The sequence below is a fragment of the uncultured Halopseudomonas sp. genome (genome assembly GCF_963977355.1).
Taxonomy (GTDB): Bacteria; Pseudomonadota; Gammaproteobacteria; order Pseudomonadales; family Pseudomonadaceae; genus Halopseudomonas.
On record NZ_CAXBOV010000014.1, the window covers coordinates 1 to 56,908 of the forward strand.

A 56,908-nucleotide genomic window follows, 5' to 3' on the forward strand; every position below is an offset into this window, starting at 1 on the left:
GGGTGGGTCAAAATTGTTGGCCAGAGGTGGGTCAGATTAATTGGCCATTAACAGTTTGACGCGAGGATCTTCAACCAAACATCTGATAGACCTTGGCGCCCTGCTTGCTGCGCTGGAGGTCCTGAAGTTCTTCGGCGAGCTTGCCCTGCACTGCCTGGCAAAGCGCCACGACTTCACGGTAGGTCGTCAGCAGGTTGTCCAGCGCATCAGCCAACGCCTGATCATCACGGTCTTCCTGGGCCATGGCTTGAGCAACCAGTTCTCGACATACACCATCAAGATTGCTGACCTGTTGCCAGTCGCCCGCATGAACCGCCTCGACAAGAGCGCGGTGGGTATCTTCCAATTGCTTGACCGCAACCGTCATGATGCTTTCCTCAGTGTTGGGCAATGCCATCCCAGCCTTCTTTCACGTCACGCAACAGAGACGCGACCTCGTCTAGCATGGCTGGATCGTTATTCAGGTTAGCCAGGCTCAGACGCTGCAGCATATAAGCATAAAGGCTATCGAGGTTGGCCGCCACTTCGCCGCCTTTTTCCAGATCCAGCGCATCACGCAGGCCTGAAACGATACCCATGCTCTTGCCGATCAGTTCACCCTTGAGTGGGATATTCCCGAATTGCATGGCACCCCGGGCCTGAGCAATGCGCTGCAAACCGCCCTCCAACAACATCTGAATCAGACGATGTGGAGCTGCTTCGCTGACCTGAGCGTTAACATTAACTGTCTGGTACTGCTTCATCGCTGCGTAAGCGTTCATGGCGATATCCTGAGGTAAAGAACATATACCTCTATATCGGCGCTTGAGGGAAAACTTGAGGGGAGAATGTATTAAAAAAAAAGCGAAAGCGGGCGCAGCGCGCCCGCAAACATTAAACGGAGGGTGTTTCCTGATCTGCACTCAGATTGGGCTCGATCGCATCCCAGCCTTCCTTGATTTCTTCTAGCAGGCCCTGCACCTCATCCAGACTGCGCGGGGTATCGTCCAGCGCCACGCCCGCCAGCTTACGGGTCATGTAGTCGTACAAAGCATCCAGATTCTCGGCGATATCACCACCCAGATCCTTGTCGAGTGCACCCTGTAATGCTCCTATGATACTCAGGGTGCCGCTAACCGCAACGCCGCGACGCTCTGGATTACCAGTGGCCTGGGCGTGCCTCGCGAGCTTCACGCGTTCGATGGCGCCATTTAGCAGGAGCTGAACTGCGCGATACTGCGATACTTCCTGGGAAACGCTGACATTCTTGTATGTATCGATCGGGCTTTTCATTAACGATTATCCTGTCTAACAACGCCTGGGAGATTACTCAGCGCACCACTCAAATAGTCGCTGGTGCCTGAAAGCTGAGCCACCAACGCATCCATGGCATTGAACTGGGAAAACAGTTGCGCTTCGAGCTTGTCTATACGTCTTGTCAGCTGCTCGCGCTGCCCATCAACACTTGAAAGCGTGTTTTGCAATGCCTTGGTACGCGACTCAAGGATGCCGCCGCTCTGGACGTAAGGATCAGTCTTGCTTTCCAGTCTGGACAGGATACCCGAGTCACCAGTAAGGAAACCGCTCAACTCTTCGAAGTTGTCCGCTAGTACCGCATCCATTCGTTCATCATCGATTTTCAGTGTGCCGTCGCGCTGGGTAGAAATCCCCAGATCGGCCAGCAAACGAAGGCTATCGGTCCCACCTTGTGTGGAGCCTAGCTCATTACGAATAGCAGTTGAAAAAGACCGTACCGAAGCATCGCCGACCAGGGCAGCGGCCAGTGGTTCGCCGTCATCGCCGCCCACTGAGGTCACTTTAGTCAAGCTGCCGATAGTGCCTATCATCTTGTTGTAGGCATCGACAAACTTCTTCAAAGAACCTTTGACTCCCGCTCGATCCTCGGCAACCCCAAGATTAATCGTGGCGGCGCTCTGGAGGTCCTCCTCTGACTGAGCAGATTTGAGGGTCAGCGTCACCCCAGCAATTGCGTTGTCAATGGTGTTTCCGGCACTTGAAATGGGAATTCCATCAATTGCGAGATTCGCGTCTCGGGCGAAGCTGATCACTCGAGCAGCACGAGGGTCCGCAGGATCATATGCTGCGGGCACGTAGTCAGTAAGAGTCGGATCAGGGGGAGTAAAATCCAACTGACCGAGATTCCCGGTGAGGCTGCTGGAGCTGACACTGATATCGTTGCCGTTGCCCGCCTGGTCTGAACTCAGTACCAGACGAGCACCACCCGCCCCACTGGGATCACTTACAATCGTGGCAGTCAGGCCGCTGTCTTTGCCAGCCGCGTTGATCGCATCGCGGATGCCAGAAAGACTGCTATTGTCTTCACCTATGGAAATGTCGAGAGCTTCTCCACCAACGGTAATCGTCAGTGTTCCGGTGCCAACAGGGTCAGTCGTGTTATCCAGGCCTTGCAGCGAAAGCTTGCTGGTCTGCGCCAAATTGAAGACCTGCACGCTGAAATTACCGGCACTCGCGGTTCCGTCTGCCTTGGCGGTAAAAATGTCTTGTTTGGCGGAGGTCGCGCTTCGCTTTTCAAACAAAGCGGGATCATTGAGATCCTTCAGCGCAGTCTGGAAATCGGAAATCGCGCTTCGAAATTGCCCAAGCCCAGAGAACTTGGCAGTGGTATCGCGCTCCAGACGGTTGAGCTGCGCGGTTTTTGGCGCGCTTTCCGCATTTACCAGAGCCTTGACGATATTGTTGATATCAAGACCAGAGCCGACGCCTGTACCTAAACCTTGAATAGCCATGAGCCTGCCCCTACGACCGATTTTTGACGGTCTGCGTACCGAATAGAATGTCCCGGTAATGCAGGCAAGTTATGTGCCATTAAAACCGGCCAGCAGGAGCCCTCAAGCTTCTGCTTTGAAAAGCAAACTGCGGATTTCGGATAGATTTTCCGAGAGCCTCAGTGCTTCTTCCGAAGGAATCTGGCGAATCACGTCGCCACTGGTTGCCTCGGTTACGTTAATCACCACCCGGCCGCTGCTGTCATCAACATTGAAATTGATGTCACGTTGTACCGACTGGACAAAATTCTGCATGTCAGACACCGCTGCTTCAAGCGTCTCGCGGTCTGGCTCTGCATTGGTTTCCGCGGTATTACGGCTCTGTGCCTCAGCCGATCTGCCAGAAACATTCTCTGCTGCAACATCCTTCTGCCCGCCAGATATAACGCTGGCTTTAGCCGCCTCAACCGAAACACCGGTGCGCGCACTGCTAGTGATTTCAAACGGTTTGAGAACGCCCATTTCCATGATAAATACCTCACAAAGGAAAAAGCGGAGGAAAGGCTTTTAACCCTTCCCCCGCAGTCTAGCTCCGTTTTGACCTTAGCCCAAGAGGCTTAGGACGGCCTGGGGCAACTGGTTGGCCTGGGCCAGGATCGAAGTACCAGCCTGCTGGAGGATCTGGTTCTTGGTCAGCTTCGCAGTTTCAGCAGCGAAGTCGGTGTCCTGAATCCGGCCACGAGCGGCGGAGGCGTTCTCGGACACGTTCTGCAGGTTGCTGATAGTGGACTGGAAGCGGTTTTGGGCAGCACCCAGATCCGCACGCTGGCTATCAATGGACTGCAGTGCAGCGTCGATGATGTAGACAGCTTTCTGAGCACCTTCGGCACTAGTAAGGTCGATATCGCGAACTTCAGCGTCGGTTGCCGCTACTGCAGCCAGAGTTACCGCTGTACCACCAGCCTCTGCTGCAGTGCTTGCTGCCGCAGCAGTAGCACCCGAAGAGAAGGCAATGGACAGTTCGCCATCAGCAGTGCCGAGATCTGCATTGGTGAGAACGTTAATCGCACCCGAATCATCGATGAATGCACCCACCCCGATGTTCGCGTCGTTGATGGCGGTTGCCAGGTTTTGTACCTGTTCGGTTACGGTAGCACCTGAAGCAAATTCAGAGCTGACGGTGAATACCCGATCGGTCCCATCAGCACTGCCACCAGTGATGGTAAAGGAGACGGCAACAGCACCAGAGGCCGCAGCCGTGGCACCGGCTACATCTGCAGTCGCAATGGTGCCGCTGCTGATAGCATCGCTTCTAAGGGACTTGGTGCTGGTTTCGTCCAGCTTCAAGCTGATAGCTTCGTTGGCAGCACTGCCCACCTGGAATGTTTCAGTTCCAAAGCTGCCATCAAACAACTTCTTGCCACCAAAGGCAGTCGTGTTTGAAATACGATCCAATTCTTTCTTCAGCTCGGTGACTTCCGAGTTCAAGGCATCACGCTCGCTATCACCGTTAGAACCGTTGGCAGCCTGCAGGGAAAGGTCACGCATACGCTGGAGGATGTTGGTCGACTCCTGCAAAGCGCCTTCAGCAGTCTGGGCAATCGAAATACCGTTGTTTGCGTTCTTGGTTGCTACACCGAGACCATTGATCTGACTGGTCAGACGGTTGGAGATCTGCAGGCCAGCTGCGTCGTCCTTGGCACTGTTGATCTGCGAACCGGAGGACAAGCGCTGCAGGGAAGTCTGCAGGTTGTTCGAAGAAGCACCCAAGTTACGCTGGGCGTTCAGTGAAGCTACGTTAGTGTTGACTGTAAGAGCCATGGTAAGTACCTCGTAAACTTGGTTATGTTTGCCTGAGCAGCGATCTCAGGGCTGGACTTGCCCAGGCACCCATTGAGTTCGCATTCAGTTACTGTATCGACGCCACTTACCAAAGCTTTAGGGGTTTTGAAAAAAAACTTTGTCAATCCCTCTGCACCTGCCGTGGCGAGGCTGAGATGCCCATCAGCCTTACCTTGTTTATCGCCTATACCACGATATTCTTTAGGCCTCAGTCCAAAAAATCAGTCCGGCAACCAGGCCTGACGCCATAGATCGAGATTAACGCCCTCAAGCATCCACTGGCTTCGCACCGTTCCTCGCAAAGCGTCACCCATGGCCTCGCTAGCCTCACGATCGGCAAGATGCATGCGTATCGCTTCTATCCAATCCTTGTATCGATTCTTGACGCGGGTGACAGGTAGGTCACCTTCATAGCAACGCAGATCGCTACATATGACCGGGTATCCGCAAATCCCGTACTCAAGCAGCCGCAGGTTGCTCTTGCATTCATTAAAGAGATTCTGCTCAACCGGAGCCAGAGCCAGATCGAGGTTTAGTCGCGCCAAAGCCATTGGATACTGTGTGATTGGCACACCCGGATGATACTCATGGATGTAGGGCCTCATCCTCTCCGGACACATACCAAAAAACACCCACTCCACCTCATCGGCAAGCGCTTTGACGACATCCTCAATCATCTCCAGATCACCGGTATGGCTGGCGCCCCCTGCCCAGCCAACCCGTGGCTTTGTACCAGTACGTCTGCGACTCTCGGGAAGATTCTCGCCCCACCAAAGCGGATCAAGCGTGTTGTGTCTGACCCTGATGTCGTGATGAAAATCATTAAAAGCATCTGCGATTGCTTCTGTGGACACCACAAAACGATCTACGTAGGACAGCCCTCGCCTCAGGGACTTGACGATATCCTTGGGCATATGATCCCTATGAACACTTTTCAGCGGCAGATTCGGCAGATAGTCGTCCAGCTCGTATACCTTGAAGGCCCTGGAAAAAGCGCGCATACGGCGCATCGCCTCCAACCTTTCGTTGGCTATCTGCCGCTGCATGACAACCACATCAGGATCGTAACGCTCTAGATCGGTGACATGCATCAAACCACGGGATAGAGCACCATCAATCAAACCGGCCGTTTTCAATGCACTGAAGGGTTGAATCATGCGGTACTGGCCACAGCCCGTCTCATCAGCATGATGCGCCAGGACAACAGGTACCGGATGAAAAGCATTCAAGGGCCGCCAGGAAATCTGGGGATCTGCTAACTTGAAGCCGCCAGGCTTGGCCAGCGAGAAATTGGGATTATACGCAGGGTCACGTGCCAGACGCGGCAGCCAGCGACTATATAGCTCATCCTCAATATCTCTTGGGATCGCTCTTTTTTCAACACCATGAAGTAACGTAGCGCGTGGAGTCCAAACCAGCAGATGCCCGCTATCGGCAATACGCAGGCAAAGATCGATATTGGCCCCCTGATCAGCAAAGTGCTGCGCGTCCATACCGCCCACATCAATATACAGAGACTTGCGCACCAGCAGGCAGCTGTCGGCAACGGCACCGACATTCTGATCAACCTGCAATCGTTGCATGTATCCGGGAGCATCCAGTGGCTCGCCAAGGAAAACAGCGCCCGCGGGTCCTTCCAGACCTAGAATCAAGCCAGCATGGGTAATCAGACCTTCGGAATTTACCGTACGCGCACCCACGACGCCGACTTCTGGTCTTTGACCGTGGTTCATAAGTGAATCAAGCCAATTCGCGTCAATCACCGCCACATCCGAGCGCAGCAGCAACAGGTAGTCTCCGCCTGCATTTAGTGCCGCCTGGTTACAGGCCTCGCTATGACTCAAGCGTTCGGGGGAGCGCATCACCTTAATTTTTTCGCTACCCATGTGCTCCACCGCCTTCAACCACTCGACTGTTGCGGGCTTCTGACTCTGATTATCAATCAACAGGATCTCGTAGTCGGAATAATCGGTGTTTTCGAGAACACTCATGACACAGCGCTGAGCCATCGCCAGATCGTCGTTTACAACAATTACCACCGACACCAACGGCCGCTCAGGATGCCCATAATCAATTCTGTACTGACCGGGAATTACGCTGTCCAGTTGCGCTTTTGAATATCCGCGGGCATGAAGATGCGCGATTATGGCTGCACGCTCATGCGGACTGTCGCGCAAGGTTGGCGCTGCCGCAATGACCAGAGGTTCGGAGATATGGCCCAGGCCGCTGACACCCTCCTGGCTTACCAGTCGAAGAATCAGATCCAGCTCCATGGCCTCGCCCATCTGAGGGTCAAAGCCATCAAGATTGACAAGGTGAGCCCGATTAAACAGCCAGTGCTGCGCAATCCCGCACGGGAAGCTGAGTAGGTAATCAAGATTGAAGTCTGGTCGCAGAGCAGCACCAAAGTCGCCATCGTCCTGACGATAGAGTGCATCACAGTAGATGGCCCGGCACTGAGGGTCCGCCATTAGCTCCAACGAGGCTATCTGCAGGCCGCTGGCAGTCAGTTCGTCACCCGCACGGATCAGCATAACCCAGTCACTGCTGTCGGCAGCAAGCAGCTGGTTGAGTGATGCGACCCAGTTATCCGCTTCGACCTCAACAGAGATGTTCGAGTGATCTTCCTGGGTGGATGAGGTGCTCAGTACCATTGGACTGATATTATTCACCGCGTCGAAACCCTGTATCGAAACAAGGCTTCGAGTCAGCGCGTTACTGTCACCATCCAGATCAAGGATCACCACTTTCAACTGCGCCGCGTGAGCCTCTTGCTCCTCAACGTACTCGGCGATCAGGCGCTGCTGCACTGGGGTAAGGGTTCTAGCGGAGAGCCAGTTGCGCACCGATGCAGGTGCACCCTTGGTAACAACCCCAAGCTTGCGTAGCTGCGCCAAACGCCCCTGACGCACCTGCTCGCTGCCCAAATCAGGGTGACGGCGATAGATTTCCTGGTAGAGGTCGGCGTAGTTCTTAGAGGCCTGATCGGATCTCCGTTCAACAGTCTCATCAGCCGCGCGCATTCTGACTTCAACTGTGGTGGACGGCAGATGCACGAACTCCGAGCGTGTCGCAAGGCGCAAAAGAAAATCCCAATCCTCCAGCCCTGATAAGGATTCATCAAAGTCGCCAGCCGCTATCGCAAGACCTTTTGAGCAGGCAAAAGTATTAACCGGTATGTAGTTGTCGACAAAGAACCGTTCTTTTGAGTAGGTATCGTGACTATAGCGATGGTCCCGGGCCAACTCGATACGGGAGTCCTGTTCCAGTTTCTCGGTAATAAACACCGCATCGGTGTACACAACGGCGTCAGGATGACTTTCAAGGGCGGTAGCAAGCGACTGGAGATGGTCAGGCAGGAAAATGTCATCATCATCCAGGTAAGCAATATAGCGACCCTTGGCCAACCGCAACGCTGCATTACGAGCGGCAGCAGGACCTCTATTGGCACCCTGGCGCAAGTAAGTCAGAGGGAAATCAAAACCATCAAGCAACGATTCGACTGGATCACCGTGATCGTTGACCAGGATGACCTCGAAATCGTGCAGCGTTTGTGTAGCAATACTACGTAATGCATCCAGCAGCATGGCTGGTCGGTTGAATGTGGTGAGGACGATAGAGAATAGAGCCTGCTGATCAATTGCAGCCAGTACCTCAAGCCGCTTGCATAGCTGAACAACTTGCAATCCCAAAGACGAGGCTTGTTCATCTGGATACAAAGCGAGGCGCCGACGAAGATGTGCGGCAACGGCGAGCTCACAACCTCGCAGCTTAATCTCCGCACCACGCTCAAAAACCCCCTCGACTATGCGTATATGGTCAGAAAGCGGGGCATTGGAAGAGTAGAACTCAGTTGAAAGCTGCGCGGAGTGAGTTCGATAGGTGACCCCAGGCTCGCTCAGAAAGATAAAATCAGGATGCTTCTCTGCCACCTGCACCATCGAAAGCCAGTCACCAGCGCCATTAAGCTTGGGATCTCTGCGCCAAACCTGCAGAAAGGGCTCTCTCTGAATTAGCGTAGCAGACGGTGGAATGTAGCTGTCATGAATCAACAGATCAGCGACCTCGTTGCGGCCACCAATATAGTCCTGGTTCTTGTAGCCCGGATGCCTGGGCACGGCGAGTCCACGTCCTTGCTCATTGACCCAGCGGATCGACGTATAACCAACAACTACATGAGGATTTTCTAGCATGCGGGGCATCAGGCTAGACAGGTAACCAGGGTTGTAATAATCGTCAGCCATCAGAAGCGACAAGTAGCGCCCCTGAGCGATCTGAATACCGTTGAGCACATTGTAGCTGGGGCCCACATTTCGTGAGTTCCGGAGGTAACGCACACGCGGTTCATTCGCAAACGAGCGCAAAACCTCAGTAGTGTTGTCGCTTGATGCGTTATCGAGCACGAGAATCTCGATATTTTCATAGCCCTGGTCTAGTACCGATGAGATGGTTTGCTTCAGAAACCGACCATAGTTATAGGCAGGAATGATGACACTGAGTAAAGGTCTATTATCACGAACTAAAGCGGCATCACCTGCAATCGCAGCCGTCAGGGCAGTAACCCAGAAATCACTGGAATAGGGATAGCTGCTTTTGCTGACCAGAAAAGCTTGTAGTGTTTCACCGGCGGCTTGCACTCGCTTGTTACAGAAATCCTGCAGCGAAGATTGACCAGGGCGATCATGCGCCTCGATATAGCTCCCTTGGGGGACCCACTCAGGTACCGACCAGTTACCTAGATGCACCGGCACTCGCCCAGCTTCTAGACATTCACACCATTGCTGCGGGAGCAAGCCGGGCAACTCGGGCTCATCATCACAAAGCAGCCATTCATGAGTACTGGCGCGAGATACCGGCAGGGTAAGGGGCTGGTTAAGGGAAACCAAGCGGCCATCGGTGAATGGTTCGCCGAGGGGAAGAAAAATACGTGCAAAAGAAGTCTCATGCTCTGGGGCCAGGCGTACCTGTCCGCCTCGCAGCAGCAGGTAACGATTAACTTGCGCATTCAGACCGCTCAACAGTTCCCCGGAAGAATTGCATAGCACTAATAGCAGAGCGTCATGGTCAACATCATCACGGTGCAAAACCGGCTCGAAGATCAACCCATTGGCGTCGGCATAAGCTTTGAGCTGTTGCCAAGGCAGTTGATGCATCAATGCATGCAAGAACGCATCACCGAGAACAAAAGGCTGCTCCGGATCATCATATGTGATGCCAGCGATCCCAACTCTCCATTGCCTGCCGAGGCACCGACCTCCGACCCCAAAATCACGCTCCATCATACCCACATTCCTTCTTTTGTCCCTTGGACAGACATTCCTGCGAGTGGCATTGCCACATGCAGGCTGTCTTCAGTCAAAAAACACCAATACTATTCAGGCGAGAGTTGCAAACAGGCAGTTGCTCACGAGAGCGCATGAAAAGTCAGCAGATCACGGAACAAACAACCATGCTCTACCCCCTTTTCCCGCAGGTGCCTCTCTGCATACTCACGCCCCGCGTATGTCGAGATAAAAACGTACACGCCCTCACGCCGCAGCCTTTCCAGAGCGTCCGAGCGCACCACCGACACACCACAAAAACGCTCTGCCTGAAGATACTCATCAACTACAGCTACCAGCTCGCTGCCCGGTCGCAGCTCACTGATTGCGCGACTCAGACGAACACCATGTGTATTGGCTCCCCAAAAAGCGAAGCGCAACGGCACCCCGCCAGGAGGCAATAGCCGCTCCAGAGCATGCGTCATCATGTGATTGTACTGACTGGGATCACGACTTTCGTAGAATGCACTGATTTCGGCCCACGGCGCCCATCGCTCGCGGGCGCGCGCGATCTGAATGGCAGCTGCGCCAAGTATCATTCTCTTGGTTTCCTCGAGATCCGGAACGCCAGGGTTCCAGTCAATCTGGGCAAAGGTTTCACGCGTGTGAATATTCACATATCGATCCAGCCACGCGAAGCGGTCGCTGATATTGTGAGCCACAACGATGGTAGGAATTCCCATTGCGATACACGGAGCAGCGCAATGTAGCCGGCTAGTCACGACAAGAGCGCCCTCGTCGGCGTAGCGCCTGCATAATTCACGCGCCAAAGCGTCCAGGCGATCAGCCTCCTTCTGATCGGAGGGAATGCGTTCATATGGGTATACGTGCGTCAGATGCTCCGCGTTGTCTAGAAGCTCTCGAGGCATATGCTCCAACACTTCCTCCGGCACATCGACCAAAAACACTTTGCCATTTACCGGGGCACACTTGCGGCGAGGAAAAGCAATAGTCAGACAACCGGAAAGGAAGGCAGCTACGCCACGCGATCGAAACATCTGCATGACCCGTTCGTCTCGAGTGCCTATAGGCTCATGGCGGCGAAAATGATCAAGATCTGCAGGATCATCGACATCGCTAGAGAGCCCAAAACTGAAGTAGACCGGAATGATGTATGGCGATAGCGGCAGTGGGCTCTGCGCATTACCCAAAGTGAAGTAGCCACACATCGGCATGAGAATGTAGCCGTGGCGTCCGTCATAATCCTGGAATTCATATCGGTTCAGTCGCACGACCTGATCGGGCGTAATACCCATAAAATCGTATAGGTGTTCGACAGCATGGGTCTGAATATCATCCCCCAGGTTGCTGCGGCTACCAGCCGTAAGGTGGCCAAAGGTCATGACGTTTGTGATGAGGCCATATTTCATGGCCATTGGTGCGGCCATTTTACGAGGCGTCATCAAACGAGCGCCTCCCATTGAGAAATAACCTTCGAGTGCTTTTGTGGATGCATGAAAACGTAGTTGGTTTGTACCGTCTCTTCAGTTACGCCGGGGCAGGCTTGAAGTCTTCCATCCTCGCGAAAAACCCAGGCTTGATAGCCGTACCTGCCAAGCAGCGCAAAAACATCATTAGGGTGATAACCGAACGCCTTTGACCACTTGCGAAGCAGTTCTACCAAGATAATGGGAGTGCCATTCAAGGTCTTCTCTGCGCCTTCGACCACCATAAGCTCTGCACCTTCCACATCAATTTTCAGCAAGGAGGGAGCTATGTTGTGGGTGGCGCAAAAGACATCAATGGTTGTGGTTTGGCATGCCACGTTCTGAATAGACGTTCTGCCTCTATCTTGCCCTGTCAACTTCAGAGAGGTCGCGCCGGAAACGTCGGGAGCGAATAGAAAATCCAGCTCGTCCACCTTATTGAAAACCCCCATGCAAACCGCCTGGATGTTATCCAATTGATTCAGGCGGATGTTTTTCTCCATGACCTCCACCGTGGATGGAATCGGCTCAAAAGCGAAAATCCTTGAGGAAGGGCAGTTACGCCCCAACACCAGAGAATACCAACCAAGATTTGCGCCAATATCGAGGAACACATCGCCATCAGTAAAGACTGACTTGAGAAAATTGGTTTCATCAAGCTCGTAGTTTCCAAAATCCAGCAGCGTGTAGGGTGTTGCGTGCATATCCACGTCATCGATCAACATCGAGATGCCATGGGAAGCCGAACTGATCGCAACCCCTTGAGCCGTTATACGAATTTCCTCTACATCAGTACCAGCAAGAAAACGTGGGTAGTCGAACAAGCCTGCATGCTGACCGTTGATGTATTCAGCGTACTGGAACTTGTCGATTTCGCCTGTCTTGAACTTCTCCCTGGCGAGTTCTAGACGATTCTGCTGGGTGGTTTCCATGTCGAGTTTCCGTTCAGTTCTGAGTGAAGTAACGCAGGGTTCGCTCGAATCCCGCTTCAGGTTGGGTGGTCGGCCGCCATCCCAGTAGCTCTATTTTTGCAAGATCAAAATGCCCTCCCGCCCGGAACAGCGCCTGCCGATCTAACGTCGCCGGCTGGCAAGCCACCTCAAGATCCGGCGTAGGCGAGAGTCTTGCGATAAGCCGAGCCAATTCGAGGATGGTAGTTTCCTGATCCATGCCAATGTTGTAGGCGTTCCCGGCCTCCCCCCGCAGCAATAACATCAAGAAGGCCACCGTGGCATCGGCCACGTAGCAAAAGGGCCTACTGCCAGAGCCGTCACTGTTGAGCACAATAGGCCGCCCATTCAGGGCGTCAGCAATGAAATCCGCAAAAGATCGTCCATCGTCAAGTGCAATGCCTGGACCGTAGGTGTGTGAGATACGCGCAATAACCGTGGCCACCCCATACTGGCGATGATAATCAGCACAAAGAGTCTCAGCCATGCGCTTGCTTTCACCGTAGCACGCGGAGATATCCAGGGGGTCCAGGCCACCGAACCCGGTCTCAGTGATGGCGTTAACACTTTGTCCATGGCCATAGACCGCGCCGCTACTCATGAAGAGCAGGCGTGATCCGTATAACCTGGCTAGGTCAAGCAGATTGAGTACACCCTGCACATTGGCACGCGCAGTACCAACAGGATCCGCAAGATAGTGTTTTGGACTCCCGGCACCGGCAGCATGGACAATAAAGTCGATCCTCTCGAAACCCGGTAGCTGATCGCAAACATCCTGAATGATCGGACGAAACCAACATTGACCCATCAGATGGGGGAAACGCGAGGACAGCTTATTCCTGTCCCGAGCCAGAGCATGAATCACTACCGGGCGCTCAGGCCAGCGCTCACTAAGGGAAGCGAAGAACTCTATTAGGTAGGCGGCCAGGAAACTCGTGGCACCAGCAATTAGTACATGGCTACCAGCGAAACAATGCCACTTTTCAGGCCGGGAAAAAATAACCTCCAAGTCTTCAGCGATGACAGTATGGCGACATGGCTTTTCCTTTAAAGATGCCATCTCAAGCTTGCCTCGCCAATAAGCCCATTACCTCTCCCTGAGTCCAGCCTATGTCTACTGGCAGATGCAGGACATCCACTACCACCAGACCGAGGCTTTCCAGCAGCACCCGCATGGATGATTCAGTAAAAAAATTAACATGCTCGTGCCAGTGACGCTTACAGGTCGCCAACTGCAAGCTACCCGGATGCGCACGCAACAGTGCTTCGTGAGGAACTTCCACGTAGATTAAAGAACCAGTCCCCAAAGCCGGAAGCATCTGTTTAACAAAATCAAGCGGATAAGGAACATGCTCCAGCACCTGGCTGCAAGTTACCAAATCGTAATGGCACTGCCTGATACGCTCTAGGTCTGCACGTTCTGCACCTGGCACGAGCTCAACACCGGAAATGTCGTGGATGTGCAGCAGTTGGTTATGTTCACGGAACAGGCTGTTAATGCCGCTATCGCCACCGAAGTCCAGTACTGCGGGAGCTTCTGGCAGATAAGGCGCGAGCCAGGCTTCCACTTCGCACAAATAGTTAGCACGTTGATGGTAATGGGGCGGCACATTAGCGTAACCCGGCTCAAAACGAATACGCTGCTCGTTATAAAGCTCGTCACGGTAGTTGCGATAGAGAGCTTCCATTTGCTCGTCGGTAAAGCGGTAATCAAGAAAAAGGGCTCCACAGTTCTGACATTGCAGCGAGTTACACAGGGTATAGGCCATCCCTTGACGCAAATCACGCAGTCCCCAGTCCTCTGTAATCTCGACTGGCTCGTGACCAAAAACACGCAGCGCTACAAAGGGCATCAACACCGCTGGAGACTTTTCCAGATTTCCGCCACCACAACAAATACAGTGACGAGCAATCAGTTCGCGACTCACCATGCGCTGCGCCCTCCATCGATGATCAAGTTGGAGCCGTTCATGTAGGACGACGCGTCAGAGCACAGAAAGGCAATCGCGCCACGATACTCACCCTCGTCAGCCATGCGACCAAGCGGAATCAGCTGCGCCAGCTTGGCGACAAACACGTCGTTCTGCCCAGCGTAGACACCGCCCGGCGATAGCGCATTGCAGCGTACGCCCTGTTCGCACCAATAGGTCGCCAGATACTTGGTCAAACCGATCAGTCCGTGCTTTACCACTGAATAAGTGACCGGCTTGACCGGTTGGTTATCCGGCTCCAGACCTTCCTTACGATACAAGCGTTGGTCCGGCGCGATAACACCGAGATCAGAGGCAATATTGATGATCACCCCGCTACCCTGCCGCGCCATCTGAGGACCAAATACCTTTGCACAGTTGAAGGCGCCACCCAGCCCGACATCCAGATCCAGGCGCCACTGTTCCCAAGGAAAATGCTCCAACCGGGAGAAATCCTCCCCCCCCGCGTTTTCCACTTTAGGATTGCGCGCAGCATTATTGATCAGGATATCCACCCGGCCGTGATGCGCCTGCAACTGCTCATGTGCTGAGCGCAGCGCGTCAACATCAGTAATGTCTGCGACCAGCGTCAGCGCCTTGCACCCCGTTTCAGCCTCAAGCCTAGCGGCGTTTTTGGCCAGCTCTGCAGCATTGATGTCGAGCAGCACGGGTAAGCCACCCAGGGCGGCGATGGTGGCTGCATGCTGATAGCCCAGTAATCCTGCTCCGCCGGTAATCACCGCAACCCTGTCATCCAGGCGAAATAGCGTTTCAACGCTGGCCATGGATGTTCACCTCACTCAATTGCACCTCACAACCCTCACGCAGCGAACGCCGTGCCGCCAGTGCCAAGCGCAGGCTCTGCACCCCCGCCATCAAATCGACCACCGGCTGTTTGCCGTTACTCAGGCAGTCGAGGAAATGCCTTGTCTGATCGAGGAACATGTCATTGCGGTTGAAGTCGGCAAAATCGTCCTGCTCGCAAAGCTCGCCCACGACGTCGTAGACACACAAGCGATTGGCAATCAGGTCCATTTCGGCACACCCGGCATCACCTACGATTCTGAATTTGCGCGACGGAGGGCGTTGCACAAAATCCTGATGTAGCAGGAGAGGAAAAAAACCACGCTCGCTCTCAAATCTCATTAACGAAGAGGCGCTATCCTCAACATCAATCTCCAGGCCGCTCAGATGCCCGCCATGGGTCGAGAGGCTGCGAGGCAAACCGAAATACCAGTAGATCAGATCCATTTCATGAATCTGGGACAAAATCACGCCGCCACCCTGATCAGCGCGCGCGGCATACATCTGCCGATAATCCTCGTAGCGGTGCCAATTGGGCAGATACTCGCCAATTTCAGAGCGGACACTGACGAGCCGTCCAAAGAAGCCATCTTCAAGCAAGGTCTTCAGCCGCTGTAGCCCAGGGTGAAAACGGAAGTTATAGCCTACATGGAACAGCAGCTTACGACTCTCCACCTCGGCAAGCAGCTCATCCAGGCCAGTCAAATCGCTGGCCAACGGCTTTTCCATGAAGACTGGAACGCCGGCCCGCGCGCACTCCAGTGCTACCGGCACGTGCAGCGCATTTGGGTTGCATATGAAAACCGCCGCTGGTTTATGCGCAAGTGCATCGGCTAGCTCGTGATGTACCTGGATGGCGTAATCCTTTTCCAGATCCGCACCCTCATCGACTGTCAGATTATCCCGGAGCTTGATGCGCTGCCCCCGGACACGATAGGCATGGACCTCCAGGGCGTCACCCAGCAACAAACGCAAGTTGCGTAGATGGCGCTGGCCAATGCCTCCGAGCCCACAGAACAGAATCTTCACGATAACTCTCTCTTTTTGTTGTTCATGTCGCGGCCGCGTAACCACTGCGCTGCCAGGCTTGCCATTTCAGCAAGCCAGCGCGCCTCATCGCCCGGCTCGCCGCGTGCAACCTGAAGCACAAAGTCACCGCGATAGTCATATTTGATCAACTGCTGGCGCAGGCTGCGAAAGTCCGTATCGCCTTGGCCCAGCTCGACGGTACCCGCACCGTACTGACGATCCTTTATATGCACACTACCCACCCGTGTGCCATAGGCCGCAAATTCATCTTCAGGCTGATACCCGAGCGCAGCACTGTTACCTGCGTCGTAATTGACTCGAACCAGGGGATGCTCAAGGGCTGAAAGCAACTGTTGAAATGCGTCAGGACCGAGGTCAGTCTCAAGGTGCAGTTCCACCCCATGGCGCTCGGCGCTTGGCAACACCTGGCGCAACGCAGCGATAACCTGAGTGCGCTCCGCCTCATTGCGGATACTCGAGGCATCGACAAAGGGCAACACCACACGTCCTACCCCTAGCTCACCGCAAACCCCGATCAGCCATTCCAGACGCGCGAGCAAGGAGGCGCGCTCTTGATGGCTGCTGCGCAACAGCGGGCAATCCATAAAATAATCCGCACACACTGATACCACGGCAATACCATGCTGCTTGAGCAAGCCCGTGAGTTCTCGACGTCCGGTTTCGGTTTCTATCGGGTTCGCGCCCTCTCCGTAGAGATCATAGATCCATTCGATCCCGCGAAGTCCGATCTGCGCCGCACGTTCGATTTCCAAGCGCCAATGGCGTCGCGGGAAGGATTGAAAGCGACCCTCTTCTGGCTCGCTGAGACGACCTTGCATGGTATACAGGCCGCCCTTGGCATAGGCTGTCATAGAGTCGCTCATATCACTCCTCTACCAGCGGGATAAGCATATTGGCGCGCAGCTCATCGCGCTCCAGAAAAGGGAAAAGGTCTTCCAGAGGGCTGGAAGTCATGACGCCGTTCCTTCCTATTTGCGAGGTTATGCGCGGGCCAATTGCCTGATCAGACTCGACCATCACCTCACATACCACAGGCCCTTCAAGGGCCAGCGCCTGCTCTATGGTCAAGCGCAAATCACCGGTTCCATCTACCCGCATAGTTGGCAGGCCAAAAGCCGCCGCCAACGCTGAAATGTCCGGCAAAGTCAGACCAGAGGTTGGATCACAGCCTATGATCTGCTTGAAATAGCCCCCCTGAGATGCACGAATTGACGCATAACCGTTGTTGTTAAGCACAAAATACTTGATCGGTAAATTCAGACGCCGGACGACTTCCAGCTCCTGGATATTCATCACAAAGCCGCCATCACCATCGACCGATACCGTACGGCACTTGCCACCGCCCAGACAGCCACCGATAGAAGCAGGCAAACCGTAGCCCATGGAGCCAAGCCCCCCTGTGGCAACCGCTCGCTGTCCGCGCTTGAGGCGCAGCGCCAGCCAGAACGTGTCCAGTGCCGCCCCTGAGCTGCCGGGGATAACCTGGTCTCCCTCGGACAGTAGCTCAGACAGCACCTCGGTAAATACGTAAGTATTGACGTACTCACCTGCCTTTCGGTACTCCTCCAGCACTACCGGATAAGCCTCCTTCCAGGCAGCACAGCGTAAACGCCAGGACTCACATTCCAGAAACCTTCCAGCACTGGCCTGTTGCAATTGCTGAATAAAATCCTTCGCATCACAAACAAAGCTTTCGTCCGGCATGTCACCCAGTTTGGCTATCTCGGCTGGATCCACGTCAACCACTACGATTTCTGCCCCACGGGCAAAGTGCTTACGGTTAAATCCGGTAATGGAGAAGTCCATCCGACAGCCGATGGCAATAACCAGATCGGCGTTCTGCACCGAGAAATTAGGACCACGCGGCGCTACGGTGCCACAGCGTCCTGCGTAAAGTGGGTGATCGTGCTCCAACAGATCAGCGCCGATCCAGGTTGTCAGGGTCGGGATACGCAGACTTTCAATAAGCTTGCGAAGCTCTTCTTCAGCGCCAGCTGCATGGACGCCATTACCTACCAGGAGTACCGGACGCTCAGCGACCCCAAGTCGATCCATCAAACGTGAAAGTGCTGCTTCATCTAGCCCCTGCGGCAGCTCAGTCGGCTCCGGGACGAAGCCTTCCAACTGCTGGGGATCGATCTCGGTTGCCTGCACATCCAGCGGTACGTCAATCCACGCCGGGCCCTTGCGTCCACTGAGCATCAGATACAGCGCCTTTTCCAGTTCATAGCGCACCCGTTCGGGATCCAGCAGGCATACTGCGTATTTACTCAACGGACCAGCGACACTGACGATGTCGAGTTCCTGGGTACCCAACTGGCGAAGGCCACTGTCGGCCTTCAGATCGGCACGCTTTACTTGTCCAGAAACAAAGAGCGTCGGGGTCGACTCGAACCAGGCTCCTGCCAGACCCGTCATGGCATTGGTTGCGCCCGGTCCGGACGTCACCAAGCACACTCCAATACCACCAGAGGTGCGCGCGTAGCCTTCGGCCGCGATAGCAGCGCCTTGCTCGTGCAGCATGCTGACTGCGGTCAGTGCTGGCTGACGGTAAAGCGCATTATTCAAATGCATCGCGCCACCGCCAGGCAGAAAGAAAACATGCTCCACGCCCTGTTTGGCAATGAACTCAAAAATAAAATCGGCAACACGCATGGGTTTACTCACAGCAGAATTCAAGTGGGAAGGCGGTCTTCAGGCACGGCATACAGCACGAGATCCCAGCCATCACTAACGTGAGGACAGAGGCTGTAGTGATAACTATCGTAGTAACCATTTAACTGCAGCAGAATTCGCCAGAGGTGATTTTGTTCGTGATAAACGCTGACTGCGATTAACGGCTTATGCTCCATGATCATTGTTCTGCCGCCGGCAAGGCATTGAGGCTCCAGGCCTTCGATGTCTATCTTGATGAAAGTAGGCACCAAACCACCGACTGCGAGTTCGTCAAGTGTGGTCATTGGAACCCGCTCATCACCCATACCTACGCGCGATGACGGACCGTTGGCGGCCTCTATCAATACGTCGCCAACGCAATCACCAATCGCCAGGCGGTGAGCCTGTACTGAGATCTTTGCAACTTTCCGTACAGATGCCTCTAGCTGCGCAAAATTCTGCGCCGCCGGCTCAAAGCAGTGATATTCCGAATAGTCCCGGCCGCTAGCCAGATAACTTTCCAGCGTATCGCCATTAAAGGCCCCCAAATCAAACACTACCTCTGCCAAGCTGTTGTTACTGAAACGGGCATCGAAGTAAATCTGCAGTGGAGAGGAAACTGGTAGCAAGTCGTGGTTTAGATGCAGCCGCCACTCGACATGATCGACGTAGAGTTTTCGCGAAGCCTCATCCCCAAGCAAATTAAACGCCTGCTTGATTGCTTCTGTTTCGGGCAGCACATGTTCCGGTAAATCCATAGAGTAATGAGGTAGCAAGTATTGCGGATAGCGCCAGGCTAAATGCCCAAACAGCGCTATACGGTCGAAACCCAATTCGACAAGGGGCTGGAGCCTGTCTGACATGACATCATGAATATGGCCGCTCCAAATGGTGCAAATTACCGACGGCAATTCACCTTCCCATGTCTCAACCAATTGGGCTGGGCTGACGACCGGGACGAAATCAATATGAGTCCCCCAAAGATTCGGATTGTTATCCATAAACGCGCAGGGAACGAAACCCAGCTCCTTGAGGGTAGCTAGTGCTTTACGGCCGAGCTGGCTTGCTCCGAATAGAACAAAGGGACCGTCAAGCCCTCCGGTGAGCCGGTCCAGAGTACTAGCCTGGCGCTCACGCACGGATTCCAGAGACTCGCTAAGCAGGAAATCCAGTCGCCGAGTGAGGTTTTCTGTATTCATAGTGTGCATCTCATAATGATTGCAAGTACGCCAGCGCGGCCCAAAAACCGGCACCATGATCCTTGTGCCCTTGCCACACCTCAGGAATAAAACTGGCACCGCCAACTCTGACCTGCGCCCAGGTCGCAGGCCAGTCCACGTCACCCGTGCCCATCAGCACGCCTTCGCCATTGGTACCCTTGGCGTCGGCCACATGCAGGTGTGCAGACAGAGGCAGTAGCAAGCGCAGCGCTTCCTGAAAGTCCAGGCCGAAGTGAAAGCAGGTCATCTGCAGATGGGACAGATCCAGACACAGACGCAGACCAAAGGCCTCAGCCTTCTGAGCCAACTCGTCTGGCATCATGAATATGTTCTGATGACGCTGACCACCGAAGTGCCAGGGAAAAGGCGCCATATTCTGCGGGATCAGTTCGGTAGGACCAAAGTCAATCTGAGCGCAGGAGTCGCGAAAGCGCGCGTAGAGCGTCTCTCGCTGCTCGACAGGCAGAGGCGCATCGGCAGAAAAACCACCAATGTTAGCCACAATCAATTGTGCATCCGCCTGCGGGAAAAAAACGGCAATACGTTGTGTGGCATCTACCACACGCTGCAGGTTGACAATGGAGCGCTGTCGATAGGCTTCATCGTCGGCCACCAGGTCAAGCAGTTCACTGTTCTCGAATAGTTCGGGCGCATGCACGACCAGGCGGTTACACGTCACGGTTCTGAGATATGGCTCGGGATCGACAGACAAATCGCGATAGGACAGATGGAACTCAAACAAGTCAGGTGAGATGCGCGCGTGATACTGCAAGAAATCGTGGTAGCGCACGGGCACGCCCCAACGTATCGGCAAGTCAAAATCCAGTTTCTCCTGCCCTGCACCAGCAATATCGCTCTCGAACAAAAAGTCGCCCTGTTCAATATCACGGCTGGCCGTGCGCTCCAGCAAATCTGCCAGCCGATAGGGAGCCAATCCCTGACCAGGGCTGGCAATGCGCAGTTTGTCCTGGGTAAACACCTCCCCGGCGTTGATCGCGGTTGCAGCTATCACGCTCTTACCGAGATTCTCGCGATTAAGCAGCTCTCCCTGACTAACCTGGCGCTGCATACCTTGGCAGGGCAGCGCCTTTTCCAGCTGACGCACGCCGTCTACCAGTTGTTTGAACTCGGTTGGCTCAAGACTTGCCAGGTGATCCGGTCCTTCCATATTGCGGTCAAGCGTGATGTGTCGCTCAATCAACTTGGCACCCAATGCGACAGCAGCAAAGGAAATGGCAATGCCTCGCTCATGGCCGGAGTAGCCGATCAAGCCGTGCAGTTCACGCAAGCGGCCAATGTAATTGAGCTGAATATCCGTCTCGGGCGCCGGGTAAGCGCTGTTACAGTGCAGCAAGGCGAAAGGCACCTGCAGTGCACGCAATTGCTCAATCGCAGCCACTACTTCATGCTCATAGGACATGCCCGTGGACAGTATCATTGGCTTGCCCAAGGTTGCCGCCTTGGCGATAAGATAGGGATTGCACAGGTCTGCCGAAGCCATCTTGACGGCGGGTAGATCAAAGTCGGCAAGGGCATCCACACTGGCCTCATCCCAAGGCGTGCAGAGGTAAAGAATACCTTGGCTGGAGCAGTATTCGCGGAGCTCACGGTGCTCCTCCAGAGTCAGTTCAACCTTGTCCAGCAAGTCCTGAATGTACTCGACACCCAGGTCTTCAGCACGGGAGCCATCCGCCTTGCTGCGGTAGAGAGCAGCTCGGTTGCGCAGTTGGAACTTGACGCAGTCGGCCCCAGCGGTAATTGCTGCGTCGACCAACTCTTTAGCCAACGGCAAAGAGCCATTGTGATTATTGCCCACCTCGGCGATGACAAAAATGCGCTCGCCACCGACCGGAAAACCACCGATATTCATCGTTATGGGAGTCATTGTATTTTCGTTCGCCATGAAGTCACGCCACTCGATTCAAATCGGAAATTCGTCGTAGTACATCCCAGCTCCCCTACGGCGCGTATAACTGCCTGGCGATACTGCGGTTGTACGTAAAAGAGAAAGAACCCTCCGGCTCCCGCGCCCAGCAACTTGCCCCCGAGAGCACCGGCAGATTGGGCCTTGGCGTAAATATCGTCGAGCTTGGCATCGCTGATCGCCAGGGAAAACTGCTTTTTCAGCGTCCAGGCCTCATGCAGGCAAAGCCCGAAATCATGGAGTTCGCAGCGAATGAGATGTCGATGCATGCGACGGCAGAGCGTGACGCTCTCGCGCAGCAAATCAGTTTGCGCCAGCTCGGCCTCCATCTCTTTGCGCTGCATTTCATGCAGTTGACCCGAGTTGTGCACAAGCCCGGTATCGCAAAGCACCAGGCAGGCCTCCAGCTCGAAACGGGCGGCGTCCTCCAGGCGAATCGGGTGCACCAGATTGCGCTTGTTCTCGAATTCGATCAGGTTGAAGCCGCCGAAGGCTGATGCATACTGGTCCTGCCAACCACCAGCGATACCAAAGCACAAACGCTCGGCCTGGAATGCCAGTTCGGCAATTTCGTAGGTATTCCAGCGATCCTGCCGCAGCTCGTTGAAAGCCGCGATGATGGCGGTAGTGGCTGCAGATGAACCGCCCAAACCGGATCCTACCGGAAAATCCGAGCGCAGATAGAGGTCGAAACCATAAGCAGGACGAATTACTGAAACGATAGTTCCAAGCAAGCTTTTATGCTCGCTCACAACCAACTGCGCCAAGCTGTCGTAATGCTCTTCGTGATCAATATCTTCAGAATAAATGTGCACACTGCCATCGACGCGCGGGACCAACGTTGCATGAGCGTATAGCCCTACCGTGCAGCTCAATACAGCAGCAGGATGGTCAACAAAAAAGTAGGTGAGATCTGCACCACCTCCACAAAAACTCATTCGCACCGGCGCCCTTGCTCTGGCTAAAACCGGCACTTCTGGGCTGGCGGTCATCTGTCGGGTATAGATCTCCCTGAGACAACCACTCGCATCCAGGCCAGGCAATGCGTTGTACCCGAGATCAAAGGTCTTCAGTAAATCCTCGCGCGTTGCACCAATCTCGACTGCCCGGAATTTTCGATTCATACAAGCAGTTACCGGCAGCTTGGTATCACCGCCCTGCAACAGATAGCGACGCACGTCGCCGTTGGTCACCACTCCAACCAGTCGCTGGTCAGACTCGACTACGAAAGCGATCTGTAAATCACCAGACTCAATACACTTGACCGCATCAAGAATCGACTGCTCAGACCCTACTGTCAGCATCTCCAAAAGTCGGCTCATCGCGGCAGACTCCATTGCTCTGATTCTGTGAAGGCTGCCAGCGAGGCTGGCGTGCCTATATCGACAAAGGGACCGCCGTAATGAATGGCAAACAACTGCTCGCGTTCGATGAGGCCCGGCAAAATATCCAGCTCCATCGAACAGGCGCGGGGGTGTTCGGCGGTCAGCGCGTCAGCGGTAAAGCAGTAGACGCCTGCATTGACCGGCCCTGCGCCATCCCTACCTTTCTCACGCAAGGCAAGAACCCGGCCATCAGTACTTATACAGAGGCTGCCGTAACGCTTACGCTCCGCAACGTCTGCAGCCAGAATCAGATTGTGAGTACCACCCTTAAGCAGTGAGAAGGCTTCGCTACTCAGATAGGTATCGGCATTGAGTACCAGATAGGGCTTATTAACCGGCCAGTGCTGCAGCGCATGCAACAAAGCTCCGCCGGTCCCCAGCGGCGACTCCTCAACCACAAGATGCAGACGCAAATCAGCTTCGCTAGCCAGGGACTCAAGCAGACCTTGCAACTGATCGGCCCGATGTCCGGCACAGAGCACGGCTTCGTGAATCCCGGCCGCCCTGAGCTCTTTCAATAACAGCAACAGAAAGGGCTCACCTCGAACATCTACAAGCGCTTTCTGCCCGCCCTTGGTCACCGAGTGCAGTCGTGTACCCAGGCCGCCACACAGGACATAGGCGCGCATCAGATGATTCTCGCGAAAAATGTTTCAATGCTGCTGGCAATATGCTCCAGGTGCTCCTCATCGAGGCCGGGCCATACACCCACCCAAAAAGTATCGCGCATGACCTTCTCGGTCACCGGCAACGCTCCAGAGACACGGAAATTGCGACCCTGCATGTAAGGCTGGCGGACCAGGTTACCAGCGAAAAGCAGTCGTGTGCCGACGCCCTGAGAATCAAGAAAACGGAGTAGATCGACGCGCTGATAACGCTCTCCATCGCGGAGCGTGAGGGGAAATCCGAACCAGGAAGGATCACTCTTGGGCGTGGCCTGGGGCAGAATCAGGTAATCGCTGCAAGCGCTCAGCCGCTCATGTAGCCAGGCAAAATTACGCTTGCGCGTTTTAATAAAATCGTCCAATCGGTCCATTTGCGCCAGCGCGCAGGCGGCCTGCATGTCGGTAATCTTCAGGTTGTAACCCAGATGGGCATAGGTGTACTTATGATCATATCCTTCGGGTAAATCGCCTTGTTGCCAGCCAAAACGCTTGCCACAGGTATTGTCCTCACCTGGAGGGCAGTAGCAGTCACGGCCCCAGTCCCTGAACGACTCCATGATCCTTTTGAGCAGAGGCTTGTCGGTGAAAACGGCTCCGCCCTCTCCCATGGTGATATGGTGCGCGGGATAAAAGCTCAAGGTACCTATATCCCCGAAAGAACCTACCATCCGACCATCATAGGTAGCGCCCAAGGCGTCACAGCAATCCTCAACCAACCACAAATCGTATTTGTCGCAAAGCGCCCGCACCACGCCCAGATCGAAGGGATTGCCCAAGGTATGAGCCAACATTATTGCTTTAGTACGCGGGGTTATGGCTGCCTCGATCAGGAGGGGGTCAATATTGCAGCTGACCAGGTCAACATCCACAAAAACCGGTACCGCACCGCACTGGATAATCGGATTGACCGTGGTCGGGAAGCCTGCCGCCACAGCTATGACCTCATCGCCGGGTACAATCGCCCTCTCGCCCAGCCGCGGAGAGGTTAATGCTGAAAACGCCAGCAAGTTGGCCGACGAGCCTGAGTTAGTGGTCAACACACAGCGCCGGCCAAGGTATTTAGCCAGCCGCTTTTCAAAAGCGTTATTGAAACGACCCGTAGTGAGCCAGCCATCCAAGGCGGCGTCAGTCATCATCTGCAGCTCACCGGCACCTATTACCTTGCCCGATACCGGTACCGTCGATGTCCCAGGTACGAATGGAGCGGGCGCCAAGCTGAGCTCCGCGTACTCCTTGACCTTAAGCGCAATCTCATCACGCAATTGCTGCTTGCGAGCCTCACTCATACGAATTCTCCCTGGTAAAGCGCTATCTGCTGCAGACAAAATGCGTGCATGTCCTCACCGTCTCTCCAGGCACGGTGCCAATCCAGCGTTTGTTGAAGGGCCATATCCAGCGACCAGCGCGTCTGCCAACCAAGAATCTGTTTGGCGCGTGAGGAGTCGAGCGCCAAAAGTCCCGCCTCATGCATCTGACCTTCCTCAGCACAACACCAGCGTACTTCACCCGCCGACCAATGCTCGGCCAAGCATGTTACGACTGACTCTACACTGGCTATACTCGCGGCATCCGGGCCGAAATTCCAGGCTGCCGCGCCGTTGAGGTCGTCCGTCAGCAAACGTTCCGCCAGCATCAGATAGCCAGCAAGCGGCTCCAACACGTGTTGCCAGGGCCGCGTTGCGCCGGGGTAACGTAGTACCAGCTCTTCGCCCGCATCCCAGGCACGCAGCACATCTGGCACCAAGCGCTCCGCAGCCCAATCGCCCCCACCTATCACGTTACCTGCGCGGGCTGTTGCAAGTGGCACACCCGAGGAAGAGAAAAAAGCGTCGCGGTAGCTCGCACATACCAATTCCACGCAAGCCTTGGAGTTACTGTAGGGGTCGAATCCACCCAGTCGATCATTTTCACGATAGGGCCACTGCCACTCCTGATTTTCGTAGCACTTATCGGTTGTCACAACGACGATGGCCTGCAGCGACTCGGTATGGCGCAATGCCTCCAGCAGATGCACGGTACCCATTACGTTGGTTGAATAGGTTTGCACCGGATCACGATATGAGGCACGAACAAGCGGCTGGGCCGCAAGATGAAAAACAATTTGCGGCGCAAATGCCAGCACCTCGTTCGCCAGAGCCTGCTGATCACGAATATCGGTAAAGCTGCCCTCCACACCACTTGCTAAACCTGCGGCCGTCCACAGCGAAGGTTCGCTCTCAGGTTCCAGGGCAATGCCATATACCTCAGCCCCGAGACTTCGTAGCCATATGGCGAGCCAGCCTCCCTTGAACCCGGTATGACCGGTCAACAATACTCGCCTACCTGCCCAGAACGCATTCACTCCCACAGGCGCCACTCCGCGTTGCCGCTGGCCCAACGCTCTTCCAGAAAATTGCGATCCCGCAGCGTATCCATTGGTTGCCAGAAGCCTTGGTGGAAATGGCACATCAACTCACCATCGCTGGCCAGTTGCCGCATGGGTTCGAACTCCCAAGTGGTGTTGTCATCGACGATATAATCGAGAGCCGCTGGTTCAATCACAAAAAAACCACCATTGATCCAGCCACCATCACCGAGCGGCTTCTCCTGAAAACCATTGACCTGGTTGCCCTGTATATCCAGCGCGCCAAACCGGCCCGGGGGCTGCACTGCGGTAACGGTCACAAGCTTGCCGTGCTCGCGATGAAACGCAATCAGTTCAGGGATATTAATGTTGGATACCCCATCGCCGTAGGTAAAGCAGAAACTCTCGTCACCCAGGTATTCACGCACTCGCTTGAGACGCCCGCCTGTACTGGACATCTCTCCGGTATCAACCAGTGTTACTCGCCAGGGTTCTGCATGTCGCTGATGAATATGCATGCGGTTCTCCACCATGTCGAAGGTCACATCCGACATGTGCAGAAAGTAGTTGGCGAAGTACTCCTTGATTACATACCCCTTGTAACCCAGACAGATAACGAAGTCGGTAATACCGTAATGCTGGTAAATTTTCATGATGTGCCAGATGATCGGCTTACCACCTACCTCAATCATTGGCTTGGGTTTGAGGTGCGACTCCTCGCTGATTCTGGTCCCAAGACCACCCGCCAGAATGACTGCCTTCATTATTTTTTCCTTGTTCTGAGGCTACTGATCGCCAATATCTTGGCATTGTGTCACCTTCAAAGCTCTATTCTCAGCTAGAGCAAGAACCTTGCCAATCTGGGTCATTCTGCTATCAGGACTACTGGCTGACAACAGGACGTTCGAACAAACTCCAATCAGTAGGATCCAATGGAACCATTTGCCCTCACCTCAAGCCTGTATCAAACTGGCTCTGAAACCGGCGATGGTTGGCTTGCGGAGATCAGCCGAACACTAGGAGCAGGCATGGGTTTACGATTCTTAGTCACCGGCGGCGCCGGCTTCGTAGGTTCCGCCGTTATACGTCACCTTATAGCGGACACCGTGCACGTCGTCGCAAATGTCGACAAGCTAACCTACGCTGGTAATCTTGATTCGCTTGCGGAAGTCGCCAGCAGTGATCGTTACAGCTTTCATAAGCTCGACATCTGCAATCAGGAATCGATGGCAAGGCTGCTTTCCGATTTCCAACCAGATATCGTTATGCACCTGGCCGCCGAGTCCCATGTGGATCGATCCATTGACGGCCCGGCTGCTTTTATTCAAACAAACATCGTTGGGACATACAGCCTGCTGGAGAGCGCCCGAGCCTACTGGCAGACATTGGATGGCTCTCGAAAAGCAAACTTCCGTTTCCACCATGTGTCCACCGATGAAGTGTATGGAGACCTTGAGGGAGCCGAATCGCTATTTACTGAAGAAACTCCTTACGCCCCAAGTTCTCCCTACTCTGCGACCAAAGCCAGTTCAGACCACCTAGTTCGAGCCTGGCAGCGTACGTATGGGTTACCTGTCGTCATTACCAATTGCTCGAACAACTACGGGCCTTATCATTTCCCCGAGAAGCTAATTCCCCACATAATCCTCAATGCTATCCAGGGCAAACCGCTACCGGTATACGGTAACGGTGGTCAAATCAGAGACTGGCTCTATGTAGAAGACCACGCTCGCGCCCTGGTGGAGGTAGCGACTCGCGGCCGGGTGGGAGAGACTTACAACATCGGCGGGCATAACGAGAAACGCAATCTGGAGGTGGTCGAAACGCTGTGCACGCTGCTCGATGAACTAGCCGTTGATGAGAGACCGACGACCCTGAAAAGCTATAAAGAGCTGATTACCTTTGTAAATGACCGCCCAGGGCATGACCAGCGCTACGCTATAGATGCGTCAAAGATCCAACGCGAACTCGGTTGGGTACCGCGCGAAACGTTTGATTCCGGAATCCGCAAGACCGTAGAGTGGTATCTGATCAATCGCCCCTGGTGGCAGCGCGTACTAAGCGGTGACTATCAGCTCGCGCGCCTGGGGGCGGCGGACCTTGCTACCGCCACAGTGAAAAAGGATTAACCAATATGAAAGGCATCATTCTGGCCGGTGGATCAGGTACCCGCCTTCACCCGATTACGCGGGGCACATCAAAACAATTGCTGCCGATCTACGACAAGCCAATGATCTATTACCCGCTGTCGGTGCTCATGTTGGCTGGCATTCGGGAAATCCTGGTTATCTCCACGCCGGAGGATCTGCCCAGCTTTCGCAAGCTACTCGGCGACGGCTCCGATTTTGGCATCAGCCTTGAATACGCCGAGCAACCTTCCCCGGATGGACTGGCCCAGGCCTTCCTTATTGGCGAAGAATTTATTGGCGACAGTAATGTGTGCCTGATCCTGGGCGACAACATTTTCTATGGTTACGGGTTCAGCGCAATGCTCAAAGAGGCAGCAGCTCGCACCTCGGGAGCCACTGTGTTCGGCTACCATGTGAGCGACCCGGAACGCTTTGGCGTGGTGGATTTCAACGCTGAAGGCCGTGCTGTCTCTATCGAAGAAAAGCCAGCAGTCCCCAAATCCAACTACGCGGTGACTGGTCTATATTTCTACGACAATGACGTGATAGAAATCGCCAGAAACATCAAGCCGTCACGGCGCGGCGAACTGGAAATCACCGACGTGAACAGTGCCTATCTGGAGCGTGGAGATCTCAATGTCAGTCTGCTTGGGCGTGGTTTTGCCTGGCTCGATACAGGCACGCACGAGTCACTGATGGATGCCGGCCATTTTGTACAGACCATTGAAGCGCGCCAGGGTCTCAAAGTCGCTTGTCTTGAGGAAATCGCGTTCAATCAGGGCTGGCTGTCGGCTGAGAAGCTGAAAGCCCATGCAGAGGCGCTCAGCAAAACAGGTTATGGCCAGTATCTGAGCAAAGTGCTCGCCCAAGGGCCGAGCAATGAAGATTATTGAGACGGCACTACCCGGCGTCCTGATTATCGAGCCTGCCGTCTTTGCCGATGAGCGCGGCTTCTTTCTGGAAAGCTTTCATGCCGAGCGTTACCGTGAAGCTGGCATAGATATGGCTTTCGTACAGGACAATCACTCGCGCTCTCGCAAGGGCGTGCTGCGCGGCTTGCACTTCCAGCGCCGCCACCCCCAGGGCAAACTGGTGCGTGCCAGCCGTGGCTCGATATTTGATGTTGCCGCAGACATCGATCTAGCCTCCCCCACCTTCGGTCAGTACGTTGGCGTTACGCTGTCAGACGAGAACCATCGTCAGATGTGGATCCCGCCGGGCTATGCCCACGGCTTCTGTGTATTGAGTGATGAGGCTGACTTCGAATACAAATGCACCGATCTGTATTACCCGAAGGACGAGGGCGGAGTGTTGTGGAGCGATCCGGACCTGAATATCCAGTGGCCCCTATTGGACCCGCTGCTTTCAGCCAAGGACCTCGCGTTGCCGTCACTCGCTGACCTGGCGAAACATTCCCGATGAGGGTCCTGCTCACTGGCGCCTCCGGGCAGGTTGGCCATGAAATCGAACGGCTGGCCCTGGCTGGCTTCGATCTTCTGGCGCGAACCTCCTCCCAGCTCGATATAACGGACGCCAGTGCAGTGCTAGCGGCGGCATCAGATTTTAAACCCGATATCATCATGAATGCCGCCGCCTACACAGCAGTGGATCAGGCCGAAAGCGAATCGGAATGCGCATGGAGCGTCAATAAGACGGGCCCAACCAATCTCGCCAAGGCTGCACAAAATGTAGGTGCGGCTGTTTTTCATCTGTCTACTGACTATGTATTCGCTGGAGATTCGAAATGCGCGTACCGGGAAACAGATGCCCCGGGACCCACCGGAGTCTACGGTGCCAGCAAGCTGGCCGGCGAGCAGGCGCTCATGGCTGAGGTTCAAAGATCTCTGATCCTGCGAACCAGTTGGGTATTTGGCGTACACGGCAAGAATTTCGTCAAGACCATGCTCAAAATGGGCGCTGAGCGCGAGGAGTTGAGGGTGGTCGCGGACCAGAGAGGCTGCCCAACGTCGGCAGCGAGCATCGCTAACTGCCTCTGGGCGCTGGCAGCGCATTATCGGAAAGCCGGGGACCTCCAGTGGGGCACCTACCATTTTGCTGGCTCGCCAGTCTGTACCTGGCATGACTTTGCTCAGGAAATCCTCAATAGAGCCCTTCAGGCAGGATTGCTCCACAGACTTCCTGTCTTATGTCCGATCACGACGCAGGACTATCCCACTCCGGCCCAACGCCCGGCATTCTCTGTGCTGGACTGCTCACAAATTCAGCACACTTTCGGCATCAGCCAGCCCGATTGGCGGGACGATCTGGATGAAGTACTGGAACAGCTGCGGCTGCAATAGTCGGGGCTGAGCAGCCCCCTGGCCTAGGGAGATCTCAGGACCCAGTAAGCGCCGAAGACTCGAATTCGCGAATCATGCCAGCCAACTGATCCTTGAGGTTGAGGCGCTGCTTTTTGAGAGTATCCAGGTATTCATCGGAAGCACTCTCTGCACCGGTTTCAAAGCGATGCACTGCATGGTCTACCTCATGGTATTCCTCAAACAGCTTGGCAAAATGATTGTTACTGGTTTTCAAGTGATGGATGGCTTCTTTTGATTCGGGCATTTCGTGAATCAGATCGTGTTTTTCCAGGGACATGCAGAAAGCCTCTATGCTTGAGATGGATTATCTTCCGTCACTATCAACCCTTCGGGCTCACCTGTTCTTGATCTTGATCAAGGAAGTAATGAATGCGCGGGGAGGGCCGTTCGTGACATTTGAATGAAGCTTGATCAGCGGTAGGCAACTGCAATGTAGCTGTCATCCGCGTGGGGTTAGCTGTGGGAAAACCCGGCCGACTCCAACGAGGTGAACCATGTATGCCGAAAAATCCGTTGTTCGCGTGCATCGCGACCTGAAAATCCACACCACCCTGTACCCCAACCCCCGTACAAGCGAGACCGTTATTCTGGTCAACGGCTCCTTGGCAACCAGCGCCTCTTTCAACCAGTCAGTGCGGTACCTTCAACCTTTGTTCAACGTGGTTCTGTTTGACCAGCCCTACCAGGGCCAGTCGAGACAATACAATCCGGCCATGGCGATGATCGACAAACAGGATGAAGCCCTGATTTTGTTGGATCTGATTGACCTGTTCCGTGCTGACCATGTGCTGGCGTTTTCATGGGGCGGCGTGGCAACTTTGCTGGCTCTGGCGCAACGGCCAGAGCGGATACGCAGCGCCGTGATCAGCTCCTTTTCTCCGGTCCTCAATCCGGCTATGCAGGGTTATCTGGATTGTGCACAACAGAGTCTGGCTACCTGCGATCGTCAGGCAATCGGGAAGCTGATCAATGAAACCATCGGGGAGCATTTGCCCTCACTGTTCAAACGCTGCAATTTCAGACACGTGAGCTCTCTCGAGGAATTCGAGTATGCGCAGATGTTGCTGCACGTTAGACAGGTACGGGAGCTGGATTCGGCGCAGTATATGAGCTGCGTGGGTAATGTGAAGGTGCCGTTGTTGTTTGTTAATGGCGAGTGGGACCACTACACCTCGCCCGCAGACGCCAGGCAATTTAGCAAGCTGGCGCCCCAGTCGGAATTTGCGACTATTGCGCATACTGGGCACTTTCTGGAGATGGAGCACAAAACGGCTTTGCAGGACGTACAAGGAGCGGTAGAAGGCTTTCTGTTGCGTGGGCGCTCTGTTGCCGGGCATGCGCGACTGGCTATGGCTGGGTAGTACGAGGACGGCTGCCGGGAATGGCCGAGTTCCATCTCGGCCGGTGGGGCTCTTGGCTACCTTTTACCAAGTTGGAACTCGATTATTCCCGGATGCCTCTGCTTACTGCGGATTCATTGAGTCGAACACGGTTTTTTCTGCATCCGCAGCCGCGGCGCGCATGGCAATCAGCTGTTTGATCTTGCGATGCGGGAAGACGTAGAACTGGTCGTCTTCGACAGCCTTGAGGGTCATTTCGGCCACATCAGTGGCTTTGACTCGGCCTTTTTCCACAGCGGCTTTAAGAGCTGCAGCACGCTCCTGATCGATCGCGCTCGGAGCAAGCGTGTCGGCCATATCCGCAGGACGATTGCGGGCCGAATCGTGAATACCGGTGGGGAAGAACGCCGGGCATAGAACGGTCACCCCAACGTTCTTGGCGCCTACATCACGCAGGTCCAGCGCCAGTGTCTCGGAGATCGCGACGACCGAGTGCTTGGTCGCGTTGTAGACAGCCATACTCGGACCATTGACCCAACCAGCGGCGGAGGCGACATTGACCACGTGACCTTCGCCCTGCTCGATCATCATCGGAATAAAGGCTTTCAGGCCCCAGGCAACACCATACACATTCACCCCAACGACCCACTCCCAATCAGCCGGAGTATTCATCCATACGGGGCCGCCAACACTGACGCCAGCGTTATTGAACAACAGGTGCGCGCCACCGAAACGACTTTTTGCCAGTTCCGCGAAGGTCTGAACCTGCTCCAGCTTGGAAACATCCAGGCGCATGGTGACGGATTCAATCCCGGCGTCCAGCGCTTTGACCTGATTCAGGGTTTCTTGCATGCCGGCTTCGTCAACGTCCCCCAGCACCAGCTTCATACCCCGTGCGGCACAACGCAGCGCGAATTCGCGGCCCAGACCACTACCGCCACCGGTGATTACCGCCACTTTACCTTTCAGGTCTTGCATGTGTTCTCTCCTTGCAGGGCCGCGAGCCAAAACCGCAGCTAGATTATTGATCTTGTGAATAGCATGACCGTATCGGCCTACTCAGACCAGATCTATCATTCAGGTTGATCGGTGTTTATCACCTGCTCCCGGATCATATTGGTAGATCCAGTCCATTGCCGGGATAGTCACGTTACACTGTGATCAAGTCTGACAACCGGAGGCACCATGACTTACCCCAATGCAACCCGCCGCACGGCCGCCTCCAGTCTCCTGCTGGCTGCTGCCGTGACGCTACTCGGCGCCTGTGCGGCCCCGCAACCCAGGGATGAGCTGGCCGAGGAGCAGGCGCGAGTCGTTCTTGAGACTCGCGTTAGGGATCGTGTCGAGGCATACCGGCTGGACGGCGAACTGGTTGATGGTTTGCGCTTTAACGACCTGATTCCCGGCAGCCACGATTTACGGGTACGCCACCATTTTGAAATGCCCGGATCAGCAGGCGGCGCCGGCTTGTTAGGCGAACCCCAATGGGAAAGATGCATAGTCGCTGTACGCTACAACGATTTCGCCGGCGGTGAGCAATACGTCTTCGATGTAGAGCGAAGGGGTTTTCGCACGGTAGGCTGGCTGCGCTCGAAAAGTGGCAAGAAACTCGCCGAAGCCGAGGTCATACGCTGCGGCCCGGCTGTTTGATAAAGCCGGATCTCTGCCACTCGCCCAACCACCTCAGGTCATCCGTTGAGCCGGGTTCCAATCGATACTCGGCGCCAATCCAGCCCCGGTAGCCGCTGCGCTCGAGCGCGGCAAAAGCTTCGGTAAAGTCGATGATGCCGCTGCCCGGTGCACCTCTCTCTGGCGCATCGGCGAACTGCACGTGACCAATCAGCCCCTTGAGTCGGTCGATCACGGCCGGCAAGGATTCATCCATTCGCTGCATATGATAGAAATCCAGTTGCGCCGACAGATTCGGGTGAGCAACACGCTCGATCATCTGCGCCAGGTCCTCGCCAGTCGCTAGCAGAAACTCCGGCATATCGATCCGATTAATCGCCTCGCACACCACCTCCACATCTATCGCGGCAAAAGCCTCAGCCGCATTGGCCAGGCTAGTTGCCAGGGTTTTCAGTGCGCTGTCACGGGATACTCCTTCGACAAGACGCCCGGGCAGCACATTGACCCGCTGCGGCCGAGCAATAGCTGCGTACGCCAGTGCCTGCTCCAATGCTGACTGGAACCCAGCTTCCCGACTCGGCACTCCGGCAAGACCTGCTCCGCCCTCAAGCAGATCCCCTGCAGGTATATTGAACAGCACCAACGGCATCTGCGCACACTGCAATGCGTCCCGGAGCTGCGCCGCAGGCACCGCGTAGGGAAACTGGATCTCTACACCATCAAACCCGTTCTGCGCCGCTGCCTCGACGCGCTCGAGCAAGGGTACCTGGTTAAAAAGCATGGATAGATTGGCAGACAATGGCCAGGGCATGGCGCGAGCACCTCGTAAAGATCGATGGGTCGATAATAAGCGCAACACAGCCGCGGACCAAAGGCAGTCCGTTTCAAAGGGCCATGCTACAATCCTGCCACGCCCCGACCGGACTCGACACCTGGTTGGGAGTCTTCCGCTATTGAACCGGAGAAATACATGTCGATTTCTAAACGTCCGCTGGCCGTCATGGCTGGCTTGTGCCTGTCTGTTGCCACCCTGTTTGCCGCACTGCCCGCCGCAGCTGAAACCACAACTTTACGGGTTTCTGCGATTCCAGACGAAGCCCCCACTGAACTGCTGCGCAAGTTCGAGCCCCTGGGCAAATACCTTGAGCAGGAACTGGGTATGCCCGTGACCTTCCAGCCGGTATCGGATTACGCCGGTGTGGTTGAAGCGCTGGGTGCCGGCCGCCTCGATCTGGCCTGGCTCGGCGGTTTCACTTTTGTCCAGGCACGCCTGCGCAGCGGTGACGCAATCCCAGTCGTTCAGCGTGAGCAGGACGCCGTATTTACCAGCACCTTCATCACCGCCAACCCTGATGTAAAAGAACACAAGGATCTTGAAGGCAAGAGCTTTGCATTCGGTTCTGTCTCTTCTACTTCTGGTCACCTCATGCCACGCTATTTTCTGCAGCAGGAAGGCATCGACGCAGATAGCTTCTTCAGCCGCATCGCCTTTTCTGGCGCCCATGACGCCACCGCCGCCTGGGTCGAATCCGGTCGAGTGGACGCCGGTGTCCTGAATGCGTCGGTATGGGACAAACTGGTAGCTGAAGGCAAGGTTGATACTGACAAAGTTCGGGTTTACCAGCGCACGCCCACCTATTTCGACTACAACTGGACTGTGCGTGGCGATCTCGAGCCGGAACTGGTCGAAAATATTCGCCAGGCATTTCTCAAGCTCGACCCCGAGAACCCCGAGCACAAGGTGATTCTCGATCTGCAGCGCGCCAGCCGCTTTATCGAGACCAGCCCGGAAAATTATGAAGGCATCGAGCAGGCTGCACGCGCTGCCGGTCTGCTGGAGTAATCCGTGGGCATCGTACTCGAAGGCGTGGGCCTGACCCACGCCGGCGGGTTGCCAGCCCTGCAGGATATCGACCTGCGCATCGAAAAAGGTGAGCGGGTTGCCGTCATAGGCTCATCAGGCGCAGGCAAGACCTCCTTGCTACGCCTCCTGGCCACTGGGCTGATGCCCAGTAGTGGACATTTATCACTGCTGGATCAGGCTCCGGCCCAATTGCGTGCCGGGGCCCTGAAAAAACTGCGCAGTCGTATCGGCCTGATTCACCAGAGCCCGCCTCTGCCGCCACGCCAACGGGTAGTGACAGCAGTGCAGGCTGGGCGCTTGGGACAGTGGTCTTTGCCCCGGGCGTTGGCATCGCTTTGCTATCCGCTGGATATCGATGGGGTCGAACAGGTTCTGGCACCTTTGGACCTTACCGCCAAGCTTTTCAGTCGTTGCGATCAGCTGTCAGGCGGCCAACTGCAGCGTGTTGGTATTGCCCGCGTGCTCTATCAACGCGCGGAACTGGTGCTGGCTGATGAGCCTGTTGCTGCTATGGATCCATTATTGGCAGATCATACTGTCGCCCTGCTCAATCGGCTGGCTGCAGAACGCAATGTCACTCTGGTAGCCAGCCTGCATGCGGTGGACCTGGCGTTGAAGCATTTTCCACGCGTGATCGGGCTGCGCGCGGGGCGGCTGCATTTTGATTGCCCGGCAGAACAGGTAACTGATGCGCTGCTTGAATCCCTGTACGCCAACGACGAACTGGGCCCGGTGCAATCAACTGATCAAGTTCATGGGACGTCTGCGGCGCACCAGCACTCCAGAAACACCGCAGGGGTCGCCCCGCGATGTCTGTAGGATTGCCGCTGCGCTTACGATGGCGTGATCCCGCCGCACTACCCCGCCTGCTTATAACCGTAGCAGCGCTGATTATTCTCTGGCCGGGCCTGCTATTGACCGAGTTCAATCCGGCTACTTTGGTAGAACCCGATAACGCATCGGTCATGGGGCGATTCCTTGCCGGCTTCTGGCCGCCGGACCTGTCACCCCGCTTTCTTGCTTTACTGGGGACCGCCACTCTGGAAACCCTGGCAATGGCGACGGCGGGGCTGACCCTGGCTCTGCTGCTGGCCGTGCCGATGAGTCTGCTGGCTACCCGATCACTCTCGGTTTCCTCGCTACTGACTGGACATCCCGCCCGCTGGTCATCGATGGCGCGCTACCCAGTCAGGCTGGTACTGATACTGCTGCGCAGTATTCCGGAAATCGTATGGGCGCTGTTGTTCGTGCGTGCAGTCGGGCTCGGCCCCACTGCCGGGGTTCTGGCCATCGCCATCACCTACAGCGGCATGCTCGGCAAGGTATATGCCGAAATCTACGAATCGATCGATCAGGCACCCGCGCGCGCCTTGCTGCAAAGTGGCAGTTCGCGGCTCGGCGCGTTCTTCTACGGCATCCTGCCGGGTGCAGCGCAGGAGCTGACCTCCTACACGCTGTATCGCTGGGAATGCGCTATTCGCGCCTCGGTCATCATGGGGTTTGTGGGTGCGGGCGGCCTGGGCCAGATGATTGATCTGTCGATCCGCATGTTCGCCGGCGGAGAGGTCATCACCATTTTGGCAAGCTTTCTGTTGCTGGTGCTGCTGGCTGACCAGCTCAGCTCCGTTCTACGCCGGAGGCTGGCATGAGCCGTCGCTGGCAAGCGCTCATCCTGCTCAGCTTGATTCTTGGAGCCATTGTCGCGTCCTTCAGCTACCTGGGGATGGATCTCGGAGCACTTGTACGCGGCGACGGGCCAGCGCAGATGGCTACTTATGCTCAATCTTTTTTTCCGCCTGAAACCTCGGCACCCTGGTTGCGGAGAATAGGTTGGGGCCTGATGGAAACGTTGGCTATTTCTGCGATAGGCACCTTGCTGGCGGTTGCTGCCGGGGCCATTCTCAGCCTGCTCGCCGCGGGCAGGTTAGGCATCATTGCCCGTGGACTGGCGCGCCTGTTGCTCAATGCATTGAGGTCCGTGCCAGAACTGGTGTGGGCCGCATTGATGGTGCTGGCCGCCGGCCTGGGACCCTTCGCTGGGGCACTGGCCATTGCGTTGCACACCACCGGCGTGCTCGGCCGACTGTTTGCCGAAGCCCTGGAGAACAGTCCCCGGCAGCCAGCCCAGGCATTACAGGATAGCGGCGCAGGGGCCACTGCCGCCTTCTTTTACGGCACCCTACCCAATGTATTACCGCAGTGGCTGGCTTACAGCCTGTATCGCTGGGAGAACAATATCCGTATGGCTGCGGTGCTGGGTTTTGTCGGTGCGGGAGGGTTAGGTCAGATGCTTTACGTCACACTCAGCCTTTTCCAGCAATCAAAGGCACTGAGCGTCATTCTGGCGATGCTTTTTCTGGTACTGGCGGTAGACGGGCTCAGCGCCTGGCTGAGACGTCGCCTGGCCTGAGCAACACCACATCAATGCGTTGCCGCGCGCTCCTGCACGAGCACCCAGGGGCGAATAACTACCGCCCAAAGGGTGTCCGGATTACGCACACTCCAGTCCGCTGCCTCCTCATCGGAGGCAGGCCCCAGCTGCTTGGCTTCCATCCAATGACGAACCTGCTCGGTATCATCGCGGGTAAAGGCGCCAGCTACCTCTACGAGATCCAGCTCACGGCTTACCGACAGCAGACTACCGGCAGCAAAGTGCCGCTCCAGCGCTTTCCACTCGATCTGGGAAGTCGCGCCCAGAATGGCGGCATAGGACTCATCGGGGGCCGTCATGCGATATATCCTCATCAATATTGAACCAGCGCATGGTAACCATCCTGCCTGCACTTGCAACATTTGGTCGGCAAGTCCCGCAAAAAAAGCCTATTGTGACAAGGGCGTGTCGACTTTCAGACATAATGTTGCAACAAGAGGACATTGCTCCGGAAATTGGTAACCGCTGATTCCCTGCGCACACGCACATTGCTAAACTGCGCCGGTACAGTTCCGGGAGTGAGTCGTAGGCACCTGCCGACACCGCCAACTCTTCGACCTATCGAACATCAAGCGAGAAAATAAAATGAAAATGGCACAGAAGAAAGCAATCTCCCTGTTTATTGCCGCCGCCGCAGTAGCAGGCGCCAGCAACTTTGCGCTCGCAGCAGACAATATCAAGATAGCCCTTGCAGGCCCCGTGACAGGTCCTGTTGCGCAATATGGTGACATGCAGTTCATCGGCGCCAAGATGGCTATCGAGCAGATCAACAAGGCTGGCGGCGTTAACGGCAGCCAGCTCGAGGGCGTCGTGTTTGATGACGCTTGCGATCCAAAGCAGGCCGTCGCCGTGGCCAACCGCATCGTGAACGAAGAGATCCAGTATGTGGTAGGTCACCTGTGCTCAAGCTCCACTCAGCCCGCCTCTGACATCTATGAAGATGAAGGCATTCTGATGGTCACAGCCGCCTCCACCAGCCCGGAAATCACCGAGCGTGGCTACGAGCTGGTCTTCCGTACCATCGGCCTGGACAGCCTGCAGGGTCCGACCGCGGGCAATTATATTGTCGAGCAGGTCAAACCCAAGAAAGTCGCCGTTATTCACGACAAGCAGCAGTATGGTGAAGGCATTGCTACCGCCGTACGCGACGTACTGGTGGAAGGTGGCGTTGCTGTTCCCGTATTCGAAGGCATCACTGCCGGTGACAAGGACTTCTCCGCACTGATCGCCAAGCTGCGTCAGGAAGGCGTCGATTTCGTCTATTACGGCGGCTACCACCCGGAGCTGGGCCTGATTCTGCGTCAATCATCAGAACAGGGCCTGGATGTTACCTTCATGGGCCCTGAAGGCGTGGGCAACCCCGACATCTCCGCGATCGCCGGTGAAGCGTCCGAAGGCCTGCTGGTTACACTGCCGAAGGCATTCGATCAGGATCCCCGTAACGCAGAACTGGTTGCCGCATTCAAGGCTAACAACGAGGATCCATCTGGCCCCTTCGTGTTCCCGGCCTACGCCGCAGTTCAGATCATTGCGGACGGCATCAAGCTGGCTGGCGAAAATGATCCCTTTGAAGTAGCCAAGGCCCTGCGTGGCAACGAGTTCGATACACCTACCGGCACCCTGAGCTTTGACGAAAAGGGTGATCTTCAGGACTTCAACTTTGTTGTATACGAATGGCACGCTGACGCGACCAAATCTGCTCTGACCGAGTAAACCCCAGGTTCGGGCCCCGGGCTTTCCCGGGGCCCGTTTTTTTTGATGCCCGTCTGTCCCGACCAGCATTGATCCTCCTGCTATTCCAGGTGTCGTGACCATGCCCGAGTCACTCTATTATTTCCTGCAACAGATACTGAACGGCCTAACGGTCGGCAGTACCTACGCGCTGATCGCAATCGGTTATACGATGGTGTACGGCATCATCGGTATGATCAACTTCGCCCACGGCGAGGTATACATGATCGGCAGCTACATTGCGTTCATCACTATTGCCGCACTTGCGCTGTTCGGCATCGAATACTTGCCGCTGATGATTATCGGCGCGTTCATTGTCAGCATGATCGTCACCAGTGCTTATGGGTACAGCATCGAGCGTGTCGCTTACCGCCCGTTGCGCGGTGGTAACCGACTGATCCCCCTGATCTCCGCAATCGGTATGTCGATCTTTCTGCAAAACCTGGTGCGCCTGGCACAAGGCTCGCGGGACATCGCCATGCCCAGCATGATCACCGGCGGCATCACCATTGGACCGGAAGATGGCTTCGCAGCCACCCTCTCCTACATGCAGATGATCATTTTTGCGGTAACGCTGATCACCATGACTGGCCTGACATTCTTCATCACACGTTCGCGGATGGGGCGTGCCTGCCGCGCCTGCGCCGAAGACCTCAAGATGACCAACCTGCTGGGCATCAACACCAACGGCATCATTGCCCTGACGTTTGTTATCGGCGCAGCCCTTGCAGCAGTTGCAGGCGTTCTGTTGGGCATGTATTACGGTGTGATCAACCCCTATATCGGCTTCATGGCCGGACTTAAGGCGTTCACCGCCGCGGTATTGGGCGGCATCGGCAGCATCCCTGGCGCGGTACTGGGTGGCTTGCTCCTCGGGATTACCGAGGCAATTACCGCAGGCTACTTCAGTAGCGAATACAAGGACGTAGTGGCCTTCAGCCTGTTGATTCTTATTCTGCTCTTCCGCCCTAGCGGCATTCTCGGTCGCCCGGAGGTGGAGAAGGTATGAGGTCACTCAATTTCAAGGCTGCGACTATCTCAGCGGTAGTAGTGGTGGTTCTGACCGCGCTGCTCATGGGTGTCCGTCTGGAGCAAAGCGGGGCTGGCCTGACTGTGACCGGTGCCGACGAGGACGTCATCTGGAAGATTGTCGCCGCCGCCACCTTCCTGTTTTTCTTCAACCTGTTCCGCGAACAGATCAACGGGATATGGCGTTCGATCCCCAGCGTACCCAAAACACCACCCAAGCTTGCCGACCTACGCGAAAAGCCTGCCTTACAACGTCTGTTCTGGTGCTTTGTGATCGCTGCAGCGGTGATCTTTCCATTCATGTCCGACCGCGGCGGCGTTGATCTGGCGACTCTGGTGCTGATCTATATCATGCTTGGCCTGGGTTTGAATATCGTCGTTGGCCTGGCAGGCCTGCTGGACCTGGGTTATGTGGGTTTCTATGCGGTCGGCGCCTATACCTATGCACTGCTGGCGATGTATTTCGGGCTCGGTTTCTGGACCGGCCTGTTTGTAGCTGGCGCCATGGCGGCATTGTTTGGTTTTCTGCTGGGCTTTCCGGTTCTGCGCTTGCGGGGGGATTACCTGGCAATCGTCACCCTGGGTTTTGGCGAGATTATCCGCATCCTGCTCAACAACATGACCTGGCTGACCAATGGCCCCAACGGTATCGGCAGCATTCCCAAGCCAACCCTGTTCGGCCTGGAGTTCAGCCGTCGCGCCAGCGAGGGCATGCAGACATTCCACGAGTTTTTCGGTTTTGAGTACGACTCCAGCCATCGGGTGATTTTTCTCTACCTGTTAGCGTTGGCATTGGTACTGGTGACGTTATATGTGATCAATCGCCTGCTGCGCATGCCGATCGGCCGCGCTTGGGAAGCCCTGCGCGAAGACGAAATCGCCTGCCGCTCGCTGGGCATCAACCCTACCGCCATCAAGCTTAACGCCTTCACCATCGGCGCTACCTTTGCCGGTTTTGCCGGCTGTTTCTTCGCCGCGCGGCAAGGCTTTATCAGCCCCGAATCATTCACGTTCATCGAGTCGGCGATCATTCTGGCAATTGTGGTGCTCGGCGGCATGGGCTCGCAGGTAGGAGTCATTCTTGCAGCGATCATCATGACCATCCTGCCGGAGCTGGCCCGCGAATTTAATGAATACCGCATGCTGCTGTTCGGCTTGATGATGGTACTGATGATGATCTGGCGCCCACAGGGATTGCTACCCATGAAACGGCCGCATATGGAGCTCAAAACATGAATACGATGACTCCACTGCTCGATGTATCAGGCTTGAAAATGCGCTTTGGCGGGCTATTGGCGGTTGATGGTGTGGGCCTGCAGGTCCACGAAAAACAGATCGTGTCGATGATCGGCCCCAACGGTGCCGGCAAGACCACGGTCTTCAACTGTCTGACCGGATTTTACAAGCCCAGTGACGGCAAGATTGTCTTTCGCGGCGAAGAGATCCAAGGGCTGCCTGGCTTCAAGGTCGCGCGCAAGGGCATGATCAGGACCTTCCAGCATGTGCGCCTGTTCAAGGAAATGACCGTCGTCGAAAACCTGATGGTGGCGCAGCATCAGAACATGAATACCAGCATGCTCGCAGGGCTGTTCAAGACGCCCGGCTACAGGCGCAGCGAAAAGGAAGCGCTGGAGCGCGCTGCCTACTGGCTCGAACGGGTAAAACTTCACGAGTTTGCCAATCGTACAGCAAGCACTCTGGCCTACGGCCAGCAGCGCCGCCTGGAAATTGCCCGCTGCATGGTTACCCAGCCGAGCCTGCTGATGCTCGATGAGCCCGCTGCGGGCCTGAACCCCCGTGAAACAGAAGATCTCAAGGAGCTGATCGCCGAGTTGCGCGACAACCACGACCTTACCGTATTGTTGATCGAGCACGACATGAAGCTGGTGATGGATATATCCGACCACATTGTGGTGATCAATCAGGGCTGCCCACTGGCCCAGGGCACACCGGAAGAGATCCGGCTGAATCCTGACGTCATCAAGGCCTATCTTGGCGAAACCTGAGGGTTAATCTGCATGCTGTATATGAAGAATGTATCAACCCACTACGGCAAGATTCAGGCATTGCATGACGTCAGCCTGGAAGTGGAGCGTGGCGAGATTGTTACCCTGATCGGCGCCAATGGTGCTGGCAAGACTACCTTGCTGATGACCCTGTGCGGCGACCCGGCGGCCACTACTGGCAGTATTCGCTATGATGGCGAGGAGCTGACGGGACTGACCACAGCCGAGATCATGCGCAAGGACATCGCCATTGTGCCCGAGGGCCGCCGAGTCTTTTCCCGGCTGACCGTGGAAGAGAACCTGAGCATGGGTGGTTTCTTCACCCATCGGGACGAGTTTCAGGAGCAAATGGATACGACCCTGACGCTGTTTCCGCGGCTCAAGGAGCGCTTCCAGCAGAGGGCGGGCACCATGTCCGGCGGCGAACAGCAAATGCTCGCCATCGGCAGGGCGCTGATGAGCAAACCTAAATTGTTGCTGCTCGACGAACCCTCCCTGGGATTGGCTCCCATCATTATCCAGCAGATATTCGAAATCATCGAACAACTGCGCACCCAGGGCGTTACCATTTTTCTGGTCGAGCAGAACGCCAACCAGGCATTGAAGCTGGCCGATCGTGGATATGTAATGGAGCACGGACACATCGTGACGCAGGACACCGGCGAAGCGCTGCTCAGCGATCCGCAAGTGCGCAGCGCCTATCTTGGTGGCTGACCTGGCAGCCAAATGGCGAGGAGCCTAGGAGGATGGCGAGCCAGTCAGATATCCAGGATAAGCGCAGCCGGCGAAGCTCTCACCGGACGTCAGCAGCCGTGCAGTGTATTGATAGAAATAGCCATTGAGCCGTGAAAAACAGGGCTGCGGGTAAACCCACAGCTCGACCGGCTCTCCTTCAAGGGTACGAAACCCTCGACGCCCATCGGGCAATTGCTCGGTAATGACTGGCTGCCACTCCTCCCCGAGAGTCGTCACCTGCAACCCGGAAGGTGCAATCCGCACCAGCCAGTCCGGTCGCTCCCCCGTCGTCACCCACTGACTCTGTGCTGCAACCGAGTCAGTGCATCCATTTCCCTTCGCACCCATGCGCAGCACGGTATCAGGACGAATACTGTTATCGTCGAGGAGTTGGCCACGTAACTCGACAAAAAGCACGTTCTGGGCAGGCTCAGCCACGCGCTCAAAAAGCGCTCTCAATTCCTCATTTACCCGCAGCGGATGGACAGCGCCGGAGCAGGTTTCGAGCTGCGCACCCTCATCAGTCAGGTACATCTGTCCGCTGGTACGCAGGGACCCTTCACCGCCGGACTGTGGCAGCCAGGCACAGCCTGAAAGGGCAAATAGCGCGAGTGCGGCACTTACTCCGTGCATTGAAAAACGGGAAACGGGCATCAACGGTCCTCGAAATCAATAATAAACAGAAATACTTAGAGGTAACTGGTCACAAAAAGATCAACTGGTGCTAGCCTAGCAGGAGTATCGCCACTACCCTAGCAGCGCCAGTAACCGATAACACTTGAGCACGACTTCCAGGGCACTATGAAAAAACTTATTGCTGTTTCCGCCGTAATCTTCTCCATGGCATTGAGCGCCTGCTCTACTCCTCCACCCGCCCCCGTGGTTGTAGCGCCGCCGCCGCCCTGGGCAGAACCCAGAATAGCCAACCTGACAGCCGTAGCTGAGGCGCAGGGCTTTGAAGTACAGCGTGAAGGGGAGCAGATCAAGTTGATCATTCCCGTCGATGGTACCTTTCATCCCAAGCGCACGCTTCTGCTGCCCTCGGGCCTGGGACCGCTGGGTAAGGTTGCTAAAGCACTCAAGGATGACATGGGTAGTCAGTTTGCGGTAATCGGGCACAGTAGCAGCGATGGTGACCGGGAGCTCAATCGGCGCCTGAGCATGGAGCGCGCACAAGCTGTAGCGAGCATCCTGATGCTCGGTGGTGTCAGCCGTCACCGTATGAGCCTCTACACCATGGGCGAGGACAAGCCCATCGCTGATAATTCCACTAAAACCGGGCGCCACCTCAACCGTCGGGTAGAAATTCGTCTGACGCCCTACCCTGCCCGCAGTATTGCACTGTCCAGCGCCAAGCCCTGAGCAAAGCGCGGCCACTTACCGTGGACCGAAAAAACCACCTTTGGCCATGCCTAAAGGTGGTTTTTTTATGCCTGTGATTCAGGCGTTTAGGCGGAGATCGGGGTGCGCCAGTCGTCGGAGCCCGAGGTACCGGATACTTCGTGGGTCCAGATGATCTTGCGGTAGGTGAAGTAGACATCTTCCAGATGGGTAAAATGTGACAGGTTAGGATCCTGACAATTGGGCATATGAGACTGCACATCGACGATAATCGCGTCTTGCAGCTCGATCGTGTAGTAATGCTCCTGGGTGCCGGTTGCCGAGGTGCGGTACCACTCCAGACGGCAACTGCTCAAACGCTCACCTGAGGTAAGAGCATTGAAAATCAGGGGCGAAGACTTATCGAATACCTTGGTAATCATCAGCGGTTTGTGCACGCGCTGCCCAGTAGGCTGACCGGACTGTGGATCGCGCGGAATAATAACCTGGTGATCGAATGCCTGAACCAGAATCTGGTCCTCATGACCTTCCTGAAAGATGTTGCCGACTGAATCCTCGGTAAAGGTACCTGCAGTGATCAGGCCCTGCTTGGTACCTTCGAGGGACATATAGGCGGGTGTTGGCATGTGAGCTCTCCTTGCGGGTTATGGACATATCACGTCCTGGAGCCTAGATACCTACAAGACCTGTGCCGCATCTATATTTCTTTTTATAATCAGTAATATAGATCAAAAAAGATCTGTCTTAAAAATACGATGTGAGCCAGTTCACAGGATATTGCGCAATACCTTGCTCACCTGCGTGCAGGAAGTTGCCAGAACGACTAAAGCCCTCCGACAGACTTACTCACAGCCCCATACATACACATTATGTGAACGAGATTGCGCAAGAAACTGCCCACGCTCCGCCTACTCCCAGGGCTTACCCCGTGTCCGCTCGACTTTGGCCACCCGATTATGCATCGCGGCCTTGGCCAGCATGTGCGCGCTGACTGGCGCCGTAATGAACAGAAAAAGAGTAATCAACAGCTCATGGAGACTGATCCCGTCACGCGCGGCACTGAAATACACCAGCGAACCGATCACCAGGGCGCCTACACCCAGCGTTGAGGCCTTGGTCGGTCCATGCAGACGCATGTAGAAATCCGGCAGCTTCCAGAGCCCGATAGAGCCAATCAAGGCAAATACACTTCCCAGCAATATAAGCGCGGCCACAACCCAATCAACTGCACTGGCACTCTGTATGGCATCTAGCATCTCAGGCCCCTATTCAATGATGTCACCGCGCAGCAGATGCTTGGCAATCGCAACAGTTCCGACAAAACCCATGACAGCTATCAACAGGGCTGCCTCAAAAAACAGATCTGACCTCAGGTAAAGGCCGAGCAGTACGATCAACGCAATGGCGTTTATATACAGGGTGTCCAGGGCCAGTATGCGGTCGGGTAGATCCGGACCCTTGAACAGCCGCAGCATGTTGAGCACCATCGCAACGGACATGATGCCCATGCATAAAAGAATTACTGTTGAGAGCATTCGAATACCTCCATCAGAGGCCGCTCATATCGCTGCTTGATCGTCTCGATCAGGGCATCTTCGTCGCTGACAGTCAGCGCGTGAATCAGCAGCATTCGGCGGTCGTCGCTGATATCGGCCGAGACAGTGCCCGGCGTCAGGGAAATCGTACTGGCCAGGAGACTGATGGCAAAATCATCGGTCAGCTCGAGCGGATACTCGACAAAACCTGGCTGCAGGCTGGCATTGGCACCAACCACCAGCTTGGCGACCTCCAGATTTGCAATCGCGATATCACCCAACACCCGCACTGCAAAACGCAGCAACACCAGCGGCTGGTGCAGTTTAGGTGGGTTGGGCCAGAAAACATCTGTCAGCTGCGGTATACCCCAGGCAAGAACGATCCCCAATACCCAGGTGCCCGCAGAAAGGCTGTTCATTATCAACAACCAGACTATGAGCAGTACCAGGCTCAACCAGGGGTGAGGAAAAAATCCACTGCGCGCCATCATGGTTGGCCTCCCGAAGCGACTGGTACAACGGACATGACCTGCTCAATATAGGCTGCGGGTGCAAGTAATTGCGCCGCAGTGGCATCCAGGTAGGCCAGTATCGGATTGGCAAACAACACCAGCCCGGGACTACCGGCCAGCAGAAGCAGGGCTGCAGCAAGTCGAAACCGGTCCAGCGGTTCGGCAACCGCCGGGGCTGCGTCGTAACGCCAGAACAGGGTGGTACCGGCTCTGCTCATGGCTATCAGAACCACCAGACTGCCCACCAGTAGCGCGGGATAAAGTAGCGCCGCTTGCATACCTGTGCCTGCAGCGACCAGAAGCATCGCCTTGCCGAGGAAACCTGACAGCGGCGGCATGCCGATCACCGATATTGCTGCGATAAAGAACAGGGCACTCACCAGCTTGGTATGACCCATCTGCGGCCCGGGTATCAGGCGGGATCCAAATCGAGGGCCTCGCAAACGACTGATAATACCTGCCAGAAGAAACAGAGCCGCGCTCACCCAAGTGGAGTGAATCAGGTAGTAGAGACTCGCGGTCAATGCCTCCTGGGTTCCCATGGCAATACCTGCCAGCAGAGTGCCAACGGAGACCACGATCAGGTACGAAATCAGACCGTTGAGGCTGGCTGCTGCCAGCGCACCGATTGCGCCCAGGGCAATGGTGACCAGGGCAACCGGCCATATCCAGGCGCTTGCCAGGTTAGCCAGCTCCCCTGCTTCGGCACCAAAGATCAACGTGTATACGCGCAATATCGAGTACAGCCCGACCTTGGTCATGATCGCGAACAGTGCTGCCACTGGTGCAGTGGCTGCCGCATAGGCCTTGGGCAGCCAGAAGTACAAGGGGAAGACCGCCGACTTCAGGCCAAATACAATCAGCAGCAGCATGCCGGCGGCACCGGCCACGGGCGCATCGGCCGGACCCAACGTAGCGACCCTCTGCGCCATGTCAGCCATGTTGAGTGTGCCGGTAATGCCATACAGCGTTCCCGCGGCAATCAGAAACAGAGCCGACCCGAACAGGTTCAGCACCACATAATGCAGGCCAGCCCGCACGCGTGCGGACCCGGCCCCGTGCAGCAGCAAGGCGTATGAGGCGATCAGCAGAATCTCGAAGAACACGAAGAGGTTGAACAGGTCGCCGGTAAGGAACGCACCCGTGATACCCATCAGCTGAAACTGGAAGATCGCATGGAAATTGCGCCCCACAGCGTCGTCACCGCGCGAGGCATAGATGATGACCCCAGTGGCCAGCACCGCTGAAATTACAAGCATCAGGGCAGCGAGCCGATCAACCACCAGCACTATGCCAAATGGCGGTTGCCAGTTACCCAGTGCATAAACCGTCGTCGCGGTATCGGCCTGACTCATGAGAATCAGAGCAAGTGGTATCTGTACCAGGGTGGCCAGCAGTGAAAAGGTACGTTTGAGCGTCATGCTGCTGCGCGCCATAAGCAACAACAGTGCGCCAGCAAACATGGGTATGAGAACGGGCAGAACCGGCAAGTGATTCATCAACGGTCTCCCTTGCCATCGACGTGATCACTCTCGAGCTCGCCCTGGGCCCGCAACGCCAGCACCAGCACGTAGGCGGTCATTGCAAAGCCGATAACAATCGCCGTCAGCACCAATGCCTGGGGCAATGGATCAGCGTATTCCTGGGATTGCCCGAGAATGGCTGGCATACCAGTGGATAGACGGCCCATGGCAAAGAGAAACAGGTTAACCGCGTAACTGAGCAGGGTCAGGCCGAGCACTACCGGAAAAGTCCGGGCCCGCAACATCAGATACACGCCGCAACTGGTCAGCACGCCCAGCGTAATGGCATAGAGAAGTTCCATCAGCTTGCCTCCCCAGCATTACGGCCAACCGTCAGTTTGCCCAGATTGGTCAGAATCAATAACGTTGCACCTACCACAGTAAGGTAAACCCCCAGATCAAAGAGCAGAGCGGTGGCGAGTTCCACTTTACCTACCAACGGTATGCCGACGTATTCGAAGGTGCTGGTCAGGAACGGGAAGCCAAACAGCAGGCTGCCCAGACCGGTAAGCCCGGCGATGATGACCCCCATCCCGGCCAGATGATGGTAATCGATGCGCCAGCGCTCAGCAGTCCACTGCACGCCGCTGGCAAAGTACTGCAGAATCAGCGCCACTGCCGTAATCAAGCCGGCAATAAATCCACCGCCAGGCAGATTGTGCCCGCGCAGGAAGATGTACACCGAAACCATCAGAGCCAGAGGGAGGATCACCCTGGACAGATTCACCAGCATCAGTGGATGGGCATCCCTGGCCCAGGGGCGCCCATTGGCATCGGTTTCCGGAGTAAGCAGCCGCAGACCGTCGATCAGGGCATAAATAGCAATACCGGCAATCGCCAGTACCGTGACCTCACCGAGGGTGTCGTACCCGCGGAAGTCGACCAGAATGACGTTGACTACGTTAGTCCCGCCGCCACCGGTCTTGCTGTTGGCCAGAAAGAAACCCGCGATGCTTTCGTATGGACGTGTCAGCACTGCAACCGCCAGGCCCGACACCAGAAGGCCTGCGAAGCCCGCCACCACAATATCGCGAATCCGACGAGCGCTGGACGACTCCACAGGCGTGCGGCGAGGCAGGAAAAACAGGGATAGCATCAACAGGACGATGGTCACTACTTCAACCGACAATTGAGTCAACGCCAGGTCAGGCGCGGAGAAACGCGCAAAGGCCAGCGCAACAAACAGCCCGACCACGCTGAGCATCACCAGGGCAATCAGCCTGTGGCGATGCCAGAATACAGTCGCCAGGGCACCCGCCATCAACATTAACGCGCCCACCAGCGTTACCCCGTCGACCGGGGTCATGGAGACGTCACCGCGCAGCACCGGCAGTTGCAGCAGCCAGAAGCCGCTGGTGACCAAGGCTGCGATAAGCATCCAGGCCAGGTAGCGTTGCAGGGAGGCGTTTTCCAGCAACAGAGTAAACTGTCCTGCCCCGCGGACCAGCGCCTGAACCGCGCGCTCGAACATCAGTTTGGCTTCCAGCTCGGGCAGCCCCTCATACCAGCGATACAGGCCGCTGCGACCTGCATACACCAGCACACCGCCCACCAGCGCGACAACGCTCATTGCCAGCGGCAGGTTGAGTCCGTGCCAGATCGACAGACTGTAGTAGGGCAAGTCGCCTCCCACTGTCGCACTCGCCGCCACGGCCAGCAAACCAGCCACGGTGAACGCGGGGGCCAACCCCACCAGCAGGCAAAGCGCCACCAATACCTCTACCGGCACCTTCATGTAACGCGGCGGCTCATGGGGTGGATATTTTGGCAGGTTGAATGGCTTACCGTTGAAAAACACGTCATGGATGAAGCGCAGGGAATAGGCTACCGAAAACACGCCTGCTAGCGTAGCAACCAGCGGTATCACCCAACTGAAGTTACCGAACTGGGTCAGTTGCAGCGTTTCGGTAAAGAACATTTCCTTGCTCAGGAAGCCGTTGAGCAAAGGGACGCCAGCCATTGCCGACGCTGCCACCATAGCCAGCGTGGCGGTATGCGGCATAAAGCGCCAGAGCCCGTTTATTCGGCGCATATCCCGAGTACCTGTTTCATGGTCGATGATGCCGGCGGCCATGAACAGGGAAGCCTTGAAGGTAGCATGGTTGATGATATGGAAAACGCCGGCAACTGCCGCCAGCTTGCTGTCCAGGCCAAACAGCAGGGTGATCAAGCCCAGGTGACTGATCGTTGAATAGGCCAACAAGCCCTTGAGATCGTGCTTGAACAGCGCAGTACAGGCGCCAAGCAGTAGCGTGATCATCCCGGTAATACTGACCAGGTAAAACCAGAGGTCGGTATCAGAAAGCGCTGGATACATACGTGCGAGCAGGAAGACGCCCGCCTTGACCATGGTCGCAGAGTGAAGGTAAGCGGATACCGGAGTAGGTGCTGCCATCGCGTGGGGCAGCCAGAAATGGAAGGGAAATTGCGCAGATTTGGTAAATACCCCAAGCAACACCAGTACCAGAACGACCGGATACAGGCTGTGAGCTCGAATCAGATCGCCCGAGGCCAATACCGCGGATAGCTCATAGCTGCCAACGATGTGCCCCAACAGCAGAACACCGGCAAGTAGCGCCAGACCACCGCCGCCGGTGACCGCCAGTGCCATACGGGCGCCCTTGCGGGCATCGGTGGAATGCGACCAATAACCGATCAGCAGGAAAGACGACAGACTGGTCATCTCCCAGAAGAACATCATCAGCAGCAGGTTTTCCGACAAAACCACCCCGAGCATGGCGGCCATGAAGAGGAGCAGATAGGCGAAGAATCGACCCATGGGATCATTTTTAGACAGGTAGTAGCGGGCGTAGAGAATAACCAGCAGACCGATGCCCTGAATCAACAGCGCAAACAGAAAGCCCAGGCCGTCGAGCCGGAAGCTGAGATTCAGCCCGATCTGCTCCAACCAGGGCCAGCTCTGCACGAGCACTTCACCGGCAAAAACACCGTCAGACAGGCGCCACAGCAGAAAGAGACCCACCGCCGGCGGCAACATGGTTGCCAGTGCACAGAGAGAACGGCCGTAACGAACTGTCAAAAGAGGTAAAAGGCATCCCAAAAGGGGAAGCAACACAATCAGCGCCAGGGTCATGCGGGACTTACTCCATCAATGGCCTTTCAGGCTTCTATAAGCGACTCATTATCCACACACAGCCTTGCACTGTCATGAATTCGACCAATCGAATGGATACGGACTTTCTATTCCGATTTTTCCCTGACCTTCATTCCCCTTTTTGTCCTGGCCTGTTCAAGAGCATCGCCGAGTGCGCCGACTCGAGGTTTGACCCCCGCCATGTGCCCCGCGCGGGAAATGGCATGGGCGGCCAGAGGCGCTGAAATCAGTAATACGGCGATCGCCAGCAGTATTTCCAACCAGGCGGCGCCCGCGGTAGCCATGAGCACACCGAGCAGCACCAGAATGGCCCCCAGCGCCCCCGCCTTGCTGGCTGCATGCATCCGCGTGTAAGCGTCAGGCAGACGCAAGACCCCTAGCGCGCCAAGCAGACTGAAAGCCGCACCGAGCAGAACAAATATTGAGCCCGCAACGGCGAGGGCTTGGTTCATGGCTCTCTCTCCTGTTCCATTACGTCAGGCTCGATTCTGGCCTGGGAGTGATCAGTACTGTGGGTTCCCTGGAACAGCAGCGCAAAGGCAACGCTACCCAGAAAACTGACCATCGCCAACACTATGGCGACATCCAGCAATACCTCCTGCTCGCTCATCAATGCCAGTACCGCCACCCCGGCTACGCCGATCATGGTCAGTGCGTCGACGGCGACTGCCCGGTCCGGGCGGCTCGGCCCCATCAACAGACGCCACATTATCAGCAGGGTGCTCAACAGCAGCATGCTACCTGCCAGGGGCAAAACCCAAGCGGCTCCGGCCAGCGTCACGTTCACAGATCACCTCCTAAAGGTTGTACCCAGTGCATCAAACGGCTCTCTATCTGTCTAACTGCGGCTATGACCGAATCAGCCGAGCGGGTATCCAGTACATGCACGAAGAGGTCTCCACTGGAGGCGCGATAGTCGAGCGCGAGCGTACCCGGAGTCAGCGTGAGCAAACAGCCCAGCAGGGTTATAAGACGTTTATCCCGGGTGTGCACCGGCACGCACACCACCGCCGACTCGACCTGGCAGCGCGGATTGAGAACAATCTTCGCCACGCCCAGGGAGGCGCTAAATACCTGCCAGATAAACCAGGGAACGAAAACCACTCCGGCCTCCAGCCGCAGTGCGTAAAGGCGGCTGCGCGAGTGCACAAGTCCACCGACCCTGAATATCGGATACAGTGCAGCGAAAGCCACCAACCAATACAGCGGACTCAGAGACGCCAGCAATGCGGCCAGAACGGTAGCCAGCACCAGGTGGATGTAGAGCATCATTCGCGCCTCCCATCCAGCAACTGCAGATAGGCTGGCGCTTCAATCAGCTGGGTCGAAGCCGACATGGCGTACTCCATGACCGGTCCGGCGCCCAGACCAATGGCCACGGTAATCAATCCCAGAACGCCTACCGTAATCCAGGCACCTGCCGGACCTTCCCCCGCAGCACCCAGCAGCGCTGGCTGCGGATGCGCCTTGAGAAAACTCTCGTTCCAGATCTTGCTCATCGACAGCAGGGTGAATACACCGGTAAAAAGCGCGAAAAACGCAGCCACCCAGATGCCAGCGTCCAGACTTGCCTTGACCAGCACAAACTTGGCCCAGAACCCCGAGAGAGGGGGTATCCCCGCCAGGGACAGTGCCGGAATGGCAAACAGAACGGCGAGCAGGGGTGTGCGCGCATAGAGTCCACCCATTGCAGCCAGACGCTCGGAACCGGTGACCCGCGCCGCTATGCCGCCAACAAAGAACAGGTTGGCTTTGACCACAATATGGTGGATGAGATAGAAGACCGCACCTGCCAGCGCCAGAGGCGTGGCCAGGGCCAGACCAAGAATCATGTAGCCCACCTGGCTGACGATATGGAAGGACAGGATACGCCGCACCTCAGTCTGGGCAGCCGCACCCAGTACGCCAATGATCATGGTCGCGCAGGCCACCCACAACAGAACCGAATGCACAATGCCGGGTTCCGGCCAGAGCAGGGTCACGAGCCGGATCAACGCGTACACCCCAACCTTGGTCAACAAACCGGCAAAGAGCGCCGAAACCGGTGTCCAGGCCACGTGATAACTGGCTGGCAACCAGCCGAACAGCGGGAAGAGTGCCGCCTTGATCGAGAAAGATACGAGCATCAGAATCACGCCCAGCCAGGCACCGTCGCTGGCTTGCTCGGCGCGGAACAACACCGCCAGCTCGCCCATGTTCAGTGTGCCTGTGGCCCCATAGACCAGACCAGCCGCGAGGAGAAACAGCAGTGTGGCCAGCATATTGAGGACCAGGTAGGTCATCGCTCCGGACAACCGCCGCTCGCCACCGCCCAGGGCGATCAGCGCGAACGAGCCGATCAACAGGACTTCAAACCATACATAGAGATTGAATACATCCGCGGTGATGAATGCGCCGCAAATACCCGCAAGCAACCCTTGGACGAACAGGTGTGTATCGCGCAGAAAATCCGCCGGCATCGGTTGTCTCAGGCAGTAGATCAGCGTGGCCAGCCCGATCACACCGGTGATAGCGACCATGACCGCAGACAGGCGATCAATCACCAGACTGATGCCATAGGGCGCCTCCCAGCCACCCATCTGGGCACTCAACACTGTATCGCCGGCGGCAATCACGACCAGGTACAGGCCGGTCAGCAGTAGCAGCACAGCACCGATGAGACTGATCGCAGTCACCCAGGCGTGATGACGCTTGACCAGCAGCGCCAGCAGCAGCGTTGTTAGCGGAATAAGAATCGGCAGCACGATGAGGGTATTCATTCCCTGCCCTCCCGATCCTTGCCGTGACCATTACCATGCCCCTGCTCATCGTCCTTGTCAGGAGCGGGCTGCTCGGTTACCTGACTGACACCATCGGTTTCCTTGTCTCCGTGCAGCTCGTGGGTACGCTTTAGCACCGACAGGGCAAACACGAATAACGCAAAACCAATGACAATGGCGGTCAATACCAGTGCCTGGGGCAGCGGATTGGCAGGGTCAAGCGAGCGAGCGCCAGCGAAGGTAAAAGCTGCTTCACTGCCCGAGAAACGACCCGAGGTAAGCACACCCAGATTGATCGCATTACCCAATACCGCGATGCCCAGCACGACGCGCATCAGATGCCTGTCCAGCATCATCCAGACCCCCAGTGCCGCCATGATGCCGGCGGTGATGGCACCAATCCATTCCATCAGGCGGTCCTCCCGATCAGGTTACGTACCATATGGATGACCGAACCGAATACGGTCAGAAAAACACCCACGTCAAACAACAGCGGCGTGCCCAGCTTGACCCCGAATGGTTCGATCCAGAAACCGGTCATAAAGGCGACCTGCGCTCCCAGACCGAACAGACCAGCACCCACCGCACAGGCCAGCCCCAATCCGATAATGGTTGGCGGGTCTATACGCGACAACCCACGTTGAATGCCGCGCCCAAAGGTAACTATCAGTAGGGTAAAGCCTGTCGCAGCCACCAGCCCGCCGATAAAACCGCCACCAGGCAGATTGTGGCCACGCCAGAGAATAGCCAGCGAGACCACCAGCAAAATGGTTGCCAGAGGACGCATGCCCTGGCGAAGCATGAGAGAACCAAACTCGGTTAGACCCCGCGGCTTGTCCTCGGGCAACTGTCCCGCACCCAGCAAGGTAGAAGCCGCCAGTGCGGCGATCGCCACTACCAGTATTTCTCCCAGGGTGTCCACTGCACGGAAGTCCACCAGGATCACATTGACCACATTACTGCCGTAACCAGCCGGCAGACTGTTAGCCAGAAACCAGTCTGCCAGGTCGCCGGGCAACGGCTGGCTGACGGCCGTCATGATCAGCAGAGCAACGGCAAGACCGAAGAGCGCGGCTACCCCTGCGTGCCAGATGTTCATCCCGAGGGTGTTATCCCCACTAGGGGGCACAACCGGCATGCGCCGCAGTACCATGGCCAGAAATACCACGGTCAGGGTTTCAACCATCAATTGCGTGAGGGCCACATCTGGCGCATTGATAGATACGAAAAACAGCGCCAGACCCAATCCGCTCGCCCCCAGGGAAGCCACCAACGCAAGACGCCCCCCCATGAAAGCTGCGCCCGCTGCGCCGCCGAGGGCTAACAGACAGCCGACCAGCCCCGGGATCGATACGGCTGATAACTCTGGCCCATCAAACGGCTGAGCCCTCATCAACAATAGACCTGCGAGCACACTGATGCTCACGATCAGCGTCATTAGTGCCATGTGCAGACGCAGTGAGCCATGCTGAAAAAGACCGGCCACCGCGCCGGCAAACTGGAACAGGCGCTTCAGTGACCTGTCCCAGAGCAGGTCGCCACTGAATTCCCAGACACTGCCCAGACTCTTGGCCAGCGCGCGAACGCTGTCAGCCCGGAAATAGAACAGGGTGCCCAGCCCCAGGGTCAACACGCTGGCCAGTACCGCCGGCGTTATCCCCCCCCACAGATACAGGTTCACATCGACTTCCCCGCTGGCTGCCGCCTGAACAGCAGTGTTGACCAGCCAGGTTTCAGGCCACTGGTTCCACGCCCCCAGACCGAAACCACCGATTGCCAACAGCAGAGGGCCGCTCCACATGACCGGGCTGACTTCGTGTGGCTGTCCTTCCCAATGTGCGCGTTGGCCGAAGAATGTCTTGAAGAAAATCAGGCCGGCGGCAGCGACCAGCAAGGCATTGGTGAGAATCATCACCAGAGTTACAGTCCAGCCGACCGTGCCCATTTCAATCAATCCTGCGTACTTGAACTCCTTGGCGATAAAGCCAAAGAACGGAGGCAAACCGGCGTTGGAGAAGGCGGCCAGCCCGACCGCTATACCGGTCAACGGCATCAATGCGAACAGTCCACCCAGCCGTCGAATATCGCGCGTACCCGTGGAGTGATCAATGGCGCCAACTGCCATGAACAGCGCGCCTTTGTAGAAAGAGTGCGCTACCAGGTACAGCACGAATGCCTGCAGACCGTAACTGGTATTGGTACCGATCAGCATGGTCAGTTGACCCAATACAGCCACCGTGGTGAAAGCCAACATGCGCTTGAGGTCGTACTGTCGAATCGCCAGAACCGCGCCCAGTAATGCTGTCAAAGCGCCAAGGGTGATCAGCACCGTGCTCCAACCCAGACCACCACCCAGCGTGGGATTGAGCCGGGCCAACAGATAGATACCAGCCTTGACCATGGTTGCCGAATGCAGATAGGCCGACACAGGTGTTGGCGCATTCATCGCGTTGGGCAGCCACAGGTGAAACGGGAACTGTGCCGACTTGGTAAAACAACCTATCAGCACCAGGGCAACGATCGCGGGGAACAGGGCACTGTCCTGTACCAGATCAGCCTGCAATTCAGAAAATTGCCATGTCCCTGCAGCAGTGCCCAAAAGCACGAGACCAGCCAGCAGGGCCA

Annotated in this window: 56 protein-coding genes (1 of these 56 cut by a window edge); 16 read left to right on the plus strand and 40 right to left on the minus strand. The window is 56.1% G+C overall.

What is annotated here, in order from left to right:
• Positions 1-70 precede the first annotated feature (70 nt).
• The 22 genes from AAC076_RS09195 to rfbF form a co-directional block, all read right to left on the minus strand.
• Complete coding sequence (locus AAC076_RS09195) at positions 71-397, minus strand: flagellar protein FliT (RefSeq protein ID WP_339844739.1); 327 nt, start codon at positions 395-397, stop codon at positions 71-73.
• Positions 378-761 (minus strand): flagellar export chaperone FliS, encoded by a 384-nt coding sequence (fliS, locus tag AAC076_RS09200; RefSeq protein WP_339844740.1) that lies wholly within the window; start codon positions 759-761, stop codon positions 378-380. The genes AAC076_RS09195 and fliS (AAC076_RS09200) overlap by 20 nt, the downstream gene beginning before the upstream one ends.
• 112 nt (positions 762-873) lie before the next feature.
• Positions 874-1,272: a flagellar export chaperone FliS gene (gene fliS / locus AAC076_RS09205; RefSeq protein ID WP_339844741.1), complete on the minus strand. Its 399-nt coding sequence runs from the start codon at positions 1,270-1,272 to the stop codon at positions 874-876.
• A complete protein-coding gene (gene fliD, locus AAC076_RS09210; protein ID WP_339844743.1) occupies positions 1,272-2,747 on the minus strand; it encodes a flagellar filament capping protein FliD in 1,476 nt (491 codons plus the stop codon). The genes fliS (AAC076_RS09205) and fliD overlap by 1 nt, the downstream gene beginning before the upstream one ends.
• Before the next feature lie 102 nt (positions 2,748-2,849).
• Positions 2,850-3,254: a flagellar protein FlaG gene (locus AAC076_RS09215; protein WP_339844745.1), complete on the minus strand. Its 405-nt coding sequence runs from the start codon at positions 3,252-3,254 to the stop codon at positions 2,850-2,852.
• A 75-nt stretch (positions 3,255-3,329) separates the two neighbouring features.
• The gene (locus AAC076_RS09220; RefSeq protein ID WP_339844747.1) at positions 3,330-4,547 is read right to left on the minus strand and encodes a flagellin; all 1,218 of its coding nucleotides are present in this window, start codon (positions 4,545-4,547) and stop codon (positions 3,330-3,332) included.
• Between the two features lie 242 nt (positions 4,548-4,789).
• Positions 4,790-9,850, minus strand: coding sequence for a glycosyltransferase (locus AAC076_RS09225; protein ID WP_339844749.1), 5,061 nt, complete (start codon positions 9,848-9,850; stop codon positions 4,790-4,792).
• A 122-nt stretch (positions 9,851-9,972) separates the two neighbouring features.
• Positions 9,973-11,292 carry a polysaccharide pyruvyl transferase family protein gene (locus AAC076_RS09230; RefSeq protein WP_339844752.1) on the minus strand — a complete coding sequence of 440 codons (1,320 nt, stop codon included), beginning with the start codon at positions 11,290-11,292 and terminating at the stop codon, positions 9,973-9,975.
• On the minus strand, positions 11,292-12,248 hold the full coding sequence (locus AAC076_RS09235) for an FkbM family methyltransferase (RefSeq protein ID WP_339844754.1): 957 nt from the start codon (positions 12,246-12,248) through the stop codon (positions 11,292-11,294). The genes AAC076_RS09230 and AAC076_RS09235 overlap by 1 nt, the downstream gene beginning before the upstream one ends.
• A 13-nt stretch (positions 12,249-12,261) precedes the next feature.
• Complete coding sequence (locus tag AAC076_RS09240) at positions 12,262-13,326, minus strand: NAD-dependent epimerase/dehydratase family protein (protein WP_339844756.1); 1,065 nt, start codon at positions 13,324-13,326, stop codon at positions 12,262-12,264.
• 1 nt (position 13,327) lies between these two features.
• Positions 13,328-14,197, minus strand: a complete 870-nt coding sequence (locus AAC076_RS09245) for a class I SAM-dependent methyltransferase (protein ID WP_339844759.1) — start codon at positions 14,195-14,197, stop codon at positions 13,328-13,330.
• Positions 14,191-15,021, minus strand: coding sequence for an SDR family oxidoreductase (locus AAC076_RS09250; protein ID WP_339844762.1), 831 nt, complete (start codon positions 15,019-15,021; stop codon positions 14,191-14,193). Before AAC076_RS09250 ends, AAC076_RS09245 begins: the two co-directional genes overlap by 7 nt.
• Positions 15,008-16,069: a Gfo/Idh/MocA family oxidoreductase gene (locus tag AAC076_RS09255; protein WP_339844764.1), complete on the minus strand. Its 1,062-nt coding sequence runs from the start codon at positions 16,067-16,069 to the stop codon at positions 15,008-15,010. Before AAC076_RS09255 ends, AAC076_RS09250 begins: the two co-directional genes overlap by 14 nt.
• Entirely contained in the window at positions 16,066-16,953 is an 888-nt protein-coding gene (locus tag AAC076_RS09260) for a sugar phosphate isomerase/epimerase family protein (RefSeq protein WP_339844766.1), read from the minus strand. The genes AAC076_RS09255 and AAC076_RS09260 overlap by 4 nt, the downstream gene beginning before the upstream one ends.
• Position 16,954: 1 nt before the next feature.
• Positions 16,955-18,745, minus strand: coding sequence for a thiamine pyrophosphate-binding protein (locus AAC076_RS09265; RefSeq protein ID WP_339844768.1), 1,791 nt, complete (start codon positions 18,743-18,745; stop codon positions 16,955-16,957).
• Positions 18,746-18,765: 20 nt separating this feature from the next.
• Complete coding sequence (locus AAC076_RS09270; RefSeq protein WP_339844770.1) at positions 18,766-19,944, minus strand: FkbM family methyltransferase; 1,179 nt, start codon at positions 19,942-19,944, stop codon at positions 18,766-18,768.
• A 10-nt stretch (positions 19,945-19,954) separates the two neighbouring features.
• On the minus strand, positions 19,955-21,850 hold the full coding sequence (locus tag AAC076_RS09275) for an N-acetylneuraminate synthase family protein (RefSeq protein ID WP_339844773.1): 1,896 nt from the start codon (positions 21,848-21,850) through the stop codon (positions 19,955-19,957).
• Positions 21,847-23,211 (minus strand): CBS domain-containing protein, encoded by a 1,365-nt coding sequence (locus tag AAC076_RS09280; protein ID WP_339844775.1) that lies wholly within the window; start codon positions 23,209-23,211, stop codon positions 21,847-21,849. Before AAC076_RS09280 ends, AAC076_RS09275 begins: the two co-directional genes overlap by 4 nt.
• The gene (locus tag AAC076_RS09285) at positions 23,208-23,903 is read right to left on the minus strand and encodes a sugar phosphate nucleotidyltransferase (RefSeq protein WP_339844777.1); all 696 of its coding nucleotides are present in this window, start codon (positions 23,901-23,903) and stop codon (positions 23,208-23,210) included. Before AAC076_RS09285 ends, AAC076_RS09280 begins: the two co-directional genes overlap by 4 nt.
• A complete protein-coding gene (gene rfbH, locus AAC076_RS09290) occupies positions 23,903-25,225 on the minus strand; it encodes a lipopolysaccharide biosynthesis protein RfbH (RefSeq protein WP_339844780.1) in 1,323 nt (440 codons plus the stop codon). Before rfbH ends, AAC076_RS09285 begins: the two co-directional genes overlap by 1 nt.
• Positions 25,222-26,286, minus strand: coding sequence for a CDP-glucose 4,6-dehydratase (rfbG, locus tag AAC076_RS09295; protein ID WP_339844783.1), 1,065 nt, complete (start codon positions 26,284-26,286; stop codon positions 25,222-25,224). Before rfbG ends, rfbH begins: the two co-directional genes overlap by 4 nt.
• Complete coding sequence (gene rfbF / locus AAC076_RS09300) at positions 26,277-27,047, minus strand: glucose-1-phosphate cytidylyltransferase (RefSeq protein WP_339844785.1); 771 nt, start codon at positions 27,045-27,047, stop codon at positions 26,277-26,279. Before rfbF ends, rfbG begins: the two co-directional genes overlap by 10 nt.
• A gap of 264 nt (positions 27,048-27,311) precedes the next feature.
• Between rfbF and rfbB the strand changes: the two genes are divergently transcribed.
• The 4 genes from rfbB to rfbD are packed head-to-tail and all read left to right on the plus strand — an operon-like array spanning position 27,312 to position 30,712.
• Positions 27,312-28,412, plus strand: coding sequence for a dTDP-glucose 4,6-dehydratase (gene rfbB / locus AAC076_RS09305; RefSeq protein WP_339844970.1), 1,101 nt, complete (start codon positions 27,312-27,314; stop codon positions 28,410-28,412).
• A 5-nt stretch (positions 28,413-28,417) separates the two neighbouring features.
• Positions 28,418-29,305, plus strand: a complete 888-nt coding sequence (rfbA, locus tag AAC076_RS09310) for a glucose-1-phosphate thymidylyltransferase RfbA (protein WP_339844787.1) — start codon at positions 28,418-28,420, stop codon at positions 29,303-29,305.
• Positions 29,292-29,834 (plus strand): dTDP-4-dehydrorhamnose 3,5-epimerase, encoded by a 543-nt coding sequence (rfbC, locus tag AAC076_RS09315; protein WP_339844790.1) that lies wholly within the window; start codon positions 29,292-29,294, stop codon positions 29,832-29,834. Before rfbA ends, rfbC begins: the two co-directional genes overlap by 14 nt.
• A complete protein-coding gene (gene rfbD, locus AAC076_RS09320) occupies positions 29,831-30,712 on the plus strand; it encodes a dTDP-4-dehydrorhamnose reductase (RefSeq protein ID WP_339844792.1) in 882 nt (293 codons plus the stop codon). Before rfbC ends, rfbD begins: the two co-directional genes overlap by 4 nt.
• 34 nt (positions 30,713-30,746) lie before the next feature.
• Here the strand turns inward: rfbD and AAC076_RS09325 are convergent, their stop codons facing one another.
• Positions 30,747-31,010 carry a YdcH family protein gene (locus AAC076_RS09325; protein ID WP_339844794.1) on the minus strand — a complete coding sequence of 88 codons (264 nt, stop codon included), beginning with the start codon at positions 31,008-31,010 and terminating at the stop codon, positions 30,747-30,749.
• A 217-nt stretch (positions 31,011-31,227) separates the two neighbouring features.
• Here AAC076_RS09325 and AAC076_RS09330 point away from each other — a divergent pair, with 217 nt between their 5' ends.
• Entirely contained in the window at positions 31,228-32,094 is an 867-nt protein-coding gene (locus tag AAC076_RS09330; RefSeq protein ID WP_339844797.1) for an alpha/beta hydrolase, read from the plus strand.
• Between the two features lie 102 nt (positions 32,095-32,196).
• Here AAC076_RS09330 and AAC076_RS09335 read toward each other — a convergent pair whose 3' ends face one another.
• Entirely contained in the window at positions 32,197-33,051 is an 855-nt protein-coding gene (locus AAC076_RS09335) for an SDR family NAD(P)-dependent oxidoreductase (protein WP_339844800.1), read from the minus strand.
• Positions 33,052-33,258: 207 nt separating this feature from the next.
• Between AAC076_RS09335 and AAC076_RS09340 the strand changes: the two genes are divergently transcribed.
• Complete coding sequence (locus tag AAC076_RS09340; protein WP_339844801.1) at positions 33,259-33,723, plus strand: hypothetical protein; 465 nt, start codon at positions 33,259-33,261, stop codon at positions 33,721-33,723.
• Here the strand turns inward: AAC076_RS09340 and AAC076_RS09345 are convergent.
• Entirely contained in the window at positions 33,698-34,513 is an 816-nt protein-coding gene (locus AAC076_RS09345) for a TIM barrel protein (protein ID WP_339844803.1), read from the minus strand. The two genes, AAC076_RS09340 and AAC076_RS09345, sit on opposite strands and share 26 nt — an antisense overlap.
• Positions 34,514-34,678: 165 nt before the next feature.
• On the opposite strand from AAC076_RS09345, the gene AAC076_RS09350 reads away from it, so the two are divergent.
• From AAC076_RS09350 to phnE, 4 genes are read left to right on the plus strand one after another with little or no spacing between them, the layout of a single operon-like run.
• On the plus strand, positions 34,679-35,545 hold the full coding sequence (locus AAC076_RS09350; RefSeq protein WP_339844972.1) for a putative selenate ABC transporter substrate-binding protein: 867 nt from the start codon (positions 34,679-34,681) through the stop codon (positions 35,543-35,545).
• 3 nt (positions 35,546-35,548) lie between these two features.
• Positions 35,549-36,385: an ATP-binding cassette domain-containing protein gene (locus AAC076_RS09355; protein ID WP_339844805.1), complete on the plus strand. Its 837-nt coding sequence runs from the start codon at positions 35,549-35,551 to the stop codon at positions 36,383-36,385.
• A complete protein-coding gene (locus AAC076_RS09360; protein ID WP_339844807.1) occupies positions 36,376-37,215 on the plus strand; it encodes an ABC transporter permease in 840 nt (279 codons plus the stop codon). The genes AAC076_RS09355 and AAC076_RS09360 overlap by 10 nt, the downstream gene beginning before the upstream one ends.
• On the plus strand, positions 37,212-37,976 hold the full coding sequence (phnE, locus tag AAC076_RS09365) for a phosphonate ABC transporter, permease protein PhnE (RefSeq protein ID WP_339844809.1): 765 nt from the start codon (positions 37,212-37,214) through the stop codon (positions 37,974-37,976). The genes AAC076_RS09360 and phnE overlap by 4 nt, the downstream gene beginning before the upstream one ends.
• An 11-nt stretch (positions 37,977-37,987) precedes the next feature.
• Here the strand turns inward: phnE and AAC076_RS09370 are convergent, their stop codons facing one another.
• Positions 37,988-38,296, minus strand: coding sequence for a DUF2288 domain-containing protein (locus AAC076_RS09370; RefSeq protein ID WP_339844812.1), 309 nt, complete (start codon positions 38,294-38,296; stop codon positions 37,988-37,990).
• Positions 38,297-38,582: 286 nt separating this feature from the next.
• Here AAC076_RS09370 and AAC076_RS09375 point away from each other — a divergent pair, with 286 nt between their 5' ends.
• The 5 genes from AAC076_RS09375 (at position 38,583) to AAC076_RS09395 (ending at position 43,477) form a co-directional block, all read left to right on the plus strand.
• Entirely contained in the window at positions 38,583-39,710 is a 1,128-nt protein-coding gene (locus AAC076_RS09375) for a branched-chain amino acid ABC transporter substrate-binding protein (RefSeq protein WP_339844815.1), read from the plus strand.
• A gap of 100 nt (positions 39,711-39,810) precedes the next feature.
• The gene (gene livH / locus AAC076_RS09380; RefSeq protein WP_339844816.1) at positions 39,811-40,737 is read left to right on the plus strand and encodes a high-affinity branched-chain amino acid ABC transporter permease LivH; all 927 of its coding nucleotides are present in this window, start codon (positions 39,811-39,813) and stop codon (positions 40,735-40,737) included.
• A complete protein-coding gene (locus tag AAC076_RS09385) occupies positions 40,734-41,993 on the plus strand; it encodes a high-affinity branched-chain amino acid ABC transporter permease LivM (protein ID WP_339844819.1) in 1,260 nt (419 codons plus the stop codon). Before livH ends, AAC076_RS09385 begins: the two co-directional genes overlap by 4 nt.
• 5 nt (positions 41,994-41,998) lie before the next feature.
• Positions 41,999-42,763, plus strand: a complete 765-nt coding sequence (gene livG / locus AAC076_RS09390) for a high-affinity branched-chain amino acid ABC transporter ATP-binding protein LivG (RefSeq protein ID WP_339844974.1) — start codon at positions 41,999-42,001, stop codon at positions 42,761-42,763.
• Between the two features lie 12 nt (positions 42,764-42,775).
• Positions 42,776-43,477, plus strand: coding sequence for an ATP-binding cassette domain-containing protein (locus tag AAC076_RS09395; protein WP_339844822.1), 702 nt, complete (start codon positions 42,776-42,778; stop codon positions 43,475-43,477).
• A gap of 24 nt (positions 43,478-43,501) precedes the next feature.
• On the opposite strand, the gene AAC076_RS09400 is transcribed toward AAC076_RS09395, so the two are convergent.
• On the minus strand, positions 43,502-44,152 hold the full coding sequence (locus AAC076_RS09400) for a hypothetical protein (protein WP_339844824.1): 651 nt from the start codon (positions 44,150-44,152) through the stop codon (positions 43,502-43,504).
• A gap of 147 nt (positions 44,153-44,299) precedes the next feature.
• Between AAC076_RS09400 and AAC076_RS09405 the strand changes: the two genes are divergently transcribed.
• Positions 44,300-44,860 carry an OmpA family protein gene (locus AAC076_RS09405; protein ID WP_339844826.1) on the plus strand — a complete coding sequence of 187 codons (561 nt, stop codon included), beginning with the start codon at positions 44,300-44,302 and terminating at the stop codon, positions 44,858-44,860.
• Between the two features lie 86 nt (positions 44,861-44,946).
• Here AAC076_RS09405 and AAC076_RS09410 read toward each other — a convergent pair whose 3' ends face one another.
• The 13 genes from AAC076_RS09410 to mbhE form a co-directional block, all read right to left on the minus strand.
• Positions 44,947-45,465 (minus strand): Hcp family type VI secretion system effector, encoded by a 519-nt coding sequence (locus tag AAC076_RS09410; protein WP_150278399.1) that lies wholly within the window; start codon positions 45,463-45,465, stop codon positions 44,947-44,949.
• A 282-nt stretch (positions 45,466-45,747) separates the two neighbouring features.
• Entirely contained in the window at positions 45,748-46,095 is a 348-nt protein-coding gene (locus AAC076_RS09415; RefSeq protein ID WP_339844829.1) for a Na+/H+ antiporter subunit G, read from the minus strand.
• 9 nt (positions 46,096-46,104) lie between these two features.
• Complete coding sequence (locus AAC076_RS09420) at positions 46,105-46,374, minus strand: K+/H+ antiporter subunit F (protein WP_339844830.1); 270 nt, start codon at positions 46,372-46,374, stop codon at positions 46,105-46,107.
• Complete coding sequence (locus AAC076_RS09425; protein ID WP_339844833.1) at positions 46,359-46,865, minus strand: Na+/H+ antiporter subunit E; 507 nt, start codon at positions 46,863-46,865, stop codon at positions 46,359-46,361. The genes AAC076_RS09420 and AAC076_RS09425 overlap by 16 nt, the downstream gene beginning before the upstream one ends.
• Positions 46,862-48,385 carry a monovalent cation/H+ antiporter subunit D gene (locus AAC076_RS09430; protein WP_339844836.1) on the minus strand — a complete coding sequence of 508 codons (1,524 nt, stop codon included), beginning with the start codon at positions 48,383-48,385 and terminating at the stop codon, positions 46,862-46,864. The genes AAC076_RS09425 and AAC076_RS09430 overlap by 4 nt, the downstream gene beginning before the upstream one ends.
• Positions 48,385-48,711, minus strand: a complete 327-nt coding sequence (locus AAC076_RS09435; RefSeq protein ID WP_339844838.1) for a Na+/H+ antiporter subunit C — start codon at positions 48,709-48,711, stop codon at positions 48,385-48,387. The genes AAC076_RS09430 and AAC076_RS09435 overlap by 1 nt, the downstream gene beginning before the upstream one ends.
• Positions 48,711-51,503 carry a monovalent cation/H+ antiporter subunit A gene (locus tag AAC076_RS09440; RefSeq protein ID WP_339844840.1) on the minus strand — a complete coding sequence of 931 codons (2,793 nt, stop codon included), beginning with the start codon at positions 51,501-51,503 and terminating at the stop codon, positions 48,711-48,713. The genes AAC076_RS09435 and AAC076_RS09440 overlap by 1 nt, the downstream gene beginning before the upstream one ends.
• A 107-nt stretch (positions 51,504-51,610) precedes the next feature.
• Entirely contained in the window at positions 51,611-51,976 is a 366-nt protein-coding gene (mnhG, locus tag AAC076_RS09445) for a monovalent cation/H(+) antiporter subunit G (RefSeq protein ID WP_339844843.1), read from the minus strand.
• Positions 51,973-52,311 carry a monovalent cation/H+ antiporter complex subunit F gene (locus AAC076_RS09450; RefSeq protein ID WP_339844844.1) on the minus strand — a complete coding sequence of 113 codons (339 nt, stop codon included), beginning with the start codon at positions 52,309-52,311 and terminating at the stop codon, positions 51,973-51,975. Before AAC076_RS09450 ends, mnhG begins: the two co-directional genes overlap by 4 nt.
• On the minus strand, positions 52,308-52,796 hold the full coding sequence (locus AAC076_RS09455; RefSeq protein WP_339844846.1) for a Na+/H+ antiporter subunit E: 489 nt from the start codon (positions 52,794-52,796) through the stop codon (positions 52,308-52,310). The genes AAC076_RS09450 and AAC076_RS09455 overlap by 4 nt, the downstream gene beginning before the upstream one ends.
• Positions 52,793-54,283 (minus strand): proton-conducting transporter membrane subunit, encoded by a 1,491-nt coding sequence (locus tag AAC076_RS09460; RefSeq protein ID WP_339844848.1) that lies wholly within the window; start codon positions 54,281-54,283, stop codon positions 52,793-52,795. Before AAC076_RS09460 ends, AAC076_RS09455 begins: the two co-directional genes overlap by 4 nt.
• The gene (locus AAC076_RS09465) at positions 54,280-54,693 is read right to left on the minus strand and encodes an NADH-quinone oxidoreductase subunit K (RefSeq protein WP_339844850.1); all 414 of its coding nucleotides are present in this window, start codon (positions 54,691-54,693) and stop codon (positions 54,280-54,282) included. The genes AAC076_RS09460 and AAC076_RS09465 overlap by 4 nt, the downstream gene beginning before the upstream one ends.
• Positions 54,693-56,908, minus strand: partial view of a hydrogen gas-evolving membrane-bound hydrogenase subunit E gene (gene mbhE, locus AAC076_RS09470; RefSeq protein ID WP_339844852.1) — the 3' portion only. 508 nt of this gene lie beyond the right edge of the window; only the last 2,216 of its 2,724 coding nucleotides appear in the window; its start codon lies beyond the right edge, outside the window; it ends in the stop codon at positions 54,693-54,695. The genes AAC076_RS09465 and mbhE overlap by 1 nt, the downstream gene beginning before the upstream one ends.

Coding starts and splice junctions, on each gene's coding strand:
- AAC076_RS09195 (WP_339844739.1), bottom strand. CDS start 397: ATGGCATTGCCCAACACTGAGGAAAGCATCATGACGGTTGCGGTCAAG.
- fliS (WP_339844740.1), bottom strand. CDS start 761: ATGAACGCTTACGCAGCGATGAAGCAGTACCAGACAGTTAATGTTAAC.
- fliS (WP_339844741.1), bottom strand. CDS start 1,272: ATGAAAAGCCCGATCGATACATACAAGAATGTCAGCGTTTCCCAGGAA.
- fliD (WP_339844743.1), bottom strand. CDS start 2,747: ATGGCTATTCAAGGTTTAGGTACAGGCGTCGGCTCTGGTCTTGATATC.
- AAC076_RS09215 (WP_339844745.1), bottom strand. CDS start 3,254: ATGGAAATGGGCGTTCTCAAACCGTTTGAAATCACTAGCAGTGCGCGC.
- AAC076_RS09220 (WP_339844747.1), bottom strand. CDS start 4,547: ATGGCTCTTACAGTCAACACTAACGTAGCTTCACTGAACGCCCAGCGT.
- AAC076_RS09225 (WP_339844749.1), bottom strand. CDS start 9,850: ATGATGGAGCGTGATTTTGGGGTCGGAGGTCGGTGCCTCGGCAGGCAA.
- AAC076_RS09230 (WP_339844752.1), bottom strand. CDS start 11,292: ATGACGCCTCGTAAAATGGCCGCACCAATGGCCATGAAATATGGCCTC.
- AAC076_RS09235 (WP_339844754.1), bottom strand. CDS start 12,248: ATGGAAACCACCCAGCAGAATCGTCTAGAACTCGCCAGGGAGAAGTTC.
- AAC076_RS09240 (WP_339844756.1), bottom strand. CDS start 13,326: ATGGCATCTTTAAAGGAAAAGCCATGTCGCCATACTGTCATCGCTGAA.
- AAC076_RS09245 (WP_339844759.1), bottom strand. CDS start 14,197: ATGGTGAGTCGCGAACTGATTGCTCGTCACTGTATTTGTTGTGGTGGC.
- AAC076_RS09250 (WP_339844762.1), bottom strand. CDS start 15,021: ATGGCCAGCGTTGAAACGCTATTTCGCCTGGATGACAGGGTTGCGGTG.
- AAC076_RS09260 (WP_339844766.1), bottom strand. CDS start 16,953: ATGAGCGACTCTATGACAGCCTATGCCAAGGGCGGCCTGTATACCATG.
- AAC076_RS09265 (WP_339844768.1), bottom strand. CDS start 18,745: ATGCGTGTTGCCGATTTTATTTTTGAGTTCATTGCCAAACAGGGCGTG.
- AAC076_RS09270 (WP_339844770.1), bottom strand. CDS start 19,944: ATGAATACAGAAAACCTCACTCGGCGACTGGATTTCCTGCTTAGCGAG.
- AAC076_RS09275 (WP_339844773.1), bottom strand. CDS start 21,850: ATGACTCCCATAACGATGAATATCGGTGGTTTTCCGGTCGGTGGCGAG.
- AAC076_RS09280 (WP_339844775.1), bottom strand. CDS start 23,211: ATGAGCCGACTTTTGGAGATGCTGACAGTAGGGTCTGAGCAGTCGATT.
- AAC076_RS09285 (WP_339844777.1), bottom strand. CDS start 23,903: ATGCGCGCCTATGTCCTGTGTGGCGGCCTGGGTACACGACTGCACTCG.
- rfbH (WP_339844780.1), bottom strand. CDS start 25,225: ATGAGTGAGGCTCGCAAGCAGCAATTGCGTGATGAGATTGCGCTTAAG.
- rfbF (WP_339844785.1), bottom strand. CDS start 27,047: ATGAAGGCAGTCATTCTGGCGGGTGGTCTTGGGACCAGAATCAGCGAG.
- rfbB (WP_339844970.1), top strand. CDS start 27,312: ATGGGTTTACGATTCTTAGTCACCGGCGGCGCCGGCTTCGTAGGTTCC.
- rfbA (WP_339844787.1), top strand. CDS start 28,418: ATGAAAGGCATCATTCTGGCCGGTGGATCAGGTACCCGCCTTCACCCG.
- rfbC (WP_339844790.1), top strand. CDS start 29,292: ATGAAGATTATTGAGACGGCACTACCCGGCGTCCTGATTATCGAGCCT.
- rfbD (WP_339844792.1), top strand. CDS start 29,831: ATGAGGGTCCTGCTCACTGGCGCCTCCGGGCAGGTTGGCCATGAAATC.
- AAC076_RS09325 (WP_339844794.1), bottom strand. CDS start 31,010: ATGTCCCTGGAAAAACACGATCTGATTCACGAAATGCCCGAATCAAAA.
- AAC076_RS09330 (WP_339844797.1), top strand. CDS start 31,228: ATGTATGCCGAAAAATCCGTTGTTCGCGTGCATCGCGACCTGAAAATC.
- AAC076_RS09335 (WP_339844800.1), bottom strand. CDS start 33,051: ATGCAAGACCTGAAAGGTAAAGTGGCGGTAATCACCGGTGGCGGTAGT.
- AAC076_RS09340 (WP_339844801.1), top strand. CDS start 33,259: ATGACTTACCCCAATGCAACCCGCCGCACGGCCGCCTCCAGTCTCCTG.
- AAC076_RS09345 (WP_339844803.1), bottom strand. CDS start 34,513: ATGCCCTGGCCATTGTCTGCCAATCTATCCATGCTTTTTAACCAGGTA.
- AAC076_RS09360 (WP_339844807.1), top strand. CDS start 36,376: ATGTCTGTAGGATTGCCGCTGCGCTTACGATGGCGTGATCCCGCCGCA.
- phnE (WP_339844809.1), top strand. CDS start 37,212: ATGAGCCGTCGCTGGCAAGCGCTCATCCTGCTCAGCTTGATTCTTGGA.
- AAC076_RS09370 (WP_339844812.1), bottom strand. CDS start 38,296: ATGACGGCCCCCGATGAGTCCTATGCCGCCATTCTGGGCGCGACTTCC.
- AAC076_RS09375 (WP_339844815.1), top strand. CDS start 38,583: ATGAAAATGGCACAGAAGAAAGCAATCTCCCTGTTTATTGCCGCCGCC.
- livH (WP_339844816.1), top strand. CDS start 39,811: ATGCCCGAGTCACTCTATTATTTCCTGCAACAGATACTGAACGGCCTA.
- AAC076_RS09385 (WP_339844819.1), top strand. CDS start 40,734: ATGAGGTCACTCAATTTCAAGGCTGCGACTATCTCAGCGGTAGTAGTG.
- livG (WP_339844974.1), top strand. CDS start 41,999: ATGACTCCACTGCTCGATGTATCAGGCTTGAAAATGCGCTTTGGCGGG.
- AAC076_RS09395 (WP_339844822.1), top strand. CDS start 42,776: ATGCTGTATATGAAGAATGTATCAACCCACTACGGCAAGATTCAGGCA.
- AAC076_RS09400 (WP_339844824.1), bottom strand. CDS start 44,152: ATGCCCGTTTCCCGTTTTTCAATGCACGGAGTAAGTGCCGCACTCGCG.
- AAC076_RS09405 (WP_339844826.1), top strand. CDS start 44,300: ATGAAAAAACTTATTGCTGTTTCCGCCGTAATCTTCTCCATGGCATTG.
- AAC076_RS09410 (WP_150278399.1), bottom strand. CDS start 45,465: ATGCCAACACCCGCCTATATGTCCCTCGAAGGTACCAAGCAGGGCCTG.
- AAC076_RS09415 (WP_339844829.1), bottom strand. CDS start 46,095: ATGCTAGATGCCATACAGAGTGCCAGTGCAGTTGATTGGGTTGTGGCC.
- AAC076_RS09420 (WP_339844830.1), bottom strand. CDS start 46,374: ATGCTCTCAACAGTAATTCTTTTATGCATGGGCATCATGTCCGTTGCG.
- AAC076_RS09425 (WP_339844833.1), bottom strand. CDS start 46,865: ATGATGGCGCGCAGTGGATTTTTTCCTCACCCCTGGTTGAGCCTGGTA.
- AAC076_RS09430 (WP_339844836.1), bottom strand. CDS start 48,385: ATGAATCACTTGCCGGTTCTGCCCGTTCTCATACCCATGTTTGCTGGC.
- AAC076_RS09435 (WP_339844838.1), bottom strand. CDS start 48,711: ATGGAACTTCTCTATGCCATTACGCTGGGCGTGCTGACCAGTTGCGGC.
- AAC076_RS09440 (WP_339844840.1), bottom strand. CDS start 51,503: ATGACCCTGGCGCTGATTGTGTTGCTTCCCCTTTTGGGATGCCTTTTA.
- mnhG (WP_339844843.1), bottom strand. CDS start 51,976: ATGAACCAAGCCCTCGCCGTTGCGGGCTCAATATTTGTTCTGCTCGGT.
- AAC076_RS09455 (WP_339844846.1), bottom strand. CDS start 52,796: ATGATGCTCTACATCCACCTGGTGCTGGCTACCGTTCTGGCCGCATTG.
- AAC076_RS09460 (WP_339844848.1), bottom strand. CDS start 54,283: ATGAATACCCTCATCGTGCTGCCGATTCTTATTCCGCTAACAACGCTG.
- AAC076_RS09465 (WP_339844850.1), bottom strand. CDS start 54,693: ATGGAATGGATTGGTGCCATCACCGCCGGCATCATGGCGGCACTGGGG.